A 55288-nucleotide genomic window follows, 5' to 3' on the forward strand; every position below is an offset into this window, starting at 1 on the left:
CTTCATGCCATGTCGCACGCGAGTTTGATTTGCCGCTTACGCGCGGTGAGGTTGCCAATATGCTAGGCCTGACAATTGAAACCGTCAGCCGCAAACTTGGCGAGATCGAAGACACCGGGGCGATCCTGCGCAAAGGAAAGCGCGGAATCGAACTGATCGATCCCGCGCTCCTTCAGGCCCTGTCTGGGCGCCAGGCTGCTCAGGCCTAGCCAGTCGTTGTCTCTCTTCCTTAGGGGCGATCAAAGCCCCTCGATCACACCAAAGCGGCGATCACAACGACAGTGCAGGCCCAAAGCACGATCAGCACTGGCAAAATCAACATTTGGATCGCGGCATCTCGGGGAGCGAGACGTCCGGTGTTGGTCATAATTCCGGTCTGTTGAAACTTGCCCATGGTCATGGGCTTGCTGCCATTATCTTTAAGCCGGGTCCAAACTGCGGGAACCCCGAATCCAGCGATAATGAAGCCTGCAAAGATCGCCATAGGAATGATCAGGCCGGGAGTGGAAAATGCCGCGCCCAGGATGCCAATGAACGCAAGATAGCAGGCGACAGTCGCGCCATACAAAGCGGTTGGCATTTCGAAGTTGCGATCGGATTCAACCTGAGTGCGCGCAGCGGCAGGTGCATCGACAATGCGAGCTTCGCCTCGGGCGATGATGTCATGTGCTAGTTTACTCATGGGGCTTTCTCCTTCGTTGGAAAGAGAATTAGCCGCCGCCTTTTCCTGCCACCTTGATCCAGATCAAACTGCGCAGGATATTTTCAATTCCAGCGTGAAAGATCGGCATAATCATCGGCGCGCGGTTCGATCCAACTCCATTTGCCGCTGCGAAGCTCGCGTTTCCAAAACCACGCGGCGCTCTTCAAATGGTCCATGCAGAAATCAACGGCATCGATCGCGTCGCGCCTGTGATTTGCCGCCGCCGACACGCATACAATCGGTTCGCCGGGATACATTTGCCCGACGCGGTGAACCATCAATAAACCGATCAAATCGAACCGCGTTGATGCCTTATCCGCCAGTTCGTCCATACCCGGCAGTGTCAGCGGTTCGTAATGCGACAGCTCAAGCGCTTCCACATTATCCTCGCCCCGAACTTCGCCAACGAAAGTGCAAACACCGCCCAGCCCTGCGCAGGCTTGGGTGAATGGCCCGATCAAACTGCCAGGAATAAATGGTTCGGTCAGCAGGCGGATGTCGCGGTGCATCGCCAGTCTAGCCGCCGCTGACAGGAGGCAGCAACGCAACTTCATCGCCGTCTTTGGCGTTCAGCGTAGTCTTGTCCGACAAGACCTTTCCGGCGCAGGCGACATTGACGCGCGCTTCGCCCAATTGCCCCGCAATCTCAGGACCGACGGTGGCCAGCAAACCCGGCCAATCGAGCGGTCCATCGACTTCTCGGCTGTCTTCACCCGTCATATCCCGCAGCGGTCCAAGGAAATGTATCGTCACTGTCACTCGCCTATCCTCCCGTCATCGACATGTGGCGCGGTTGAGCGGGTTCTGCCCCGCGCTGATCCATGCGGAAATGGTGCTTTTCCGGTTTGATCTTCATTGCCTTTGCCAGTGCTTCGGCAAGATTGCGCACCGGCTCTTCGGAACGCAGCGCCGCGCGCAGATCGACCCGCTCTGCGCCGCCAAGGCATGGGTAAAGTTGACCCGTCGCGGTCACACGCAGCCGGTTGCAACCAGCACAAAAGTTCCCGGTGAGCGGCGTAATCAACCCAAGCCGACCGCCAGTTTCGGCAATATCAACATAGCGAGCAGGCCCGCCTGTGCGGTGATCGCTTTCCGTGAGCGTCCAACGCTGTTCGAGTTGTCCACGCACATCGGCCAGCGAGAGGAACTGATCGAGCCGTTCCTCTTCAATATCACCCAGCGGCATGACTTCGATCAGGGTGACATCATGCCCTTGGCCGTGCCCCCATGCGATCAGATCGGGAAGCTCATCTTCATTGACGCCTTTCAGCGCAACCGCGTTGAGCTTCACCTTTAATCCCGCCTCCTTCGCAGCGCCAATGCCGTCAAGAACCTGCGGCAAGGCATCGCGCCGTGTCAGCTTGGCGAACAAATTCCGATTGAGCGTATCGAGCGATACATTGATCCGGCGAATTCCGGCCTTGGCCAAAGCGTCAGCGTGCTGGGCCAACTGCGTCCCGTTAGTGGTGAGCGTCAGCTCCTCGAGGCCGTATCCGATGCGCTTGCCGAGCGCATTGATCAGATCGATAATATCGCGGCGCACCAATGGCTCGCCGCCCGTGATACGGATTTTTGTGACGCCGCGCTCGATAAAGCCGTTCGCAAGCTCGTATAACTCCTCCAGCGACAGCACCTCTTTGCGGGGCAGAAACTTCATCGCTTCCGGCATGCAATAGGTGCACCGCAAATCGCAGCGATCCGTAACGGACAGGCGAAGATAGGAAATCTGGCGCTTGAACGTATCGACCAGCGGCACAGCATCAGCGCCAATCTCGATCCGATCAGGAATTCGGTTTGCCAGCTCACTCATGCGCGGGACAATACTGCCCTGTGACGCCGGGCGCATCCTCTAAATACTCGATGATCCCGCGCGCCGCGCTTTCACTGGCCACGCCCACAATATTCACGCGCTTGGGTGCATATTCGCGCGCCAGATCTGCGGCGAGTGATCTGCGCCAATCATCATGGGCGCTATCAGCTGCGGGCAGGACAATGGCGAGCGCTGTTGTTCCTTGATCCGCCAGCTTGATTCTGGCGTGTTCGAGATGCTTTCCGAAAAACTCGGCGCTCGCGGCAATACCGCTATCCGGCAAACTTTCGACGGTCAGCAAAACCTGCATCAGTCCGCAGGCCTTTCGCGGTGCATTGTGATCCCGATCTTCTCGTTCGCCTCGGCAATCGCCAGCTTCACAATCTTTACTGTCACGGCCTGCACTCGCTTATCCTGCACAAACAGGCTTTCACAAATGTGATCAGCCACTGCCTCGATCAGTTTGAAATGAACATCTTTTGGCAGCCCATCGGAGGCTGCAAATTTGAGGTCCATGTAATTCTTGCTCGCCTCCAGCGGCGTATCGGGATCGTACCGATCCGCGATGTCATAGCGCGCCTGAATGGTAATCCGCAGCGGTTGCGGTTTACCGGTCTCCTCGGAATAGATGCCGGTCAGGACATTCACTTCGAGGTCAGCCACTTCAAGGATAAGCGAATCGTTCATTCGGGTGAGACCTTCGTCATTTTGCAGGGCTTTAGCAGAGCTTTCTGCACGCGCTTATTCTCTTCAACGGTAAGTCCCGTCAGGCTTAAAGTGCCGCCAGTGATCGCTTCATTGATAACCGGCGAAGAAACGATCTCCGATCCGATCATGATGTGCATCTGCCGCCCGACATTTTCGGCCGTTTTCTCAGCGAGCCACGCCTTGCCGCTGTCGCCAAGCTCTACGTTGAGAACAAGTTCTCTTGTGCGCTCATCGGCGTCGATCTGGGCATCATAGACTCTGGGTGAGCAGAGAACGAACTCGCTCACTTGAAGGGTGTTATTGACCGGATCAATTCGGAACCGCAAAAGCTCGCTTGCATCCGCTACGGGTTCAACCACCGCCGCCAAGGCTATCAGAGCAAGCACACTCACGAATCCTGCCTCCACCGGGCGAAAATGGCAGTTGGCAGCAGGCGTGCGCCTTCACCCTCTTCGCGCACGGCAAGGTCGCCGTGTTCAATGACGCCCGGCAAATGGCGCAGCTTTTCCTCGAGCAATCCAGCCAAAGCGACCGAGCTCATGCGAACCGCGTAGACCGTGAGGAACAGAAACGCGCTTTTCTCGTCGAGCAGCTTCGCGCAGTCGCCCACCAATTCCGGCAGGCCCTGCTCCAACCGCCAGGTTTCATTCTTTGGCCCGCGCCCGAATTTGGGCGGATCAAGGATAATCCCGTCATAGCGCCGCTCGCGCCGCACTTCGCGTGCAGCAAACTTCGCTGCATCATCCACCATCCAGCGGATCGGACGGTCATCCATGCCGGACAGCGCGGCATTCTCGCGCGCCTGAGCGACCGATTTTTTGGAGGCATCAACATGCGTGACACGGCCATGATCGCTAAGCGCAAGCGTGCCCAGACCCGTATAGCCGAACATATTCATGGTTTCCGCGTCATCGCGGCCCGCAAGCTGTTCGCGCATCCAATCCCAAACGGGCGCCATATCGGGGAAAAATTGCAGGTGCCGGAACGGCGTGGGCTGCGCGGTGAACTTCACCTCGTTCCAGGCGAGCTGCCACCCTTCTTCGGGAAGTTCGGTTTCCAACTGCCAACGCCCGCCGCCATCTTCATCAGAGCCCGGCACGAATTCGCCAGCCGCTGGCCAGTCGTCTAGCCGAGGTTGCCACAGCGCCTGCGGCTCTGGGCGGACAAAGGCATGCGGCCCGAACGCCTCGTATTTGCGCCCCGCCCCGCTATCGAGCAGGCGATATGCGTCCCATCCGGTGCATTCCATCACCATCGGCTGAGGCGCGATTGTGGCCATCAGGCGGAGGCAGCATTCTGCAACACGAAGTCGCGGCTTGCCTCGTACTCACCCGCAAGTTCTGTGAAATGTTCCTCTCGGCCAAACAGATCGCCGACGCGCGACGGAAGCGCCGGACGCACACCGACAGCACGTTCGACCGCGTCAGGGAACTTCGCGGGGTGAGCGGTCGCAAGTGTAACAAGAGGAACGCGCGGATCGATGGAGTCATCGGTGACCGCAGCGCGGGCAGCGCTCAATCCTACGGCCGTGTGCGGATCGATAATCTGGCCGCCTGCGGCATGGGCCCATTGCATAGCCCGCGCGGTTTCATCCTGATCCGCGCGGAAGCTCAGGAACAGGTCCTTCATACCCTCACGCTGCGCGTTGGTAAGCTGCATCGATTTTGTTTGCTCGAATCCGCGCATCTGCTCGGCAATGGCCGCGCCATCACGCCCGCTTGCGTCAAACAGCAGCCGTTCAAAATTGGAGCTAACCTGAATGTCCATCGATGGTGTGATCGTTGGCGTGACACCGCCAGCGGAATAGTCGCCTTCATTGATAGCGCGCCGCAGAATGTCATTGATGTTCGTGGCGACCACCAGCGTTTCGATCGGCAGCCCCATCTTGGATGCGACATAGCCTGCAAACACATCGCCGAAATTTCCGGTCGGGACGGAATAGGCAACCTTCCGATCAGGAGCGCCAAGCTGCAGCGCCGAATAGAAGTAATAAACCACCTGAGCCATCAGGCGCGCCCAGTTGATCGAGTTCACCGCGCCCAGATTGAGCGTGCCGGTGACATCCGGATCACCGAACATCCGTTTCACATGCGCTTGTGCGTCATCAAAGCTGCCATCAATCGCAATGTTGTGGACATTAGGCGCGCGCACCGTCGTCATCTGGCGACGCTGAACGTCGCTGACTTTGCCTTGAGGGTGGAGCATGAATATCTCGACCCGCTCAGACCCGGCAACACCGCGAATGGCAGCAGAGCCCGTGTCGCCACTAGTTGCGCCAACAATGGTCAGCCGCTCATCACGGCGTTTCAGGAAGGTATCAAACAACCGCCCGAGCATCTGCAGTGCGACGTCTTTAAACGCCAGCGTCGGGCCGTGGAACAATTCCAGCAACCAATGCTGGCTATCGAGCTGAACCAAAGGCGTGACCGCAGCGTGGCTGAATTCTGAACCATAAACTTCCCTGCAGATTGCAGAGAGCTCATCCGGAGTCAGACTATCTCCCACAAACGGGGTCATTACCTCCACGGCAACTTCCCAATATTCCAATCCACGCATCGAACGGATTTGCGCTTCGCTAAAGCGTGGCCATTCGCGCGGCAGATACAATCCGCCATCGCTCGCAAGACCGGCCAATGTTGCGCCTTCAAAATCCAGCGTCGGCGCGCTTCCTCTGGTGGAGATATATTCCATATGATGCTGCGGTTAGCGCCCTGTGTTTGTGAGAGCAAGCAAGGGTGCCTGACGGTTGCCCTAGTCTTTCTTTCTGATCCGCGATCGAACAGCGAATCCGTAGATTAGCAAGGCTGTCAACGCGAAGAAGAACCATTGCCCCGCATAAGCAAGGTGGTTATTGGGAAGACTGCTCGGATCAGGCTTGGCGAGCGGTTGAAGCCCGGCTTGCGGCGGGTTGGCGACAAGACGCGGACCCGGAGCAATCACGCCAGCAACCGTGCCTCCTGTCCATTGCGGGGTTTGCAAGCTGCGCGAATAGCCAAGATCAACCAACACGGTCGAATTTTCGCCAACCGCGCAGGTAGCGCGTTGAGCCCATCCTTTTTGCCCTTTGTCCGATGTACCCGCCACAGTTTCGATATTGGTCACATCCACGCACTCGATTGTGCTCTGGCGAAACCATACGTCTTTCCCTTCACCCGATATGGGGAATGGAACCGTATCGATTTCCTGTGTCGCCTCGGAATAGGCAGCTAGCATCGCTTCTTTCTCGTCCATCCGGCCCAATTGCCATATACCGAGACCAATCATCGTAATGATTGCGGCCACCACGATGATCGTCGGAATGATGGGAATACGAGAGGTCATATGTCCGCGTTCTCTTTTTCCAGCTTGGCTTCATATTGAGCGTAGAGAAGCGCGGTCTTGTACAGACGAAGCCCACCTAGAACCGCTGCAATCGTCGTTACACTCCAGAATACCGCCTGAAGCCAAAATGGGGGCTGGATCAGGATATCGATACCCATCGCTGCACAGATGAGCAGCACCGCGATCAGAATGGTCAGTAACCCGGCCCAACGCGATCCGCGTTCCAGTTCAGAATAGTCCAGATCACAGCTTTCGCATTTCACCGCGATCCGTGCAGGCGCCTCAAACAAGGTCGCTGTGCCGCAACGCGGGCACAAACCAGAAAGGGCAGCCTGGAAGAGTGATTTCTCTTGGCCAGGCTGCCCTTTCTTGTGTTTCGAGCTGGTGCCCGGTTCGATCAATGGACCGGTGCGCCCCAACCGCCCCATACGTAGATGGCGATGAAGAGGAACAGCCACACCACGTCAACGAAGTGCCAATACCACGCAGCCGCTTCGAAGCCGAAATGCTGGCGCGGGGTGAAGTGCCCTTTGTAAGCACGGAACAGGCATACCGCGAGGAAGATCGTACCGATCAGAACGTGGAAACCGTGGAAGCCGGTCGCCATGTAAAACGCCGAGCTGTATGTGTTCTGACCGAAGTTGAACGGCGCGATGCTATACTCATATGCCTGAATGCCGCTGAACAAAACGCCGAGAGCGATGGTCGCCCAGAGACCTTGCTTAAGAGCGTCACGATCACCGTGGATTAGCGCGTGGTGCGCCCAAGTCACGGTAGTACCCGAGCAGAGCAGGATCAGGGTGTTAAGCAGCGGAAGACTGAACGCATCGAGTACTTCCATGCCCTCTGGCACGAGCGCACCACCAGTGGCGGTGTTGTCTGTCAGAAACGCATTGGCGGTCGCCTGCGCAGCCGTGCCAGCGTCCGTGACGGAAAGCGGTGCAGGGAACAGTGCGAAATCAAAGAATGACCAGAACCACCCGACAAAGAACATCACTTCCGAAGCGATGAACAGAATCATGCCGTAACGCATGTGGAGCTGGACAACGGGAGTGTGGTCACCGCGTTCGGCTTCGACAACGATGTTCTTGAACCACATGAAGAAGGTCGCGATCAGACCCGCGAGACCGGCCCACATTACAATTGATCCGGTCGCACCGAACATTTCGTGCATGTTGAACACAAGTCCGGTGGTGAATGTCACCGCCGATAGCGAACCGACGAGCGGCCAGATATCGGGTTCAAGGATGTGATAGTCGTGGTTTACGTTGCCAGCCATGGTCTGCTTTCCCGTCCCTTAGGATGCGTGGTCAATCATATTTCGCGTTAGGAATCCGTCTTTACGGGCTCTTTCACGCGGTGAAAAGTGTAACTCAAAGTGATTTGTTCAACATCAGCCATAAACTCATCTTCGAGAATGGCCGGATCGACATAATACAGCACGGGCATGCTCACTTCCTGCCCAGGCTGAAGCGTCTGTTGTGTGAAACAGAAACATTGGATCTTGTGGAAATATTGGCCCGCTTGCGCAGGTTCTACATTAAACGTCGCAGCGCCCGTTACCGGATATTTGCTATCGTTGCGAGCGATGTAGGATGCGAGATCGCGCTGTCCGATACGGACGGTATCGGTCGCCTGCGCAGGGCTGAACGTCCATGGAACGTCGCGCGCAGTTGAAGCGTCGAAACGGATTGAGATTTCTTTGGCAATTCCTGCCTTCGCTGCTGTCGCAGCTTCTGCTTCGGTGGCGACCTGCGTGGTTCCGCCAAAGCCTGTCACCCGGCAAAACAAATCATACAAAGGAACTGCGGCATAGCCGAGACCAAGCATCGCCAGCGCGCCAAGAAGCGCGAGGCCGCCAGTGCGAAGATTGCGATCATCAATGGATGGCTGCACGGTGCTCATTATTGCCCTCCAATCCGGGCGATTGTGATCAAGTAGAACAATACGACGAAGAACAGCAGCGTGCCGCCAACCACAAGGTTGCGAGCTTTCTGCCGGCGCTTCGTTTCTGCTTCTTCTTCAGGGGTCATGCGAACATACCTCCGCCGATCAGGCCATTGTTTTCAAGCAAACGGTCCGCGACCAATGCAGCAAACAAAGCGAACAGGTAAATGATGCTGAATTTGAACAGCTTCCGTTCGGGAAGCATCTGATCTTCAGCCGCGCGTTCCCGTGTGCCAACCGGCATAGCCAGCGCGAAGAACAATAGAGACAATACGACAGAAATCGATCCATACACCCAGCTCACCTCGCCGATCGCCCAAGGAGCGATCGCCACTGGTGCCAACAGCACGGTGTAAACCAATATCTGGATGCGGGTCGATTTTTCGCCTGCGACGACGGGCATCATCGGAATGCCCACTTTTGCGTAGTCAGACTTCATAAACAGCGCGAGCGCCCAAAAATGCGGCGGCGTCCACATAAAGATGATTGCGAAAAGCAGGACCGGCATCAGCGTGATCTCACCAGTCACCGCGACCCAACCGATGAACGGCGGGAACGCGCCAGAGCCGCCACCGATCACGATATTCTGAGGCGTGCGCGGCTTAAGCCACATTGTGTAGATGACCGCGTAATAGACAATCGCCGCAGCAAGCGCGATTGCCGCCAACCAACCGATTGCGACCCCCATCAGGCCGACCGAAGTGACCGACAGGAAAACGCCGAAATCGCGCGCATCCTTTGGAAGCATACGACCAGTTGGCAGCGGCCTATTGGCCGTCCGCTTCATGCCCGCATCAAGGTCCATTTCCCACCATTGATTGAGCGCAGCCGAACCGCCTGCTCCCATTGCGATAGCAAGAATGGCCGTAAAGCCGAGAACCGGATGGATAGTGCCCGGTGCTGCAAGCAGACCGCAAATGCCGGTGAAGATCACCAGCGTCATAACCCGCGGCTTGGTCAGCGTGAAAAAATCACGCCAATCGGCCGGCATCGGGTGCGGTTTGGCAGTCGGGGTTAAAAGCGTATCCATCGAGAGCTTTTCAGGCGTTTGTCCTATTTGAAAGAGAGCGCGCCATTGCCAGCACGCCCTCCCCCGTTTTCGTTTTTGCGATCAGATGGCCGGGCATTGAGCGCCGACCACCGATCAGTCACCATCAGGCCGAGGCTGGACGGTGATCGTGGTAATCGTGGTGGTCTTCGATAACCGGAAGCGTTTCGAACTGGTGGAACGGTGGAGGGCTCGAAAGCGTCCATTCCAGTGTCGTCGCGCCTTCGCCCCATGGGTTCGCAGCGGCTTTTTTGCCAGCAGTGAACGCGTAAGCGAGGTTCACGAAGAACACGACCATCGAAAGCGCCATGATCATATAACCGTACGAGCTGATCTCGTTCCAGTATGCGAAGGCTTCTGGATAATCAGGGATACGACGCGGCATCCCGTTCATACCCAGGAAGTGCTGTGGGAAGAAGATCACGTTCACGCCGATGAAGAAGCCCCAGAAATGCAGGTGCGAAAGGAATTCGCTGTGCATCCGGCCGCTCATTTTTGGGAACCAGTAATAGAAACCGGCGAACAGTGAGAAGACCGCACCCATCGACAACACATAGTGGAAGTGAGCAACCACGTAATATGTGTCGTGAAGGTTGTCGTCGATGCCGCCATTGGCGAGCACAACGCCGGTCACACCGCCCACGGTGAACAGGAAGATGAAGCCCATCGCCCAAACCATTGGCGATTTGAACTCCATGCTGCCGCCCCACATTGTGGCGATCCAGCTGAAGATTTTCACGCCGGTCGGTACAGCGATAACCATCGTCGCAGCGGTGAAGTACATCTTCGTGTTTACGTCGAGCCCGACGGTGTACATGTGGTGCGCCCACACGATGAAGCCGACAACGCCGATAGCAACCATGGCGTAGGCCATGCCGAGATAGCCAAACACAGGCTTACGGCTGAAGGTCGCGACGATCTGAGAGATCATGCCAAAGCCCGGCAGGATCATAATGTACACTTCAGGGTGACCGAAGAACCAGAATAGGTGCTGGTAGAGAACCGGGTCACCACCGCCTGCTGGATCGAAGAAGGTGGTCTGGAAGTTACGGTCTGTCAGCAGCATTGTGATCGCAGCCGCAAGCACCGGAAGCGCGAGCAGCAGCAGGAATGCTGTGACCAGCACCGACCATACGAACAGCGGCATTTTGTGCAGGGTCATACCGGGCGCGCGCATGTTGAAAATGGTGGTGATGAAGTTGGTCGCACCAAGGATCGAGCCAGCGCCCGCAAGGTGCAAAGAGAAGATCGCGAAGTCGACCGCTGGGCCGGAGTTACCAGTCGTCGAAAGCGGCGCATAGACCGTCCAACCGACACCTGCGCCCAATGCGTTTTCACCGGTACCCGGCACAAACAGCGAGAAACAAAGGCTTACGAAACCAGCAACGGTCAACCAGAACGAAACGTTGTTCATGCGTGGGAACGCCATGTCAGGCGCACCAATCATCAACGGAACAAACCAGTTACCGAAACCACCAATCATGGCCGGCATGACCATGAAGAAGACCATGATCAAACCGTGAGCCGTGATAAACACGTTCCACATATGGAGGTTGGCATTTTCCTCCGCTGTGCCGCCGAAGAATTCCACAGCCGCACCAAGATATTGGATGCCCGGCTCAGCCAGTTCCAAACGCATAACGCCCGACATCGCACCACCAACGATACCCGCGATAATCGCAAAGATCAGGTAGAGTGTGCCGATATCCTTGTGGTTGGTCGACATGAACCAACGCTTGAAGAAACTCGGCTTATGATCAGCATGATCATGAGCGTGGTCTTCGGTGTGGGTGTCGAAACCTTCAGCGGTAGTGGCCATGGTTCAGATTCTCTCGGTTCGTATCGTGTTCGTATTCGGTTCGGCGTCAGATTAAGCTGCTGGAGCTGCTTCTGCAGTGTCTTCAGCGACCTCTTCTTCAGCAGCGGCTTCTTCAGCGCCGGGCAGTGAACCGCCCTGCTCAAGAACCCACGCTTCAAATTCTTCCATCGGCAGTGCTTCGACCGCGATCGGCATATAGCCGTGGCGCGCGCCGCACAGTTCGGAGCACTGACCGTAATACAGGCCCGGCTCCTTGATGGTGAGCAGCTTTTCATTCAAACGGCCCGGCACTGCATCCATTTTGAACCACAGCGATGGCACTGCGAATGCATGAATTACGTCAGCCGCAGTGGTTTGGATGCGAAGCGGAACGCCAGCTGGGACGACCATACGGTTATCAACGGCAAGCTTCGCAGGCTCACCATTTGCAATCGCGTCCGCATCGGAAAGCATGTTGGAAATGATCTCAACATCGCCGTGATCAGGATACGAATAACCCCAGTACCACTGATAGCCGGTTGCCTTGATCGTGATCGCATCCTCTGGCGGCGTTTCATACTGGCGCGCGAGGAGCGTGATCGAAGGAACCGCAATCACGACCAGGATGAGCGCGGGGACAATCGTCCAAACGACTTCAATCAAAGTGTTGTGGGTGGTCTTCGAAGGTTCCGGGTTAGCGCGGCGATTGTAGCGCACGATAACCCAAAGCAGCAGCGCAAGGACGAAAATGCTGATCGCGGTGATAACCGGCATCAGGATGTAATCGTGCATGTTGAGCGCATAGATACCGTTGTCGGTATACTGATCCTGAAACGTCATACTCTTTAGCATGTCGTCTGTTGCTGCAGTGGGCATGCCCTTGCCTTCGACAGGCTCAAGCGGGGTGTAGGCACCAGAACCATCTGGAGCTTCGGTTTCACCAGCAGGCACTTCGTCAGGCCCTGCGATGGCCGGAACATCCGCCCCAACAGTTTCCTGCGCAAACACCGTCTGCGGAGCCGTGATAGCAAGCATCGCGGCAAACAACGCGATGAAGCCGAATTTCAAACGGGTGTGGATGTGCCCCATCATAAATGTGCCCAAACTAACTTTCGATTTTATCCCATGCTGCCCGTAACCCATGCTTCGCAGTGAAGCGGAATCGGACAGCGATTTTGCTGACATTACTGTCAACTTGGTTGGCCTATTAGCCGCGCTTGCCCCGTGCCTCAAGCGGTTCTAGGGAGAATTTTATGCAATGCACCATGATCCGTGCGCAAGCCCGCCCGTAAGGCCCCATGAAATGAAGGCAATTGATCAATGAATTATGCCCCCTCCCTGCCGCGCACTGAAGAAGACGTGCTTGCCGAATTTCGCGGTTGCGGCGCCCTGTTGGAAGGTCATTTCAAGTTGTCTTCAGGCAAACATAGCGGCCATTATCTCCAATGCGCCCGTGTGCTTATGAACCCGGCTCGCGCGGCAAGACTTGCACAAGCAGTGGTCGCTGGCATTCCTGCAGAAATCGTGGACAAAGTAGATGTGGTCGTCTCTCCAGCAATGGGCGGCATCATTATCGGGCACGAAGTTGGCCGGGTCTTGGACAAAGACGCGCTATTCCTTGAACGTCCCGAAGGCACGTTCCATTTGCGCCGCGGCTTCGCGCTTGAACCGGGTGCAAAAGTGTTGATGGTCGAAGATGTCGTCACAACTGGACTGTCCAGCCGCGAAGCCATCGCAGCCGTGGCGCGGGAAGGCGGCGAAGTGATTGCAGAATGTTCGCTGATCGACCGTTCTCTGGGTTCGGTCGATCTGGGCGTGCCATTTTATCCGCTCGCCGCTTTTGATTTTCCGACATACGAAGAAGACAGCATCCCCGATACCCTCGCCAGCGTAGCTATTACAAAGCCCGGAAGCCGCAAGGAATAGCCCCAGATGAACGCATCGCTCCACCCCAATCCGCTTCGTCTCGGCGTGAATATCGATCACGTGGCGACGATCAGGAACGCGCGTGGCGGCGATCATCCCGATCCTGTGCGCGCTGCCGAAATCGTAAGCCGCGTTGGCGGAGACGGCATCACGGCGCATTTGCGCGAAGACCGACGCCATATCCGCGATGAAGATCTGGCGCGTATTCAGGCTGCAACCAATCTGCCGCTCAATCTTGAGATGGCAGCGACGCAAGAAATGCTGGATATTGCCCTGCGTCACAAGCCGCATGCCGCATGCATCGTGCCTGAAAAGCGCGAAGAACGCACGACTGAAGGCGGTTTGGACGCCGCTGGCTTACACAACACTCTCGTCCCGATCATCGATGAATTGCGCAGCGCAGATATCCGCGTTTCGCTTTTCATCGAGGCGAATGAGCGCCAGCTTGATGCAGCTCTCCGCCTCGGCGCCCCGGTCGTCGAATTTCATACCGGTGAATATGCGCATGCGATTTTGGACGGGGATAGCGAGCGCACAGAGCGCGAGTTGCGCCGGATCACGGATATGTCTGCGCTCGCCGCCAAGAACGGGATCGAGCCGCATGCGGGCCACGGCCTCACCTATTACAACGTTCAACCAATCGCCGCCATCCCGCATATCGCCGAGCTCAATATTGGGCATTACCTTGTTGGTGAAGCTGTGTTCGTCGGATTGGAAAGCGCCGTATTGCGGATGCGCGAGTTGATGGATGAGGCCCGCTGAGGTGAACACCAGCCAAGCCCCTGAATTGACTTCAGAGCAAAAGCGCTGGGCTTTTCTTGGATCAACGCTGTTCCTGACATCCGTTGGTTTTTTGGGGTTTGCATTCGCCGAAGGGTTCATGCTGGCATTTGCCATTGGTTGGGTCGCCTTGCAGATGTTCGGCTATATCGGCGCTCTCAAAATGGCGAAGGGTGAAATCGCGCATCCCTTGTTCAAATCACAGGTCATGCTTCATCTGATTGTGCTCGGATTGCTGGCTGCGCTATTTATTCGCGCAGCATGAGGCAGATTGAACAATGAACAACACACCCAAACCCGCTTGGCATCTTGCCCTTATAATCATCTGGTACGGTGTCCTGCTGCTCGGATCGGGCGGGTTGGCGCTGCTCGGCCTTGCATTCGGATCTGAAGCCTATCGAAACAAACCGATCCCGTTCATTGAATTGGCGATCATTGTAGGGCCGTTTCTGGTATCGGCTGCCTTGCTCGCCGCCACGCTTTATTGCTGGAATACGGGCCGACAACGCGCCGCCTATCAATTGTGCGGCGTCAGCGTGCTCGTCATAGTCGCTGTGTTTGCATTCCTCACAGGCGGACTGGGCATATGATCATCGGTCTCGGCTCTGATTTGTGCAATATTGAGCGCATTCAAAACTCGCTCAACCGGTTTGGTGAGCGGTTCGAAAACCGGGTCTTCACCGATGTTGAACGCGCCAAGGCACAGCGCCGCCCCTTCACCATCGCAGGAACCTACGCAAAACGGTTTGCCGCCAAGGAAGCGTTCAGCAAAGCGGTAGGCACCGGATTTCGCCGCGGGGTCTTTATGAAAGACATCGGAGTCGTGAACGCTCCTTCGGGCGCGCCAACTCTTGCTTTGACAGGCGGAGCGGCAAAGCGGCTTGAAGAAATGATCCCGTCAGGCCATGAGGCCCATATTCATCTTACCCTAACCGACGATCATCCATGGGCGCAGGCCTTCGTAATCATCGAAGCCACGCGTATCATCGACGGTTAAATGAAAGTGCTGAAACCAACATCGTGACCGAGCCTACCCCTACTCCGGCTGAGACCCGTACGCCCAGTGAAGCCCCCACCAGTGCGGCGCCGGCTGGCGATGCTGTCTCGAACACGAAAACCGAAGAAGAGACCGAAGAAAAGATCGATTGGTTCGCCGAACTGCGCGGTCTCGCGATCATGCTGTTCGCGGTGCTTGTCTTCCACAGTCTGGTCGCCAAGCCGTTCTATATCCCGTCCACTTCAATGATGCCGAGCCTTCACGTCGGTGATCGTTTGATCGTGAGCAAATATCCGTATGGATGGTCTTGGGCATCGGCGAGCTTTCACCTGCTCCCTAGAGGCAAATGGCGGGTTTTCGCCTCGACGCCGGAATATGGCGATATCGTGATCCCGGTGCACCCAACCCGCGATGAGGACTACATTAAGCGTGTTGTCGCATTGCCTGGCGACACAATCGAAGTGCGCGATGGCCGCATCATTTTGAACGGTGAGATGATCAAGCGCGAACTGGTCCCGCCGGTACAGATTCCGTTTGAGCCGGAACTAACCTGCCAAAGCGGCATGGGAACACGCCCATGTCTCGAAAGTTTCGAGAATTACCGCAAGACGGATGCCGACGGTAACGACTATTTCGAGCCAGAGACTTACCGTGAAACGCTGCCCAATGGTGCCACGTACTTGGTCATTGATCATGTTGACCAAAGCAACTTCAGAAGCGGTCCTGACGATCTCGACAATTATGGTCCCAAAGTCATTCCTGAAGGCCACGTTTTCGTTATGGGCGACAACCGCGATGAAAGCGCAGACAGCCGCGCAGCCGCTGGCGCGCAAGGTCTGGACGGTCCGATCCCGATGGAAAACATCGGCGGCCGCGCAGAGTTCATTACCTTCTCGCTTGATGGATCGACGACTTGGAATCCGGGTAGCTGGTTCTCCAGCATGCGCGGCGACCGCGCGTGGACCACGCTGCGTCCGGCAATCGCCGAAGGTTATGAAACCGAAGAGTGAGCAGCACGTTAGCTGAGTAATATGGCAAAGAAATTCCTTTATTTTATCGCGATCTGCATCGTGCTCTTTCTCGTAGGCCGGATCGGCTATGAGATGTTTCAAGATGAGCTTGCAGAACTGGCGTTCGTTCCCTCCAGCGAGTTCACTCCGACCGAGCCGATGGAGGCAAACGCCTATCAAGACCCGGCAATGTGGTATTCACGCCCGGGTATCGGCGTAAATGATCCTGCACGCTGGCAGCCCGCCTATGCTGAGGCGAACCAAGACGCAGCAGCCGAGCAGGTCGCTGTCAGCGCAGAAGCCGCGAGCATCGCGCTGCAGGCCGATCGACGCCCGATGCCGCCTGTTCCTGACTACGCCGTCTTCTTTGTTCATCCGACCAGCTACCTTAGCCGCGACAATTGGAATGCTCCGATTGGCGAAGGAGAGGCGGAGCGGATTGCGCGTCTTTATGTGCGCGGCATGGCCAGCCCGTTCAACTCAGCCAGCGAAATCTGGGCACCGCGTTATCGTCAAGCGACCATGGGATCGTTTCTGACAGATGCGCCAGAGGCAGAGCAGGCCATCGATGCCGCTTATGCCGACGTGGTCGAAGCGTATCGTTATTTCTTGAGCTCGGTTGATGATGAAACGCCGATTGTGCTTGCGGGCCATTCGCAGGGCTCGCTGCATCTTCTTCGGCTGCTCCGCGAAGAAGTGAAGGACACGCCCGTCGCAGACCGGCTTGTCGGTGCTTATGTCATCGGCTGGCCGATTTCTGTCGAGCATGATGTGCCATCGCTTGGCTTCGCCGCCTGCGCAACAGCGGCCCAGACCGGATGCATCTTGTCATGGTCAAGCTTTGCCGAGCCAGCAGATCCATCGCGCGTTATCAAGACTTATGCGAATTCGATCGGGTTCGACGGCGAGAAGCGCGGCACGAGCAAAATTCTTTGCACCAACCCTATTACCGGGACTTTCGGCGGCGCTGCAGATGAAAGTGCCAACCTTGGGACACTTGTTCCAGATGACGCGATGTCCACGGGTGAATTGGTGAGAGGCGCAGTGCCCGCTCGCTGCGATGACCGAGGCTTGCTGCTGATCGGCGACCCGCCCGAGCTCGGATCATATGTCCTGCCCGGTAACAACTATCATGTTTATGACGTGCCGCTGTTCTGGGCAAACACGCAAGCTGACGTGAACAGGCGCGCGAGAGCATGGGCAGCGGCGCGCTGATTACCGAAACTGCATTGGAGTTTGCAGATGCGCTGCCGAATGGCGGCGTACTGCTTGGTCTGGATCCGGGCACCAAGACTATCGGGGTGGCCACATGCGATGCTGGTTGGCGGTTTGCGACCAACGGCAAAACATTGGGTCGCGGCAAATGGGCCCGTGACAAAGGAATTCTCGCAGAATTGATCGCATCACGCGAAATCAAAGGGATCGTCTTGGGCCTTCCGCGCAATATGGACGGCAGCGAGGGTCCTCGTGCACAGGCCAGCCGCGCCCTAGCTCGCAACTGCTCCGAAGCCTTCGCTCTCCCAATCCTGCTTTGGGATGAACGCTGGTCCACGCAAAGCGCCGAAGCGGCCATGATCGGTCAGGATATGAGCCGGGCCAAACGCGCCGAAGCCATCGACAGCCACGCGGCGGCTGTGATCCTGCAAGGTGCCATCGACAGGCTGGCTGGCGGAATACTTTAGTTAGCAAGCTATTGGCGTCGATCCTTGGCGATCGTGGCAACCATCCGGCTTCCGCTCAATTCGCCTTCGCGCCAGAGTGCATCCACCATTTCCGCATTCTCAATTCTGGCTGCGCGGGCTTCAAAACTGGCCAATCGCAGCCGTTCGCTCGGGTGGTTACGACCGACCCAATCGGCAAATCCCAATGCCTCTTCAGCGCCAAGTCCGACCGCAACCCGCAGAAACGCCTCGGTCGCGTTGGGGCTAAGCACCCGCGTCACCTCGCTTCGTTCCAGATCAAAGCCATATTGATCGAACCAACCTTGCGCAGGATCGACATGCATCACATTGAGCGAAACTGAGAGGCTTTCCGGTGGCAATTGCGAATGCACATCACGGTGCGCACGGTACAGCATCAACTTGCCTTCATGCAGAGCGCTGCGCTCGATAAATTTGAGCGGCACAGCCTCTCCGGCGAACCCGGTGACGGCCTCGTAATCATATTCGAAGTAATCGCTGCGATAGCCGGGACCGCAATAGCCACTCGTCAAAAACGAAAAGTTGTGATCATGCGGCTCGCCATAGACAAAGCTTTTGGCGCCGCTGTTGCGAAAACACAGATCATGCTCTGCTGGCCAGATGTTCGCACGCAAGAACATGTTGCCGCGCTTCGGACTGAGCACGATCGCTTGGGGACCGTAACCGCTATCGACATCGCCGGCGGTCCGCCCTGCCAACCTGTCGATTATCATGTCCGCCAGAAATTCGCGATTGTTCGTGAGCTGTCTGAGCCAGTCTGCAGCGACCGATGTGCTTTGCGGATCGCGCGGATCAAACCCGCAGGTCGAAAGTGCCTGGATACATTCAGGCAGTGAACAGCTTTCGGTCGAGGGGTTATCGATAAGTCGCGGCATTAGGCATTCTCCGCCTGCAATTGTCCGAAAGCTGGGCTTTGCGAGAGGAGTTGCTCGCGGAAACGACCAGCAGGTGGAGCCAAATCATCAGCGGGATCGTTCGCCAATCGGCCAAGTACGTCCCAACCTCGGACACTGTCAGCTGCGAGTATCTGCCTGACAGCTTCCCAGCGAACATCGAGGTCTTCAATTTGATCAAGCGCGACGCTCTCCATTGTGGATCGAGCACGCTCAACGTCACCGGCCAAGGCGCCGAGAACGGACAGCGCCATAAGCCTTTGGCTAGCAGCTTTGTCTCCGCTTATCGTGCGGAGCAGCGCGCCGTCCGACAGTCGATATTCTAGCGAAGGCATCGGCTTTTGCGGTACGCGCGAAATCTGGAGCATGACAAAAGCACCATCCACCGAAGTGATTTGACGAGTCTGACCGTGCCCATCGAGCGTAATTGTGCTGCCAGGGGCAAGCGTAATTTCTGCGGTGTGGATAGACGGGTTTCCCGCTGGATCAGAGCGAATGTCATGCATCAATCCAGCCGCCGTCCCGGTCAGGACGATCTCTCTACTCTCTTGATCCGCAAACAACGCACTTTGCGGGGTCCCAACCCTGCAATCCTGTTGCCGTTCATATGCGACCAGATTTATCGTCGCCGTTCCGTGCTGCAAAATCTGAACGCTCGAAAACCCAGCCGAGCACCGGTAACGAAACGGCATCTCGCCAAGCGGCTCGTCACGCATCGCCTCAATCAGGATCGCGACAAAGGGCCCCACGAAATCCAAAGCGGTTGCGTGTTCAGATGCGATTGCCAGGAGATTGGGGCATTCTTCGATTGCCGCGCCCCCACAGTAGAGCTCCAGCTCTTTCAGGACCTGCCGTGTCGCACGCAATTCACGCCATTCGCGCTGTGCCTGCTGCATTCGGCAGACGATACGGCGCTGCAAAGCGGTATCACCCTGCAACGCCGCGATATCGGGGTGAATATTCACAGTTCTGCCCTGAAACCGATCAAAGGAACGTTTCTGGCGGAACGTTGTCGTAAACATACACCATAATGGCCACGATAGTGTCTTCGTAGGCCGCCCCCGCACTGCTAACAGAGCCATATAGCCCTTGCGCTGTTTCGAGGCCGGGAATGGTCGCGAGATCAATTGTTGGAAGGTTCATTGAAGGTATCCATTTGCACCTGCGCTGCAGCGGAATTGCTGAAGCGCAAAAAGCAAGGTGACGTCAGTGCAGCCGCCTGAGAAATTAAATCATTGTAATGCGCCGCGAGCGCTTCCAAGAGGCTCAGCGTGAATACGCCGCTCCCCAGATTTGACCCCAGCGAAGCCGCAAAGTTCTTCTTCAAGCACGGCCACACAGGCTGGCTTGGGCTGAAATACAGCGCACATGCCGACAATTGGGTTGAGCTCGAATTGCCGTGGCGAGAGGACTTGCTGGGCGAAGCGGAACGCGCGGTCCTCGCGTCAGGGCCAATTATCAGCCTGATGGATATGGCAAGCGGCATGTCGATCTGGCAGACCAAAGGCACTTTCACACCGATCGCCACGCTCGATCTACGCGTCGATTATCAACGTCCTGCCCGCGAACGAAGCGCGGTTTGGGGACGCGTGGAATGCTACCGTATCACGCGCTCTGCCGCCTTTGTGCGGGGGATCGCACACGACGGAGACCGCAATGATCCCGTTGCGCACATCGCGGGCGTGTTCATGACAATCGGCAATGATCCACGCGAAGGCAAAGTGCCCGAAGGCGGAGCGCAAGCAAGCGAAGCGGGGACCGGCGATGAGTAAGCTTGAACTGCCACCCTATGCCCGCGCGCTCGGCATTCGCCCGCACGAGATGGAAGACGGCGTTCCTGTCTTGACGGTCGACTTCGGCCCATCGGTAGAAGGTCGCCCGGCACATTATCACGGCGGCGCGACCGCAGGATTGCTGGAAAATGCTGGCTACGCTGCTTTGCGGGCTCGCCTGATCGAAGAAGGGCGCGAGGCCCAGCTTAAGCCCGTCAACATCACGGTTCAGTATCTCTCCGCTGGCAAAACTCAGCCCAGTTTCGCCAAGGGCAGGATCACGCGGCTTGGCAGGCGCAACGCAAATATCACTGTTGAGGCGTGGCAGGATAATCGCGACCGCCCGATAGCGACCGCGATCATGAATATTCTGATGGCGTGATTGCTAACGCTCTTCGACGTTAAAGCCGTTCTCATCAAGCCGCAGCTCAATCGGCACACCGTCCTGCGAGAGAACAATTCCATCCTGTTCAAAGCGAATAGATGTGCCTTCTTCGCCCAAAGGAATTTCCTCGCCCTCTTCAATATCGATGTCGAGCGGTTGAACCGGACCTTCGGGATCAGGCACCGATGACGGTTTCGGCGCGGGCAATTCCAACGCCGACCGCATAAAATCTTTCCAGATGCGTGCTGGCATCCCGCCGCCAGTTACTTTGTTGAGCGGGGAATTGTCGTCATTCCCGACCCACACGCCAACCACCAGATCGCCTGCATATCCGACAAACAGAGCGTCTCGGTAGTTTTGAGTGGTGCCCGTCTTGCCATAGTTCGCAATCGGCAACGTGGCTGCGCGTCCGGTGCCGCGATTGATCGCAGCGCGCAGCATCTGTTCCAAATCTTCGTGCGCGCGGCCAGACACGCTGTCTTCTCGGGTGGTCATCCACTCCCACCAGCCCTCTTCCTCATCCGGGATAGGATGCGCACGGACGGGGAAAGTGTTGGCTGCCACACCAGCATAGGCCGATGTCAGTTCCAACAAAGTCATCGAAGACGTGCCCAGCGCGAGACTGGGATCACCTTCTGGCATTGGCGATGTTACCCCAAGCGAACGAGCGGTGCGGATTACATTCTGGCTGCCGACTTCATTAAACAGCCGTACAGCGGCAACATTGCTCGATGTCGCGAACGCATCTTCCAAAGTAATGGTCTCAGAATAATTCCCGCGAGAATTTTTTGGCCTGTAGCTTCCGGTTTCGATGGCCGTGTTCGCGATTGTGTCTTCCGGATCCCAGCCCGCTTGCAGTGCCGCGAGGTAGACGAACATCTTGAACGTTGAGCCCGGCTGACGTTTTGCCTGGGTCGCTCGGTTGAATGGAGATTCCGCATAACTCTTGCCGCCAACCATCGCGACCACTTCTCCGGTCGGGCGCATCGCCACCAAGGCGACCTGCGCGTCGCCCAAGGCTGCGCGGCTGGTCACCCGGCTAGCCAGCGCCTGAAGCTGCGCGTCGAGCGTGGTGGTGATCACTTGCTTGGAATAGCTCGCCTCCATCCCCTCTCGTGCAATCGGCAACGCCCAATCAGCGAAGTAAGTGCCCGTCGGGAGGTCGTTTCGCGCGCGCACATCGATTTTCGGAGCGGGCATCTTGGCTGCTTCGGCCTCGGTCAGATATCCCGTCGCCACCATCGCCCCGACGACCAAATCCATACGTCTCTTCGCGCGATCATAGTGCTTGGTCGGGTTATAGCGCGAAGGAGCCTGAAGCAGGCCAGCGAGCATCGCTGCTTGTTCCGGCTTCAAGTTTTCCGGCTTGCGATAAAAGTAGTGCAGGCTGGCGGCGCGCAATCCGTACTGATTGTCACCAAAATATGCGTTCGAAAGGTAGCGAGAGAGTATCTCGTCTTTCGTAAGCCAGCTTTCCAACCAAAACGCGATCAGCGCTTCGCGTGCCTTGCGAGTCAAAGTCTGTTCGGGGGTGAGAAACGTAAACTTGGCAAGTTGCTGTGTGATCGTGCTGCCGCCACCAGTGCCCGTCCATGCCGCACGGGCGATTCCCCGCGGATCAACGCCCCAGTGCGAATAAAACCGGCGGTCCTCGATGGCGAGGAATGGCTGGATCACATGTTCCGGCAGTTCGGCAACTTCAACAGGTGCATCGACCACCGCGCCGCTGCGCGCAATCGGCGTGCCGTCGCTCGCAAGCAAAGTGACCTGCGGAGCCGCAATTGGCTCAAGCGATTTGGAAAGCGGCGCGGTAATGGCGAGCCAAGCGACCAGCGCAAAGAACATCAGGATGACAGCCGCGACGATACGTAACGCCCACCAGCGTTTTCTGCGCCCGCGATAGTGCTCGGGTTTCCACCACGGTGTCCGCCGCTGCTCTTCACGGATAACGCTATTGTCTAGGTCAGAAAGCTGCTGGTCCCACGCACCGTAATCTGGCGCGGGCCGCATCTTTGGCGCGGGGTCAAAATCGTCATCCGGGTCATAGGCGCGCTGCGATTCGTAAAGGGCATAATACCCCCTATCGCCGCCACGCGGTTCATCATTCGAACGTTTCCGGAATCGCGCAAACAGGCCCATATCGACTGTGTTATCAGACTAATACGCCTGAACGCAAGATTTACGCGGCGCTGGCTGCGCTTTCCGGCAAGTCTTCGTTGAACACGCGCTGGTAATATTCGCTTACCAATGTTCGTTCCGCTTCATCGCATTTGTTCAGGAATGAGAGCCGGAAAGCAAAGCCGACATTGTTGAAAATCGCCGCGTTTTGCGCCCATGTGATCACGGTGCGCGGGCTCATCACGGTCGAAATATCGCCGGTCATAAAGCCTTGGCGTGTCAGCTCGGCCACCTTGACCATGTCCGCGATCATCGCGTCATCGGCTTCTGGCGTTTTCGATTTCACGATTTGCTGCTCGATTTCCGCAGGCAGATAGTTCAGCGCCACAACGATGTTCCAACGGTCCATCTGCGCCTGGTTGATCGCCTGAGTGCCGTGATAAAGGCCGCTCGTATCTCCAAGGCCTACCGTGTTGGTGGTCGCGAACAGACGGAAATACGGGTTCGGTGTGATAACGCGATTCTGATCGAGCAGCGTCAGGCGGCCATCGAATTCGAGAATACGCTGGATCACAAACATAACGTCGGGGCGTCCCGCATCATATTCGTCGAATGTCAAAGCAACCGGATGCTGGAGCGCCCACGGAAGGATGCCTTCCTTAAACTCCGTGACTTGCAAACCGTCTTTCAAGACAATTGCATCGCGGCCAACCAGATCGATACGGCTGATATGCGCATCAAGGTTTACGCGGATGCTCGGCCAATTCAGGCGCGCTGCGACTTGCTCAATATGGGTGGATTTACCCGTGCCGTGGTAACCCTGAACCATGACACGGCGATTGTGCGTAAAACCAGCGAGAATTGCGAGCGTCGTGTCATCATCGAAAACATACGCATCGTCGATTTCGGGCACATGCTCGCTCGCCTCTGCGAAGGCCGGAACCTGCAGATCGATATCGATACCGAATGTATCGCGCACATCGATCATCGCGTCTGGCGTCGTGGGGAGGCCGCTGGAGCCGGCGAATTCTTCTGAGGAATGTGAGTTCATTGCGAGGCCCGCGTTAAAGAGCGTTTCGCGATGGGGCAAGACGCGCGTGCCTGCTAAATTTGCAAGTCAGTGCGTTTTTGCGACTTATTTTGCGGGTGCGGTGATGTTTGTCAGGTGGCCACGCTTGATCCAGACCTTCGCGCCTTCTGCGCCAGCGGTGAAATTGGCTGTTCCGTTTGCTGGCCAGCGAATCCAATCGTGTCGCTTATACCTTTGCCCGTCATGCGTAATTGTGCCTTCGAGTATAAGCAGCTCAAACCCACCCTTATCCGATAAAGCAACTTCGGCATTTGCGTCCCACACTTCCAAGGACACATGCTCGTAATCGCGCGCAGCAAGCACAGCACTCGAGACACCAGAGCGAGCCGGATCAGGCGCTGTTTCCAGCGTGTTCAGATCAACCGACATTTGCTCCTGATCCGCTGGATCAAACTGCCATAGCTTTACGAAAATGGTGCATCCCGGCGCCGAACCGGGAACGTGGTGTGTGCCCACAGGATTGCGGACATATGTACCCGCTGGATAGTCGCCATGCTCGTCTTGGAACACGCCCTCGAGCACAATGAATTCCTCGCCGCCCGAGTGGGTATGCTCTGGGAAAGAACTCCCTTGCGCGTACCGCACAATCGAAGTGGCACGTGCGACTTCATCACCGATCCGGTCAAGCATGCGGCGGTCCACGCCCGCCATAGGCGAAGGCACCCAGTCAATCTGGTCGGTGTGCGTCAGGACGGGCTGATCGAATTGCGCGTTGATTTCCATAAACCGGATATGGGTGTTTCGCTCGCGAGATTTAAGGCAACTGACGCTCGAATTTCCCGATCACAGTGATTACATTGCCAAAATGGCTGATCCAATCGAGACCCTGCGACTTCGCCTTGTTGAGCAGGTGCGCGGCGTTTTTAACGATGCCTCAAAGGGACAGAAGCCGACCCCACCGTCCGACAACGCTCTGTTTGAGCGGGATACGCCGATCAGAATGGTGCACTCCGATCTGGTCGGAATGATGACCGGCGGCATTCGCAGCTTGATGCTGCAAATGCTGCACCCGCATGCCTTGCAAGGTGTGCTCGATCATTCCAACTTTCGCGAAGACATGCATGGACGGTTGCAGCGCACCGCGAAGTTTATTGCGGTCACGTCTTTCGGGGATCGCGACGACGCCATGAAGGCGATTGAGCGTGTGAACCGCATTCACGCCAAAGTTGGCGGCACTTTGCCAGATGGCACCCCTTACATCGCCAACAATCCGCGCACGCTGGCGTGGGTGCATGTTGCCGAGGCGCAGAGCTTCCTCGCGGGTTATCTGCGTCATGTCCGTCCTGATATGCCATCTGCGGAACAGGACGAATATTACCGCCAGTTTGCGGTAATCGCTCGCCTGCTTGGGGCCGATCCGGTCCCGGAAACGCGCAGCGAAGCGGACGCGATTTTCCGCGAGTTGCGCGGCGATTTGCGTCCTTCACCGCAGGCGAGAGAAGTCGCGCAATTGGTGTTGAGCCAGCGCCCAAAGGGCACGCCGCCCGCGCTGCAAAAAGTGATAGGAGCGGAATCGGTCGCGATGCTGCCCGATTGGGCACGCAGTATGCTCAAGCTGCAAAAGCCGGTCCTCTCCGCCATCCCCGCCCGCGCGGCGACGTGGGGCGTGGGGCGCACACTGCGCTGGGCCTTCAAACAGAATTGATGTGCCGAGCCTCCGCCTCCGTGGTATAAAGCCACCAGAGGGAGAGAAGTGATGCATGTGATGGGAGCAGTCTTGGCCGTGCCTGAAGGCAACAAAGCGGCCTATCTCGAAATGGCGCGCTGGATGGGCGATATGTTTCGCGAATTCGGCGCACTCGAGGTTTCGGAGAATTGGGAAGAGGATGTGAAGGACGGCGAACAAACCGACTTTCGCAAAGCAGTTAAAGCCAAGGACGGCGAAAAGATCGTGTTCTCATGGATAGTGTGGCCCGACAAAGCGACCCATGACGCAGCGCATGAAAAGATGATGACCGACCCTCGCATGCAGGAAATGCCAGCCGAAATGCCGTTCGATGGCGGACGCATGATCTTTGGTAGTTTCGAGAATATCTTTCACAGCCGCTAGGCGATGACAGTGCTTTTCCTGAGCAGTTGATACGCTTCGACCACGCGGTTGAGCCGGTTTTCATATTGGCGATCGCCGCCGTTGCGATCCGGGTGATAGCGGCGGACGAGTTCTGAATAGCGCCGACGCAAGCGGCGTCTGTCGGTGTCGCTGCCCAGCCCCATAGTCTCGAGAGCCGCTGCCTCGTCTTTCGAGAAACGCCCGCTCATCGCCATCTTTGCTTCGCGCTCGGCACGGCTACGAATGCCTCCGGCGCGGGCAGAGATCGCCTCAAGCGGGTCGTCGTAATCGGCCCAGCGCGGCACTCCATCAACCGCGGCTTTGGGCGAGAATGCTGCGCTTTCGGTGCGCCAGCCACTCGCGGGGCTTTGTGCCGACAAGATTTCATCGGCGCTCATGCCTTCGAACCAATCGTAGCCTGCATTAAACTCGCGCACATGATCGAGGCAGAACCAACGCCAGATGCCCGGCCCGTCAAAACCATTGGGTTGATAGCCCGGCGCGCGGAACTCACCCGCCTCGCGGCAAGTGGGATGTTCGCACACTCGATCCGCGTCTTCGTGGCGGCCATGAAACTTTGCAGAAGGCATAGGGGCTTGAGAATGGTGTCTTTGCCCCCAAATTCCAAGCCAATCATTATTGCAAAAAGGACAAGCCCAAATGAGCGGAACCGTAGCACAGGAAATGGAAACGCTTTTGACCGAGGCTTTTGCCCCGACTGCACTCGATATCATCAACGATAGCGCGCAGCATTCCGGCCATTCGGGTGATGATGGATCGGGGGAGTCGCACTTTACCGTTGTTATCGAAGCACCGGCCTTTGCGGAAATGAACCGTCTCGCCCGCCAACGCGCGGTGATTGCCGCGCTCGGCGACATTGTCGGGCAGCGGGTTCACGCCGTCGCGATCAAAGCCAGCGCGCCTACTGCGCCCTGATATGTCGCGCGAAGAATTCGAAAAGCACTTTCCGATGCGAAAGCCGCCGGTCTGGGGCGGTTCGAATTCTGTTGAGCGTTCCATTGCGAAAAACGATTGTGAAGCGGTCAAAGATGCGATTGCGGAAGGCATAGATGTCAATGAACAGGACGAGTACGGTCAAACGCTCCTGATGATAGCCGCTGCCGTCAAGGCGACAGAAATCGTCCGGATTCTGCTTGATGCTGGAGCTGACCCGAATATCGTCAATGATGATGAGGCAGGCCCTTTGACCAGTGCAGTTCGAAACGCAGGCCGATCAAAACCATTTCTACCGTTGCCCGTAAATGTGCAATTGATTGCGATCCTTCTGGATGCTGGTGCCGACCCCGACCAGATCGACCAATATCGCCGGTCTCCCGCTGGACGCGTAAGCCATTCCTTCCGGTTGAGAAGGCTGTTCCGCAACCATGGATATGCGGGGAATTTCTCCAGTGAGTGAATTCGACAGCGGTTTGCGTGTACGCAGAGCAGCACGTGTCATAGTGCTCGACCCGATGGGCCGCGCCTTGATGTTCCGTTTTGACGTACCCGGCAGACCACCCTTTTGGGTGACGGCAGGGGGCGAATGCGAACCGGACGAGAGTTTCGAAGACGCAGCACGGCGAGAGCTTATGGAAGAAACGGGCATAGCGGCTGATCCCGGACCGCAAATTGCGCGAACCACTCCCGAATTCATCACCGTCGAAGGCGAACCGGTACAGGCTGATGAGCGGTATTTTATCGTTCGTGTCGATGGCGCAGAGATCGACACGGCTGGCCACACCGAGCTTGAGCAAAAGCTGATGACACAACACCGATGGTTCGCGCTGGAAGAGCTTTCCAGCTGGCATGAATTGGTGTTTCCGGAAAACCTTGGCGATCTGATCGCGTCTCATATCGCAACCTGATTGCCGCGCACGATCTGTCTCGCTATCCCGACAGGCGAGGAGAGACAGAGATATGGATTACACTGGCAAGGTTGTTTGGATCACGGGCGCGTCATCAGGCATCGGTGCGGCGCTTGCCCGCGATGTCGCATCACGCGGGGCGCATGTTGCGCTGTCTGGCCGCGATGAAGCGCGTCTTGCTGAGGTTGCCGCCGATTGCGGCGAGACATTGATCCTGCCGTTCGATGTGCGCGATGACGCGGCTCTTGCCGATGCGACGGCCAAAGCAATTGCATGGAAAGGCGGTGTTGATGTCGCGTTTGCCAATGCTGGTGTTTCGCAGCGCAGCCGCGCGCTAAAGACCGACATGCAGGTTTACCGCGACATCATCGATATCGATCTCACGTCCCAAATCGCCTTTAGCCAGGGGCTTATCGGGCACATGGCAGAGCGCGGTTCGGGAGCACTCGCCTTTATTTCATCCATCGCGGGCAAAGTCGGTGTGCCGATGCGCACCGCCTACAGCGCTGTGAAGTTCGGCCTTGCCGGATACGGAGACGCGCTGCGCGGCGAATTGTCGCAGACCGGCGTCAGTGTCCATGTGATTTATCCCGGCTCCGTCGCCACCGATGTTGCGCGCAATGCGATGGTTGCGGATGGCTCCAAACGCGGCGTCAGCGACAAAGTGATCGACGAAGGCATTCCTGCGATCGACGCAGCCAAAACCATGCTCGATGGCATGGCAGCTGGCGAGCGTGAAATCATCGTCGCGCAGGGCATGGAGGCCGGCATGGGCGAGATGCGCCGCACACCCGACGCGCTCTTCGATCAGGTCGCCGCCATGGTCGCAAACGGATATATGGAAAAAATGGAAGACAGCGCATGATCGCGATGGAGCAAAAGCGCGTCGCGCTTGCCAACGGGATTGAGCTGGATGTTGTCGATGAAGGGCCGGTCGATGCCCCAGCCCTCATCTTTCTCCACGGCTTTCCCGAAAGCCATCGAACTTGGCGGCATCAAATCCCGCATTTCTCCAAAGATTATCGCTGCATCGCGCCCGATCAGCGCGGCTATCGCGGATCGTCGAAACCGCAAGAGGTTGAGGCCTATACCCCTGATAAATTGATCGGTGACATCTTCTTGCTCGCCGATGCACTCGGCATCGCGAAGTTCACCATTGTCGGTCACGATTGGGGCGGAGCAATTGCGTGGGGCGTGGCACTTGGCGGTCAACATATGCGGGTCGAACGCGCGATCATCGCCAACGCGCCGCATCCGATGATCTTTCAAAAACTGCTCTACACCCACAAAGGCCAGCGCGAAGCGAGCCAGTACATTCGCGCCTTCCGGGATCCCGCCAATGATCCTCTGATCCGCGAAAAAGGGCTTACAGGATTGATGCTGCAAGAGGTCAATTGGGACAAGCCGACAACGATGGAGCCGGAAGAGCGCGCGCAGTTGCTGAAGGATTGGCAAGACCGCGATGCGTGTTTCGGCATGATCAATTACTATCGCGGCAGTTCGATGCATGTCCCGCCGGTCGATGCGCCTTACGCACTGCCGGATGGCTACACGCCGCCCACCCTGCCAGACCTGACGATCCCGACACTGGTCATTTGGGCGATGGACGATCTCGCATTACCTCCAGAAAATCTCGAAGGATTGGACGACATCATCGATCCGCTGACCGTTGTGCAAGTGCCCGATTGCGGTCACTTTGTGCCTTGGGAGGCACCCGATAAGTTCAACGCCGCGATGGACGCGTTTCTAGCCAGCTAACCACTCAACCCATGCGCCATGCGGATGGGCATGACTGAGCAGATGCGTTTCGCCATCCTGCGGCGAACCATTCCAAAGCCGCACTTTCAATTCGTGACGGAATGTCGCCGGATCGGTTTCAAGCGAAACCCACGCCAGCGGGCATTCCGGTGATGCGTTTGCACCGGCTGCCTCAAACGCCTCGGTAATCGCGTCCTGCGTGCTAGCGGACATATATTGCCACATGATCGAGTGGAACATGGCGCGCGTCACGCCCTTCGTCTGCGGTTCAGTAAGCATTTCGGCGACAAATTCACCCGCATCCTGCTTGACCAGATCGGGCGGACGTGCACTTGCGAGCGCAATCGCGGCATCGATCCGCGCCATCCTTCCCGGTGCGTCCGGCCAGACATAACTTTTAAGCCGCAAAGCGCTGTCCGGATCAGCCAAATTGATCGGAGCGACGTCGCATCCCCGAACAGACAATATCTGAAAGTTATTCGGCGCAGCTGGCGGCGATCCATCGCCCTTCCAAAGCGGCTCGATCTGCATCGGCGACCCCAGCGGTCCGACAGCGGTTTCGCCCAAATGAAATCTGTAGCGTTCGAGCATGGTCAGAACACCCGCACTCGCACCAAGCTCGAACAGTTCAAATTTCGGAACAGTCCGTTGTGCCAGCCAGAGCAAACCTCCCATGATGCTCGCCGCGCGTCCTGCTTCGTTGGTCTGAGGCGGACCATCAAGCCATGGCAACAGCTGCGTATCGTAGGTTTGAACCAGCTCGCAGACCAGCGCGTCAATCTGAGCCTGATCGGCGATTTGCCCGCTGTAGACTCGAGCCAATCTGTCATCCTGCCCCGAAACAAGCAGGTAATGCAGACCGCCCGCCATGCGCAAAGGCATCGCGTCTTTCAGCGTGAGCCCTTCCCAATTTGCGATGCGCCGGCCCGTCGCCGTGTCGCTTGCTCGGACCTTTGCCAGCGCCCGAACAATACGCGCGGTACACGGTGCGTTGTTTTGCTCGGCATGGGTCGCCTGCCAATCAAGCGCTTCAGTGAATTCCTCGATAGCCATGATCCCGGTCTTGCTCATGTGCGATTTCCTTGCGTTTGACGGTCTCGATTGTGTTGCCCTTTGCGGGCGCAATCCCTAAGTCCCGCGCCTGATGACCACCGATCAAGCCACTGATACATTCGGGCAGCTGACATTCGCTGTACCCAAGGGACGCATTCTCGACGAAGCGCTGCCAGTGATGGCGCGTGCAGGCGTGGTGCCCCATGATAGCTTTCACGACAAGTCCAACCGCGCGCTTTCTTTCGAAACGACGCGCGCTGACATGCGCCTGATCCGCGTGCGCGCCTTCGACGTTGCGACTTTCGTCGCGCACGGGGCAGCGCAGATTGGTATTGTCGGCTCTGACGTGGTCGAAGAGTTTGACTACGCGGATCTTTACGCACCTGTCGATCTGGACATTCAGCATTGCCGACTTTCGGTTGCGCGGCTCGCCGATGACACCGAAGACCGCTCCGGCGCGAGCCACCTTCGTGTGGCAACCAAATATCCGAACCTAACTCGCAGACACTTTGAAAAACAGGGTATTCAGGCCGAATGCGTCAAGCTCAACGGAGCGATGGAGCTTGCGCCCGTGCTGAGCCTCGCAAGCCAGATCGTTGATCTTGTTTCGACAGGTGCGACGCTGAAACAGAACGGCCTCGTCGAAACCGGCAAAATCATCGACATCTCAGCCCGCCTGATCGTCAACCGTGCGGCGCTCAAAAAAGACCCGCGTGTCGCTGAGCTGGTTGCGGCGTTCCGCTCCGATGCCGAAGCACGGGCGAGTGAGGCAGCAAAGTGAAATCGCTCAGCTCCCTCGATCCCGATTTCGAAAAGCGTTTTGACCGCCTCGTCAATGCCCGGCGTGAGGCTGACAAAGACGTCGCAGGCCAAGTCTCCAGTATTCTAAGCGCCGTCAAAAGCCGCGGTGATGATGCATTGGTTGAGTATAGTCAGCGCTTCGACGGATATGCTCTGGGTGATGAATCTGATTGGGTCATTACGCCAGAACGCTGTGAACAAGCCTACGGCGAACTGGATAGCGATCTACGCGATGCTCTCGACCTCGCCGCAAGCCGCATCCGCGCATATCACGAAGCGCAATTGCCGCAGGACCGCGATTACACCGATGATGCTGGCGTTCGGCTCGGCGCGATCTGGCGGCCGGTCGATGCCGCTGGCCTGTATGTGCCGGGCGGACGTGCAGCCTACCCATCATCGCTGCTGATGAATGCGATCCCAGCGAAAGTCGCTGGCGTAAAGCGCACCGTGGTCGTGACGCCAACACCCAAAGGCAATTCGAACCCGCTCGTTCTCGCCGCTGCGCACCTTGCCGGTGTCGACGAGATTTGGCGCGTTGGCGGGGCACACGCTTTGGGCGCGCTCGCTTATGGTACGGACAAAATCAAACCGGTCGATGTCATCACCGGCCCCGGCAACGCCTATGTCGCCGAGGCAAAGCGTCAGCTTTACGGCGTGGTTGGCATCGATATGGTTGCAGGCCCGTCAGAAATTCTGGTCATCGCCGATGGTAAGAACGATCCGGATTGGATCGCCGCCGATCTGCTTTCGCAAGCCGAGCACGATCCAACCTCGCAATCGATCCTGATTACCGATGATGCAGGTTTTGCCGCTCTCGTCGAAGACAGTGTCGCGATCCAGCTCACCCAATTGGCTACCGGCAAAGTCGCAAAGGCAAGCTGGGATGCGCACGGCGCGATCATCGTCGTCAATGATCTGGAAAGCGAAGCGCCCGCGCTCGCCAACCGTCTAGCCGCCGAACATGTCGAACTGGCGGTGGACGATCCCGAAGTGATGCTGAAAAGCATTCGCCACGCGGGTAGTATCTTCCTGGGCCGGATGACACCCGAAGCTGTCGGCGATTACGTTGCCGGGCCGAACCACGTTTTGCCAACCGGACGCCGCGCACGCTTTTCCAGCGGTCTTTCCGTGCTCGACTTTATGAAGCGCACAAGCTTTCTCGGCCTTGATGAGGCTTCTTTCGCCAAGATCGGTCCAGCCGCGGCCACTCTTGCCCATGCAGAGGGCCTTCCCGCCCACGCCAAATCGGTGGAGCTTCGCCGCAAATGAACACGCCTGCCCGATCACAAGCCCGCTCGACTGCCCGCCTCGCTGCGGTTCAGGCGCTTTATCAGCAGCAGATGGAAGGCACCGCGCTTTCCAAGCTGCTCAACGAATTTCACCAGCACCGTCTGGGCCGCGAAGTCGATGATGAAGATCACGACGGCGAAGTCTTTGCCGATGCCGAGGTTGAGTTCTTTGATGATGTGGTTCGCGGCGTAGACGCTCGCCGTGACGAGATTGACGCGCTTTTGCTGTCCAAACTCGCCGATGGCTGGACAATCGCGCGGCTCGACAAAACCATGGTTCAGGTGCTGCGCAGCGGCGCTTATGAGCTTATGGCCCGCGCGGATGTGCCGACAGCCACCGTAATCAGCGAGTATGTCGATGTCGCAAAAGCGTTCTTCGACGATCGCGAAGCGAAATTCGTCAACGGCGTTCTGGATGCGGTCGCCAAAGAGGCCCGGTCCTAACGTCGCTTGATACGCACCGACATGGTATTGCGGCGGCAATGATGACCGAAAGCGAATTTATAGCGGCCTTGCGCGCGCTGCCTCTGCATAGCGGCGCTCGCGGCCTCAATGATGATTGCGCAGTGATCGAAATTGGCGGGGAAACGCTGATATTCAATCACGACATCATGGCAGAGGGCACGCATTTCCGCCCTGAAGCCGACTTGGCCGATGTCGCTTGGAAGCTGGTCGCGATCAACCTGTCCGATCTGGCTTCGAAAGGCGCGGAACCCGTGGGCGTGCTTCTTGGCCATTCGTTAGGCGGCAATGATCAGCGCTTTATCGACGGCCTGCGCGATGTCCTGACCACCTGTGGAGTCCCCTTGATGGGCGGCGACACAATCGCTGCGACCGGTTCAAGCACCTATAGTCTGACGGCGATAGGCAGAGCGACTTCGACCCCAGTTCCTTCGCGCACAGGCGCGCAACCAGGTGACAGCCTTTTCATCACGGGAGCTTTGGGTGAAGCGATGCTCGGATTTGAGGGAGTTGATCAGCATCTTGACTCCTTCAACCGTCCAAAGCCGCGCCTAAGCGAAGGCCGCGCTCTCGCCCCCTTGGTAAGCGCGATGATGGACGTGTCGGACGGCCTCTTGCTCGATGCGTTTCGGATGGCTCAAGCGAGCAACGTTTCGATCGCGTTGGAAACCAATGCGATCCCGGTTGCTGATCCAGAACGACGCGATGAATGCATGCGCTGGGGCGATGATTACGAATTGCTCTTCACTCTGCCGCATGACGTGAAACCTCCGGTGCCCGCTGCACGGATCGGAACTGTGGAGCAGCGCGGATTTGCGCCGATATTCGTTGACAGCGAACCGGTCATGAATTCCGAAGGCCTTGGATATCAACACGGGTAGCGGATCACGCTGCGCTTAACCCCTCAAAATCATTGGCTTTTGACTGGGAGCGGTGGAACCAGACCTGTTTGAGTCTTGTCAGCCCTACGCAAGACCGTATGGTCCCGTCCCAATGCGCCGTAAAAACAAAAAGCGGGATTCATAAAAGGCGCAGTTCCCATACATTTCCGCGTCACGAGAGGGGATAATTCGTGGACTTAATTCTTATATCAATCGGGCTTGGTTTGCTCGCCGTGGTTTACGGCGTAGTGACCCGCGCTCAGGTGCTTTCTGCAAGCACCGGCAATGAAAAAATGCAGGAAATTGCTGGAGCCATTCAAGAGGGCGCTCAAGCCTATTTGAACCGTCAGTACACAACCATCGGCATTGTCGGTGTGGTTGTTGCGGTGATTGTCGGGGTGTTCCTCGGTGTCATCCCAGCCGTCGGCTTCGTACTCGGCGCGGTGCTTTCGGGCGTTGCGGGCTATATCGGCATGAACATCTCTGTTCAGTCGAACGTGCGCACCGCACAGGCGGCTAGTACCGGCCTGCAAGAGGGCCTTACGCTCGCATTCCGCGCTGGCGCGATCACCGGCATGCTGGTGGCTGGCCTCGCACTGCTCGCAATCGCCGTGTTCTTTTACGTTCTTGTCGGTCCGATGGAACTCGAAGCAAACAGCCGCGAAGTCATCGACGGTCTTGTTGGCCTCGCATTTGGCGCATCGCTGATTTCGATCTTTGCGCGTTTGGGCGGCGGTATCTTTACCAAGGCCGCTGACGTGGGCGCCGACCTTGTCGGTAAAGTCGAAGCAGGCATCCCGGAAGATGACCCCCGTAACCCGGCTGTTATCGCGGATAACGTAGGCGACAATGTCGGTGATTGTGCCGGTATGGCGGCCGATTTGTTCGAAACCTATGTCGTCACCGTTGGCGCGACGATGGTTCTGACCGCGCTTCTGCTGACCCAGCTTGGTGAGCTTCTCCTGCCAATGATGGCGCTTCCGCTGCTTATCGGCGGGGCTTGCATCGTAACTTCGATCATCGGCACATATTTCGTGCGTCTTGGCGGCGGCACGAATGTGATGGGCGCGATGTACAAGGGCTTCCTTGTCACCGCTGTCCTGTCCGTCCCGCTGATCTATGTCGTTATGCAATACGCGCTGGGTTCTGTCGGCACTGACATGAACACCGTTCTGAACGCGGGCACCGGTATGGTTGAGTTTACAGGAATGGATCTGTTCCTGTGCGCGATCATCGGTCTTGCTTTGACGGGCATCATCATCTGGATCACAGAGTATTACACGGGCACGAATTTCCGTCCGGTCCGCTCGATCGCCAAAGCCTCTGAAACGGGCCACGGCACCAACGTGATCCAAGGTCTCGCCATCAGCCTGGAATCGACTGCGCTTCCGACCATCGCGATCATCGCGGCGATCATCGGTGCATACCAGCTCGCTGGCCTGATCGGTCTGGCATACGGCGCAACTGCGATGCTGGCGCTAGCCGGTATGGTTGTCGCGCTCGACGCTTACGGTCCTGTCACCGATAACGCTGGTGGTATCGCTGAAATGGCGGGCCTTGATGACAGCGTGCGTGAAAAAACCGACCTGCTCGATGCGGTTGGCAACACCACGAAAGCTGTGACCAAAGGCTATGCCATCGGTTCTGCCGGTCTCGCAGCACTCGTGCTGTTTGCCGCTTACACCGCTGACCTTCGCGCATACTTCCCGAACGCTGACGTCAATTTCAGCCTTGAGAACCCGTATGTGATCGTCGGTCTGCTGCTCGGCGCACTGCTCCCGTACCTGTTCGGTGCGATGGGCATGACCGCCGTGGGCCGCGCTGCTGGTGACGTTGTGAAGGACGTTCGCGAGCAGTTCAAAGAGAAGCCGGGCATCATGGATTACTCCGAGAAGCCTGACTACGCCCGTACGGTGGATCTGGTAACGAAGGCTGCGATCAAAGAGATGATCATTCCTTCGCTTCTGCCGGTTCTCGCTCCTGTCGTTGTATACTTCGTGATCCTTGGCCTTGCTGGGCAGGAAAATGCCTTTGCTGCGCTGGGCGCTTTGCTGCTTGGTGTGATCGTCGGCGGCCTGTTCGTCGCGCTTTCCATGACCGCTGGTGGCGGTGCATGGGACAATGCGAAGAAATACATCGAAGACGGCAATCACGGCGGTAAGGGCTCCGAAGCCCACAAAGCTGCCGTGACAGGCGACACTGTTGGCGATCCTTACAAGGATACCGCAGGTCCGGCTGTGAACCCGATGATCAAGATCACCAACATTGTCGCGCTGCTTCTGCTCGCGGCTCTTGCTGGGCATTGATCTGATCTCAGTTCAATACTGAACAATCTGACCCCGCCGGGAGCAATTCCGGCGGGGTTATTCTTTGCCTGAAGTCCGTCCAAGTCTTGGACACTCCCCTCGGCGGATAAGCTTTCTTTACCCCTTAGTGGCATAGAAAATGCGGGCGTGCAGTGCCGCGCTCCAAGGCGAGAGTACCGATATGGATTTGGCCAATGCGCCTTACCTTAAGAAGCAAGCAAGAACCGCCGATCTAGCGATTGAGCGACGCGCGCGGCTTCGCGTGGTAAGCGTGGAACAATTGCGAACCCCGCAGTTCCTTTCCGCATGGAAAAATCTTGCTGCGCGGGCAAGCGAGCCTAATCCGTTCTTCGAACCGTGGTTCCTCATCCCCTCGCTCGCTGCCTATGCGGGCGCGAACGCCAAAGCTGGCGCGCGCGTTTCGGTACTGGTTTTCTACGAAGAAGGTGAATTGGCTGGAATCCTGCCAGTCGAGCGATCGCACAACTACTACGGATATCCAGTGCCACATTGCCGAGGTTGGCTGCATGACAACGCGTTTTACGGCGCGCCGCTGGTCGCAACAGGATTTGAAGAAGCGTTTTGGAACGCTGTGCTTGACCATTCAGATCAAACCGCTGGTCTCGCGCTGTTCCTTCATATGCCGTTGCTGCAAGAAGGCGGACCTCTTGATCGTGCTCTACGAGCCGTTCTGGCATCCTCTTCTCGGGCAAACGAGATCGTGCTTCGGCGAGAGCGCGCCATGCTGAAATCTGAACTTTCGTCCGAGGATTACCTATCACAAGCGCTTAGCAAGAAACACCGCAAGGAATTGCGGCGCCAAAGACGCCGCTTGGCGGACGGAGGCAGTCTGACAGTCCATCGCCGTACTGATGATTTCGCCACTGGCGAATGGATCGCTGAATTTCTCGCGCTCGAATCCGCAGGCTGGAAAGGTGACGCGGGATCCGCCCTTGCCGGAAATGCAGCTACCCGCAACTTCTTCACCAGCATCATTCAGGGCGCGGCGCGCGCGGGCAAGCTGGAACGATTGGCGTTGCGCCTCGATGGGAAGCCTGTCGCAATGCTCGCAAGTTTTCTCTCCGCATCGGGCAGCTACAGTTTCAAAACTGCCTTTGATGAACGCTACGCTGCAAATTCTCCGGGATTGCAGTTGCAAATCGAAAACCTCGATGCGCTTGATCGCTCGGAAACCGAATGGATCGATAGCTGCGCCGCAGAAGGCCACCCGATGATCGACCGGCTTTGGACAGAACGGCGCCAACTCGTCAGTCGCAATATCGCAATTGGTGGGTCGGTGCGCAGAGCGGCTTTCCGCCAGATGATGGCGTTTGAAACCCGCAGAAAGGCTTCGTGATGAACTCTCCGGCAACTTTCGATTGCGATGGGAATGAGGCACCGCACGCATCGCTGGGCATGTTCGATCAGGATGCGCGCGCGACCTTCGCAAAGAACTATCCCGAAACGCCGCATTTGCTGCGCCATAAGCTCAATTATCATCCGCTGCTCGAAATCGAAGCGCTCGCCGATCTGGCAGAGCTCCTTTCCGAAAAGAGCGTTGAATATAATCGCGGCGATTTGCCCATCGGCATCGATGGCAAGCCCGACGCGACTGGCTTGTCGATTGGCGAGACGATCCGGCGCGTGCATGAAACGAACAGCTGGGCCGTACTAAAGAACGTAGAGCAAGTCCCGTCCTATCACGGCCTGTTGGTCGATCTGCTGGGTGATATCCAATGCGAGATTGAGGCAGCCACCGGCGAAATGCTCACCCCACAGGCCTATATTTTCATCTCCAGCCCCAATGCCGTCACACCGTATCATTTCGATCCGGAGCACAACATCTTGCTACAGGTCAGCGGTATCAAGGTGATGAACCAGTTCCCGGCCGGCAATGCCCGTTTTGCGCCCGACACCACCCATGAAAGTTATCATACAGGCGGCCCGCGCGAACTGACATGGGATGATGCGTTTGACGACTGCAAAACGCCCTACGCGCTTGGTCCGGGTGATGCAGTCTATGTTCCGGTTATGGCACCGCACTATGTGCAAAACGGGCAGGACAGCTCAATCTCGCTGTCGATCACTTGGCGGTCGGAGTGGAGCTACCGCGAAAGCGACGCGCGCGCATTCAACCATCTGCTACGCCAGCGCGGGATGGCCCCCAAAGCGACCGCCCGTTGGCCAGAACAAAATCGCACAAAGGCATATGCTTACCGCGCGCTGCGTAAACTTGGATTGATCACCCAATCTTGACCTAATCCCGCCCGCGCCGCATGGGCGAAGGCATGAGCAAAACCCCTTCTCCAGAAGAGCTGGTCGACGATCTTGTTCGGCTGTTGACTGTCGACAAACGCGCATCAGACATCTTTGCAGGTAGCCCGCAAAAAGGCGGAATGGGTCGGGTATTCGGCGGCCAAGTTTTGGCTCAAGCGCTTCAAGCCGCGCAGGCGAGCGTCAGCGACGGAAAGTCGGCCCACTCGCTCCATGCCTATTTCCTACGCGGCGGCAAAGAAGGCATTCCGATCGAATACCGGATCGAGCGCGATTTTGATGGGCGCAGTTTTTCCAATCGCCGCGTCGTTGCCTCTCAGGAAAATGACGAAGGCGTCAGCACGCCGATCCTCAACCTCACCGCAAGCTTTCAGACACCGGAGAACGGGCTCGAGCATCTCGATTCGCCAATGCCCGATGTTGCGCCGCCTGAAGATCTTAAATCGGACATGGAAATGCGCCATCAAATGGTGGACGCGATGGGTGATAAGATCACCGATGCCCAGCGCGCACTTATGCTGCGTCCGCGCCCGATAGAGATGCGCACTATTGATCGGCTGCATTGGATGAATTCAGAGCCGCGAGAGCCGAGCGCGCATACATGGTTCAAGACCGCAGCCCCCCTGCCCGATGATGCCGATTTGCACCGCGCAGTAATCACATATGCCAGCGATTACACTCTGCTAGGCACCAGCGCATTGCCGCACGGTCTATCGTGGATGCGCGGCGAACTCGTCGGAGCCAGCCTCGACCATACGATCTGGTTTCACAAGGAAGCGCGGGCCGACGAATGGCTGCTCTACGCGACCGACGCGCCTTGGTCCGGCAGCGGTCGCGGGTTCAATCGTGGCCGTATTTTCAACCAGTCAGGGGAACTGGTCGCGAGCGTCGCCCAGGAAGGCATGATGCGCAAGCGCAAGAAGAAAGCCTAGCCTTCTTCTTAGCCGCCTTTACTACGCGTCGATCCACCTGCGCTTGCAGTCCGTTTCGATTTGCCGCCATCACGGTCAGACAAGTTCCAACCCGTGCTGCGTCCGCCGAAGCCGCCCTTTTTCGCGAGACGCGAAGCGGGTTTTACCTTCGGCACTGACTTTGGACGTTCAAACGCGCGGTTGGATGTGGTGTATTTGCCGGGCTGGCCGGCAAAGCTGACGCGTGAGCCATTGGCAGATTGGTATCCGCCCGCCTTGCTGTTGAACAAAGGTGCGCTGGCGTTCCGGTTACTTGAGAACCATGCGACTACGAAAGGCGAGTAGTGCCGCCGACCGCTTTGGGCTTCTTCGGTACCTACACCGGCTTCCACACATTGGCCTGCGCCATATTGTGCTTCGCAATCCTGAAGCGCCGCGAAGCGCGGAGCTTCTTCATCAGCCTTTGCCAACGCTTCCTGACGCATGTCGTCGCATTCTTGGCGAGTCTTACCGGTCTCTTTTGCGCAAGCAAAGATGTTCTCAAAGACCTGAACCTCTGTTTGGTTCGTGTCTTCGGTGATCGCATTGGCCATCGGCGCTGCGGGCTCACTACCGCATGCGGAGAGCATTGCGCCGCCACCAATCGCGGCCATTGTCGTCAATGCGACTTTTGAAGAACGCTTGGAGCGCTTTGAAACTACTGGCATTTCCATCAAATATCCCCCGTCTACGCGGCTATCAGTGTTGGCTTAGCGCGAAATGGTTATCACAAGGTGCACAAGCGCCTTTTAAGCTGCAGAATGAGGGACCTATGCTGCGCAAAACCATGGATGAACGGCCAGATTGGCAAGCCATTGCCGAGGCAAACGGGTTTGTGTTCCACCATGTTGATGGCGAAATTTATTGGGACGAACGCGCCTGTTGGCAGTTCACGTTGCAAGAAGTCGAAGACGAGATCGAAGATCCCACGACCGAGCTTTACGCAATGTGTCTATCGCTGGTGGATGATGCCTGCGCGTCACAAGAATTGATGGAGAAACTCGCGATCCCGCGCTCAATGTGGGATCTGATTGCCAATTCATGGCGCAGCGGAGAGGCGTCTCTCTATGGCCGCTTCGATTTCGCCTATAACGGCAGCGGCCCGGCCAAAATGCTGGAATTCAACGCTGACACTCCGACCAGCGTCTATGAAACGGCATTCTTCCAATGGCGCTGGCTCGAAGACAAGATCGCGGCAGGCGAACTGCCCGCAGAAACCGACCAATTCAATCGACTGCATGAGGCGTTGGTTGAACGTTTCGGTCAGATGTTCACCGCTGGCAGCCTTGTCCACTTCTCGGCCGTGGCAGACCATATCGAAGACCGCGCAACGGTTGCGTATTTTGAGGATGTCGCGGGCCAAGCAGGGTTGGAGCCTCGCTTTGTCGGGATCGATCAAGTCGGCATTGATGAAAGCGGCCAGTTTGTTGACCCCGAAGGCTATCAGATCGGTGCGATCTTCAAACTGTATCCGTGGGAAGACATGATGCGCGAGGAGTTTGCGCAGCAGGTCGCAATGTCAAACACCAGCTTTGTTGAACCTGCCTGGAAAGCGATCCTTTCAAACAAAGCTATGCTGCCCCTGCTGTGGGAACGGCACACAGGCCACCGTAACCTGCTCCCCGCAGCGGTCGCAGGTTCAGACGCAGCCAAAGAGCTGGCAGCGCAGCCTCACGTCACCAAACCGTTTTTCAGTCGCGAAGGCGCGGATATAGAACTGTTTGACGGCGCTCAGCACCACAAAGGGCCAGAGCAAGGGTATGGCGAAGAGGGCGCAATCATTCAGGCCTACGCTCCGATCGCCCGCCACAGTGACAATCATGCCGTTATCGGCAGCTGGGTCGTTGGCGATGATCCGGCTGGCATGTCCATCCGCGAAGATGCCAGCCCGATCACACGGGATCTCGCCCGATTCCTACCGCATATTATCCTAGGCTAGTGCGCCAAGAATATCGGCATCTGCGGGTCGGTTAATGAGCGACGTGTGACGCCCCCAAAGAGCATTTCCGCAAACCGTGAATGGCCATATGCGCCCATCACCATCATTGAGCATCCTCGCTTCTCGGCAGCAGAGAAAAGCACATCCGAGACTTTCAGCTTTCCGCTAGGCAGCTCTACAATCTCCGCATCGACACCGTGGCGACTGAGATATTTCGCACCCTCATCCAGCCGGAAATCATGCCGCTCCCGTGATTTGTCTTCTGCAACGCAGGCGAGGAACACGTTGCTTGCATATTTGAGCATGGGAACTGCTGCGCGAAGGGCAACGGCGGCCTCGGACGAGCCATTCCAAGCCACAAGCACTGGTGCGCTCAGATTGAAACGTTTCGCTTCGTCCGGCACTACCAAGACGGGAACCGGTGCTTTCAAAGCAAGCTCGCCAGCCATGCGGGAGGGACGCTTCCCGTTTTCGCCAACGTCATGCGGACCGACAAGAATCACATCATGCAACGCGGACTGTTCCAGCAGGCGATCTTCTGCCATGCCGTAGAGAAATTTCCACTCCCATACGGCGTCTTCATTGGCGAGATCGGCTTCGGTCTTGGCGCGAAAGTCCTCCGCTGCCTGTTTGATCTGAGGAAGCGCGGCGGCCATCGCAGAGCCATAGAAGTCGCCCGGTGCGAAGACTTCATAGCTCACTGACTGAAGGAAGGTGATGTGCGCACCAGTGGCGCGGGCTATGTCGAGCGCGACTTGCATGCGCGATTCCATTGCACTGTCATCAGCGGCGTGAACGAGGATCGATTTCATGGGGCTTCTCCTTGTTGTGTGGAGGAGAATGCGCCCGCCGAAAGCCGCGTGCATTGATCCAGATCAAATTCGGCTGAAACATCGCGGGTTTGCTCTGCTCATGTTGCGCGCTAGAGTTGGCTTGGGAGACAACCATGCAGATCACACGTCAGCCGCCGGTCAAAACGACCCTTGAGCCATCGAACCACCCCTACCTCTCCGGACCATGGACGCCGGTGCATGAAGAGTTGGACGTAGACGAGCTCGAAGTGATCGAAGGCGAAATACCCGCCGACATTGATGGCGTTTATCTGCGCAATACGGAAAATCCGGTGCATCAGCCGTTAGGTCGGCACCACCCGTTTGATGGGGATGCGATGATCCATCAGGTTAGCATCAGCGGCGGCAAGGCGAGCTATCGCAACCGATTTGTGCGGACCAATTGCTTCACGCAGGAACAGATCGCGGGCGGCGCGTTGTGGGGCGGATTGATGGATCCGCCTGCCCTTTCGAAACGTCCGGGCTTTGGCGCGCATGGCAGCCTGAAGGACACTGCCAGCACCGACATCATCGTGCATGCCGGCACCGCCATAGCGACGCTCTATCAATGCGGCGAAGCGTGGCAGATGGACCCGATCACGCTGGAAAGTCTCGGAAAGGCATCTTGGGGACCGATTGACGGCATCTCAGCGCATCCAAAGGTGGATGAAGCGACTGGCGAGATGATGTTTTTCAACTATTCCAAACACGCGCCCTACATGCATTACGGGGTCGTCGATCGCGCCGGTAAGCTCGCGCATTACGTCCCGATTCCACTGCCCGGCCCGCGCCTGCCGCATGATATGGCGATCACAAAGAACTGGTCGATCCTCAACGATATGCCGCTGTTTTGGGATGAAGAGCTGCTCAAGCGGGATATCCATGCGGCGCGCATTCACGAAGGCATACCAACGCGCTTCGCATTGATCCCGCGACACGGTCAGCCAGAAGATATTCGCTGGTTCGAGGCGTCTCCAACATATGTGCTGCATTGGACGAACGCTTGGGAAGACGGCGACGAGGTTGTGCTCGAAGGGTATTATCAGGACAAGCCAATGCCCGATCCGATCGAGGAAGCGGGCGAATACAGCCACATGATGGCCTATGTTGACGAGCATTCTTTCCAAAGCCGCCTGCACCGCTGGCGTTTCAATCTGAAAACGGGCGAAACCACCGAAGAGCGGTTGTGCGACAAGATCGTCGAATTCGGCATGATCAACCCGGATTATCTGATGAAGAAAAGCCGCTACATCTGGTCGACCACCACGCGGCCCGGATGGTTCCTGTTCAACGGCTATGTCCGCCACGACACCGAAACTGGCGCGGACCAAGTCTTCCAACTCCCCGACGGTGTCTATGCGAGCGAAAGCCCGATGGTGCCTCGAAAGGATGCGCAATCAGAGGATGACGGATACCTCGTCACCTTCCTAATTGACGAGAATAGCGGCGCGTCCGAACTCGCCATCTTGGATGCCAGCGATGTGACGAAAGGCCCGATCTGCCGCGCTCGATTGCCGCATAAAATTTCAAGCGGAGTGCATTCCACTTGGGTCGAGCATTCCCAGCTTCGTAGCGACAGAGAATTCAAACGCGCCAGCCTCGCCGCCTGATGCAAAGGATTGTCAGACGGATTTGAAACTTTTAGCGCGTCTGCGCGTTCAAACACCAAACCTATCACTCCAATAAGAGAGGCCCCAAAATGGCATTCGCACTGATTGATCTTCCTTACCCCGACACCGCGCTGGAACCAGCCGTTTCGGCAAACACCCTTTCGTTCCACTACGGAAAGCATCATCAGGCCTACATCGACAAGATGAACGCTGCGATCGAGGGCACCGATCACGCGGATAAATCGATGGAAGACATCGTTGCCGCTGCTCGTGGCAGCAACCAAGGGCTGTTCAACAACGCCGCGCAAAGCTGGAACCACGCGTTTTACTGGCACTCAATGGCCGCCGAAGAAACCGCGCCTTCGGATGAATTGAAGGCCAAGATCGACGCCGCATTCGGCTCGGTCGAAGAGCTCAAGACACAGCTTAAAGATCGCGGTGCTGGCCACTTCGCCAGCGGCTGGGTCTGGCTCGCCGAAAAGAATGGCGAGCTCAGCATCGAAGAAACACATGACGGCGACACGCTGGCCGACAGCGGCTTCAACCCGCTGTTGACCGTCGACGTGTGGGAGCACGCCTACTACCTCGATCACCAGAACAAGCGCCCGGCCTATCTGGATGCGGTTGTCGGATCGAAGCTCAACTGGGCATTCGCTAGCGAAAACCTCGCTCGGGGATCTGCTTGGACTTATCCTGCATAAGTACTCAGATAGTTTGTTGAATTTCAAACCCGGGTCGCAGCGATGCGATCCGGGTTTTCATTTTTGGACCGAACTCCAGAATTGATTACCGACTAATCAACTGAAAAATAGAACGGTTCCTAGACCATCTCACACCATATCGACTAAACTGCGTATGGGTCGAAAATGGAAATTGATGTGTTCGAAACTTCTCGAAGATCTGTCTTGCGCGGAGCAGCAGGCGCTGGTGCATTTGTGCTGACAGGGTGCGGAGGCTCTGGATCAAATTCCAACCCTACGCCGCCAACTTCTGGCCCTGGAGGGCCGCCTCCTGCTCAGCCCCCTTTTTCAACGGCGGCAATCCGACCTAGCCGGCCCCAATATACCGAACAGGTATCGGCTCCTCCGGCCGCGCCGTTTGAAGTCGGCATGGACATCAACTGGTTCGTGGATGCAAGCAATGGAGATGATAGTGCGGTGGGTAGTGAAGCAGCGCCGCTGCGCACACTCGATCGGGCGCGCGAATTAGCTGGATCAACGGATGTGATCGGTCTCCATCGGGGGCAAACGCACTTCCGGTCACCCAGCTCTACTCTCGGATCTTTGATCACCCAGAGCGTGGTGGGGTATGGCGACTCCGTTCTTCCGGCGACTTTATCCGGCGGCCAATCACTGCTTCGGTTAGGGTTTATCTCTCAAGGCAACGGCATTTACCGGACGACAATTTCACTTGCACGCGCGCATCAACCCGGCGGCTCGGGCATATCCGGCACTGCCACTACTTATCCATTCCTAAGGCTTGGCGACGAATATTTCGAATGGATTGTTGGGCAACCCACCATCGCAGACAATCTCAATGCTTTGGCGGTCCGTTCGGGGCCAGCGTTCTGCATGAATGTGTCGGGATCAAGCACCCCCGATTTGCGCCACGACATCTCGGCCAGCACAGAGTTTGACCTGTTCGTTCGGCTTCAGGATGGCGGCGATCCGTCAGGTCTACCGCTCATCGCGATGTCACATCCCGCTGTCTATTCTTGGGAGCGGGGTCTCTTGCAGGATCTTTGCCTGAGAGATGCTTGGTCCAAAGACACCGCGGGAACCGACCCGATGAGCACAGCGATACCGACTTTGCGACGCGTCGAAATTTTGGGCGCAGGGACACATGCCTGGGTCGGCCCCTGCAACGTCGACGGATACCGCGCGCGCGGTCTGCCAAGACCCGGAATGTTCGGCTTCGACGAAGGTCGATCCGCAGGCGCTGGGTTGAACCTGTTCAGCATATTGAATCGTCCTGACCAGGTCATCGATGTTCGCGGTCTGGATATCGAAGGGTTTGGTACGGCGCTTTACGGGCATTCCAGCTCTCAAAGTCAGACGATCGCGAAACGGGTCGATGTCACCGAAACCGAGCAAGAGGGTTTTGCACTTTTCCGAGTGCGCAATTGCGGCACCGCAATCCAATTTGATGCCAACAATGGCAACACCGTGGTCCCCGAAGGCATCAGCGTAACATGCGAAGTCGATATCACAGATGTCGAGGTCGCGATGAGAACCGAAGGACCTGCATCTTTGGATAATGGCGGCACCGTTATTTACAGCTCGATCCAGAAGAACAAACATAACCTTTCAACGATGCGCAATGGCAATGCCGATCACACTTATCGCGGCATCACGTTCTTTTCCCCGAACAACACCGTGCGTGACTTCACGCGGGACCTTTCGATTGTTCAGGGCGTGCCGTCTCGAACGCCCACCCTCACGCTGGAGAATTGCACGCTTCCGCTTCACCCGGATTTTGCGTTTAAGATCGGATCTGGCGGGGCCAGCGAAGGCTTCTTCAACCTGCGATTGGTCGGCTCCACCGTGATCGGAGACTCGTTTGATTCCTTGCGCAGGCGATATCCGGCCACCTTCAGCGCGACCAATGATGTCGCGTTCGCATTCGGCGACCTCAGATCGAAACGCGATGTGCGCGAGCGACTGAGCAGCAACGGCGTCGCGAACACAATCGCCGAAAGCACAACGCTGTTGCGGAATGACGGATCGGCCGCCGAACGGCCCGGTTAACCCCGCACCAGTCAGCCCGCGACCGTATAGTAAGTCGGCGATCCCGGCCCGACGGGGATGCCGAGCACGAACGTCCACAGATAGAAGAAGATCGACCAGAAAAAGAGGAAGAACATCGTGTAGGGCAGCATCATCGCGATCAGCGTGCCCACGCCCAAATCTTTCTTATACCGCGTAGCCCAAGCCAGAATCAGCCCGAAATAGCTCATCATCGGCGTGATGATATTGGTCGTGCTGTCCCCGATCCGGTACGCCGCCTGAATAGTCTCTGGCGCATATCCGATCAGCATCAGCATCGGCACGAAAATCGGCGCGGTCACCGCCCATTGCGCGCTCGCGGAACCCAATGACAGATTGATCACCGCGCATAGCAGGATGAACAGGAAGAAGATCATCGGACCAGTCATGCCGGTTTCGACGAGGAACGTTGCCCCCGTCACCGCCGTGATCGCGCCCAGATTGGTCCAGCCGAAAAACGCCACAAATTGCGCGGCGAAGAACACCAGCACGATGTAAAGGCCGAGCGACGACAAAGCCGCCGCCATGGCGTCAATCACATCGCGGTCGGTCTTCATCGTGCCCGTCGCGCGGCCATAGGCGTATCCAATCGCGACGAAGAAGATGAAAATCCATACCACAAACCCATCAAAGAACGGCGAGTCCATCCGGTCGCCATCCTCCGCATTGCGCAATATACCCCATTCCGGGATCAACGTAATCGCCATCAGGGCCAGCACCCCGATCAGAGCGATCCCAGCCCAGCGCAGCCCCTTGCGCTCGGTATCGGTCAGCGGCTGCATCATCCCGTCATCCAGGATCGTCGGATCCGCCTTGCTCGAATCGTATTCGCCCAGCTTTGGCTCGACGATATAGATGCTCACCAGCGAACCGATGATCGCCACGAGGAAGGTTGAGGCGAACATGAAATACCAGTTTGCCGTCGCCAGCACGGTGTAATCCGGGTCGATCAGCTGCGCGGCTTCTTGCGTGATACCGGCCAGCAGCGGGTCGATTGTCCCGATCAGCAGGTTCGCGCTGTATCCGCCTGAAACGCCCGCAAAGGCCGCCGCCATGCCGGCTAGTGGATGCCGCCCGAGCGCATAATAGATCGCCCCGCCCAGCGGGATAAGCACAACATAGCCCACCTCGCTCGCGGTGTTCGAAATGATGCCCGCAAACACAATCGCGACCGTCACCAGCTTGGGCGGCGCGCCCATGACGAGGCTGCGCACAGCCGCGCTCAGCAAGCCCGATTTCTCCGCCACGCCCACGCCCAGCATCGCGACCAGCACCACACCCAGCGGCGCAAAGCCGGTGAAGTTATCGACCAGCCCGGTGAATATCCGCCGCACCCCGTCGCCATCCATCAGGCTGACGGCGCGGATCATGCCGTCCTCGGCCACGCCCTTTGCGCCCAATGGCCGCGGATCGTCCACCGCCACACCGAGATATCCGAACAGGCCGGACAGCAGCACGATGCCCACCGCCAGCAGGGCAAACAAAGTCACCGGATGCGGCAGCAAATTGCCCAGCCATTCCACCCCGTCGAGGAAGCGTGTGAAAGCGTTCTTCTTCGCTGGCTGCGCGGTCGCTGCGTTGTTCTCTGGGGTGGATTGCCCGGTGGCCATGTGATGCTGCTCCGATAGTCGTTCCCCTTGCGGGTAGCGCGCAGGCTAGTCGGGTCAAGCTGAATAGGACGATGGCGGAGACAATACCGGGCTGTGCACCTCACTCCAGAATCATACGACACCTCTGATTAAGTTCGGCCTTCATCGTGGCCGCATCCAATCCAGCGCGAGCCCGAAACACAAAACCCTGGCGCAAATCGAACAGCAACCGTGCGCGCGCCAAAACTGGGAAGTCGCTAGCAAGATTTCCCAGCTCGACTTCTTGCGCGAACCGAGCGGCCAGTCTTTCGTCGGTGTCTTTGATCGCATCTGCAAGCAGCTGATCAACTCCTTCAACCTCGCCGGCGGTGGTCGCCACGCATGAACTGAGGAAGCACCCCTTCGCACCGCTTTCGTGCGCTGTGGCATAATCAATTGCGGCAATCATAAATGCACGAACGGCTTTGCCGATGTCAGGCTCAGCCTCAAACGCGACCAGTGGGGCGCAGGCGTCGTTGCTAGCATAAGCATCGATTGCCTTGAGGTAGAGCTGACGTTTGTCCCCGAATGCAGCGTAGAGGCTGGGGCCGCTTATCCCCATAGCATCGGTCAAATCCTTCATAGAAGCGCCGTCATAACCCTTGGTCCAAAAGGTGCTGACCGCCGCCATCATCGCCTCGTCCGCGTCGAATTTCCGAGGTCTTCCGATCTTTTTTGTATCGTTCATTACATTTCTCTTGACTAGTTCATTTCTTATTTTATATGGATCGTTACATAAATCAAGGAGCTTGCTATGAAATCCGTTAAACCCCAGCCTGAATCACCCTTCCCTGACATCATTGTACCGCTGCTTAGCGGTGGTGAGATTGCATTGGGCAAAGCAGCCAAGCCAGAAAACTGGCAGATGGTCGTCGTCTATCGCGGCAAGCATTGCCCCCTGTGCACGCGTTACCTCAACGAATTGGAGGCGGTCGTTCCGCAACTGGCCGAGTTGGGCGTCGAAGTGGTGGCGGTGTCTGCCGACCCGCAGGAGCGGGCGATGACGCATCTGGCCGAAATCCCGCACAGCTTCCCGGTCGGATTTGATCTTTCAATCGAGCAAATGCAGCAGCTTGGGCTGTATATTTCCCATCCTCGCTCCCCAGAGGAATCCGATAGGCCGTTCGCTGAACCGGGTCTGTTCGTCGTAAATGAGGAAGGCCATCTCCAGATCGTCGACCTCTCAAACATTCCCTTCGCGCGGCCTGACCTAAACGCAATGGTTCAAGGCATCGGCTTCGTCCGTAATCCTGCAAACAATTACCCGATCCGCGGCACATTTGCCTGATCAAGCGGACCAACTCTCTTCCTAATCAACAGAAAGTTTTGTCATGTCCCTACCGACTAAAGCGGCCTACTGGCTCTCCACTGGCATCCTGATCTTCCTGCTCAGCTGGGCAGCCGGATCCTATCATATTATCCACGAAACGCAGGCCGGCTTCTTCGAGGCGTTCGGCTACCCAACATATCTCGTCTACCCGCTCGCATATTTGAAAATTATAGCGGTGCTGGTGATCGTGAGCCACCGCTACAATGACCTGCGCGATATGGTCTACGCCGCCTACTTCCTCAACATGATCTTGGCGCTGGTTGGCCACATCGTATATGGCGATTTTTACGGACATGCTGTGGTCGGATTGATCGCCATTCCGATCTCCTATCTTTTGGGCAATTCCGTGCGCGGCCGCCCGCAACGCAATTTCTTTGGTCGGTGGACAGGCCAGCCCGGTGAAGGAGAAAGCAAGTGAGCCATTCTGACAATTCTGCGACGCAAGTTCGCCAAGCAATTGAATCGCTGATTCAGGCCGGCACGACATTCGATGTCGACCAGCTCGACCGTATCTATCACCCCTCCTTGCAGGTCGTTATGACGAATGCGGAGGGGGAGACCAACATCGCTGACAAGCAAGCGTTCAAATCGTTGTTTCAATCGAAACGCGAAGCGGGTGAGGCCCCGCTCAACACATGGGCTGCTTTTGACCATATCGAGGCAGATGGTGACACCGCCCATGTGTTGATACGCCGACGGGTGAAGCTGCTCGACGATGAGCAGGATATCACCCTGAGTATCGACCTGATCCACGAGAACGCGCGCTGGCAAGTAACCCGCGAGGTCATTTTCACTCACCCACCTGCGTGATAAAAATCGTAGACCTGCTGCGCCACTTTCTCACTCACGCCCGGCGCGCGTTGCAAGTCTTCTAGCGCCGCTGCGCGCACTTTGCTGGCTGTGCCGAAATGCAGCAGCAGTGCGCGCTTGCGGGCCGGGCCGATGCCGGGGATTTCGTCCAGCGGGCTGGCGGTGATCGCTTTGCTGCGTTTTGCGCGGTGCGCGCCGATGACATAGCGGTGCACTTCATCGCGCAGATTTTGCAGGTGGAACAATAACGGCGAATTGGTCGGCAGCATCTTCTCCCGCCCATCGGGGAAGTGGAACACTTCGCGCCCCTCGCGCCCGTGATGCGGCCCCTTGGCGATGCCGATCACCGGCACGTCATCAATGCCCAGTTCGCCCAGCACAGATTGCACGCTCGACATCTGGCCCTTGCCGCCATCGATCAGGACAAGATCGGGCCACACGCCGTCGCGCTCACGGTCGGGATCGTCCTTCATCGCGCGGGTAAAGCGGCGTTCCATCACTTCGCGCATCATGCCGAAATCGTCATTGGTCTGCGCGGTTTTGATGTTGAATTTGCGGTATTGCGATTTCTCGAAGCCCTCCGGCCCCGCAACCACCATCGCACCCACGGCCTTCGCGCCCTGGATATGCGAGTTGTCATAGACCTCGACCCGCTCCGGCGGCGCGTCGAGTTCAAGGAATTCTGCCATTTCGCGGCCAATCTTGGCGCGGGTACCCTTTTCCGCCAGCCGCCGTTCCAGCGCCTCAACAGCGTTGCGGCTCGCCTGCTCCATCAGCCTGCGCCGGTCGCCGCGCTGAGGCACGGAAAGCTGCACTTTCTTCTCGGCCACTTCCGACAAGGCCGCTTCGATCAGCTCGCTTTCGGGCAAGTCGCGGTCGACCAGCACGGTCGATGGCGGCGGCACTTCCTCGTAGAATTGCAGCATGACGTTGGAGAGGACCTGCGCCTCCTCCACGTCTTTCGTGTGGCTAGGGAAGAAGGCGCGGTGGCCCCAGTTTTGCCCACCGCGAATGAAGAACGCCTGCACCGCGATATGCCCGCCCTTGGCCGCGAGCGCGAAGACATCCGCGTCCCCCACACCGCTGGCATTGATCGCCTGCGACCCTTGAATAAAGGTTGCCGCGCGCAGGCGGTCTCTCAGGATTGCAGCGGTTTCAAAGTCCAGCTCCTCTGCAGCCTTCGCCATCTGTTTTTCAAGGTCGGCTTGAACCTGCCCAGATTTGCCCGCGAGGAAGTCCTTCGCCTGTTTGACCAGCCCCTCGTAATCATCCTCGCTGATGCGGCCCACGCACGGCGCGGAGCACCGCTTGATCTGGTACAGCAGGCATGGCCGATCGCGGTTGTTGAAGAAGCTGTCGGTGCAATTCCTCAGCAGGAACAGCTTTTGCAGGGCATTGAGCGTGGTGTTGACGCTGCCCGCGCTGGCAAATGGGCCGTAATAATTCCCCTTCGCCTTGCGTGCGCCGCGATGTTTGTGGATGCGCGGGAAGGCGTGATCGGACCGCAGCAGGATAAACGGGAAGCTCTTGTCATCGCGCAGCAGCACGTTGAACGGCGGGCGAAACCGCTTGATCAGCTGCGCTTCGAGCAGCAGCGCCTCAGCCTCGGAATTGGTGGTGATAATCTCCATGCTGCGGCATTGGCTCACCATCCGCTGCAGCCGGCCTGTCAGTCCGTTGATTTGCGTGTAGTTCGCGACCCTCGCCTTGAGCGAGCGGGCCTTCCCCACATACAGAACATCGCCGCGCGTATCGAGCATGCGGTACACGCCGGGCACGGGTTTCAGCGTCTTCACCGTATCCCGGATCGCCTCGACACCCGCTTCAAGGTTCGGCTGAGCAGACGCGACGGTATAGGCCGCGCGCTCCTCATTGAAACGCTCGGCCCCGTGCGGATTGGAAGGTTTGCCTGCCGGGGTTTTAGCCATGGGCCACAGATAGGGCGCATGGCGCCGCGATGGAAGCGCCGCAGCACATCATCCCACAGGCGCTCGATAGAGCCCTATCGCGACGCAATTGAATAGAAACGACCAAAAAATACAATACGGATGATTGAAATAGGTATTTACTGCAAAAATCAGCGAATCTGATCACGATAAAAATAATAATGGGTTGCCTAACGACACTAACTGGAGGCAATCGCATGAGTAATAGTGAACATCATGGCATGAAGCCATTAGAAGGTCTTTCACCTTACTGCCGTATGAGCAACTATGGTCAAGAACAACGGGATGATCGTTTTGGACGGTTATTCGGTGACTTGGCACCAAACTACACAAATCCTGCCATTCTAATCGAAGCCGGTAAAGCTGGCGGAAATATGGAAGACCCGAACGACAAGGGCCGTACCGACAACGTGCCCGTCGGTATGATCTTCTTCGGACAGTTCGTCGATCACGACATTACACTGGATGCATCGACCACATTTGACAGCGTCATCGACAATCCGGGCGAAGTGGCGAATGTCCGCACGCCCACGCTCGATCTGGACTGCATCTACGGCCTCGGCCCGGAGGCTCAGCCCTATCTGTTCAGTCAGGACGGCGCGTTTGCGGGCGTCAAATTGCTGACTGGTGCGGACAATCCCGGCCAAGCGGGCATCCCGGCGAGCGACCTGCTGCGCAGCCCGAATGGCCGCGCGATCATCGGCGACCCGCGCAACGATGAAAACCGGATCATCAGCCAGATCCAACTGGCCATCATCCGCTTCCACAACCGCGTTGCACAAACATTGCACGACGAAGAAGGGTTGGAAGGGCATGACCTTTACGAAGAGGCCCGCCGGACAACCACCTGGCACTATCAGTGGGCAGTCGTGAATGACTTCCTGACCGATATTTGCGGCAAGCCGGTCGTCGAACGCATCCTTGGCTGCGGACGCGAATTTTATTGCAGCGATGTGCCGTTCATCCCGATCGAATTTTCCGTCGCGGCCTATCGCTTCGGACATTCAATGATCCCGATGAAGGTTCAGGTGCAAAAAGGCGGCAACCGGTTCGAGCTGTTCGGCACAAAACTGGGACGCGGGTTTGATGCGCTCAGCGATGCCGATGCGGTAGTTGATTGGCATGAGCTGCTGTTCACACCGGAAAACCGCATCGTCGAACGCGCGCAGAAAATGGACACACTGCTCGCAGGCGATCTGCTCGATCTGCCATTCGTCAATGGCAGCGCTGCGGAGAAATCGCTTGCCACACGCAATATGCTGCGCGGCAACACCTTCCTGCTGCCAGCGGGTGAGAAAGTGGCCGAAGCGATGGGCTGCGAGCAGAAGGACATCGACAAAGTCATCAAGAAAGCCAACGATATCAACAGCGATTTCGGCGATGAGGGTATCCCGCTCTGGCTCTACATCCTGGCGGAAGCCGAAGTGATTGGCCGTGCAGAACCGAATGGCAGCACCAATGAAGGCGAAGGCCTTGGCCCCGTCGGCGCGACTATCGTTGCCGAGGTCATCATCGGCCTGCTTGAGCTGGACGATCACGCCTATCTCGGCGCAAACCGCAATTGGTCTCCGCGTGAGGAGTGGAACACACTTGGCAAGCTTGTAACAGTGGCCCAGCCCTAAACCGGTCACTGTTTCACAGAGCGGAGCAGAACACCGTCGGCCCCGGCGGATTCTGTTCCGCTTTTTTGTGGTTCAATCAAATTCGTAGAGCACTTCGCAGTATTCGCGCTCTTTTTCGCCATAGATGCGCGGGCGCAAATGCTCGCCAAAGACACCGCCAATTCTTTCGGCCTGCTCATCGGGAATGAACAATCGGAACCCACCGTATTCCCAAAGCCGCTGGTTGCGCATCAGGTGGATGCAGGATTGCAACGTGTACCGGAAAATTTGTTCAGCACTGAACGGCCCATCAATTGGGTCATAAAAAACATCGCGTGGGTGTTGGCCGCGCTCCTGAATGGCGTTTCCCTTGATAAACAGCCAAAGGTTGTCGTCAGGATAGCGCTCACTGCACGACAGTCTCAACAGATGGGTTGCGCCACCTATTCCATAGAGCGCTTTGATATTCTTGTATGGGCCGGTTTCCTGAAGCGGGATCTCATTCAGGGCATTCTCTTCGGTGAGCGTGGCCTTGTAATAAGCATCCACTTTCCAACTAACATGGAAGCCATCTCCCCCATACGGCGAGCTGGTCATCCGAACAGTCAATCCGCAGTTCGGGTTTGTCAGATTGCCATAAATGCACGTCCCATCGCGCGGATCGAGGTCCGGCGCATTCGAATCTATCCCGGTCGGCAACTGCTTTTCCATTCAGTTTGTTCGCTTTGTTGAAATTGATCTGTAAAGGCGTCTGGGTGCAAAACCAATATGATGTCATAATCCTCGGCGCAGGAGCCGCTGGCCTGATGTGCGCAGCGCGTGCGGGGCAAAAGGGCCTGCGCGTCGCGGTGCTCGAAAAGGCAGAAAAGCCCGGCAAGAAGATCCTGATCTCGGGCGGAGGGCGTTGCAATTTCACCAATGTGAATACCGGCCCCGGAAACTTCCTTTCCGATAACCCTCACTTCGCGAAATCCGCATTGGCCCGCTACACCGCGCAGGATTTTATCGACCTCGTAAAGCGGCACGAAATCACCTTTCATGAGAAGACATTGGGTCAACTGTTCTGCGACGGTTCCGCGAAACAGATCGTGCAAATGCTTCTGGATGAATGCCCGGACGAAAACGTCGATGTTA

66 protein-coding genes (2 of these 66 only partly in view) are annotated in these 55288 nt (G+C 57.3%); 35 read left to right on the forward strand and 31 right to left on the reverse strand.

Going from position 1 to position 55288, the window contains the following annotated elements; genetic code table 11:
* A protein-coding gene (locus tag MWU39_RS09005) for a Crp/Fnr family transcriptional regulator (protein ID WP_247159656.1) crosses the window boundary here: on the forward strand, positions 1-209 show its 3' end. Its footprint begins 496 nt before the window's first position; only the last 209 of its 705 coding nucleotides appear in the window; its start codon lies off the left edge, out of view; the stop codon is at positions 207-209.
* Positions 210-253: 44 nt separating this feature from the next.
* Here MWU39_RS09005 and MWU39_RS09010 read toward each other — a convergent pair whose 3' ends face one another.
* The 17 genes from MWU39_RS09010 to coxB form a co-directional block, all read right to left on the reverse strand.
* The gene (locus MWU39_RS09010; protein WP_247159657.1) at positions 254-682 is read right to left on the reverse strand and encodes a hypothetical protein; all 429 of its coding nucleotides are present in this window, start codon (positions 680-682) and stop codon (positions 254-256) included.
* A gap of 83 nt (positions 683-765) precedes the next feature.
* Complete coding sequence (locus MWU39_RS09015) at positions 766-1257, reverse strand: molybdenum cofactor biosynthesis protein MoaE (protein WP_247159658.1); 492 nt, start codon at positions 1255-1257, stop codon at positions 766-768.
* Complete coding sequence (locus tag MWU39_RS09020; protein WP_247159659.1) at positions 1220-1462, reverse strand: MoaD/ThiS family protein; 243 nt, start codon at positions 1460-1462, stop codon at positions 1220-1222. The genes MWU39_RS09015 and MWU39_RS09020 overlap by 38 nt, the downstream gene beginning before the upstream one ends.
* Before the next feature lie 4 nt (positions 1463-1466).
* Positions 1467-2513: a GTP 3',8-cyclase MoaA gene (gene moaA, locus MWU39_RS09025; protein ID WP_247159660.1), complete on the reverse strand. Its 1047-nt coding sequence runs from the start codon at positions 2511-2513 to the stop codon at positions 1467-1469.
* Positions 2506-2823 (reverse strand): Rossmann fold domain-containing protein, encoded by a 318-nt coding sequence (locus tag MWU39_RS09030; protein WP_247159661.1) that lies wholly within the window; start codon positions 2821-2823, stop codon positions 2506-2508. Before MWU39_RS09030 ends, moaA begins: the two co-directional genes overlap by 8 nt.
* Entirely contained in the window at positions 2823-3200 is a 378-nt protein-coding gene (locus MWU39_RS09035; RefSeq protein WP_247159662.1) for a dihydroneopterin aldolase, read from the reverse strand. Before MWU39_RS09035 ends, MWU39_RS09030 begins: the two co-directional genes overlap by 1 nt.
* The gene (locus tag MWU39_RS09040) at positions 3197-3613 is read right to left on the reverse strand and encodes a hypothetical protein (protein WP_247159663.1); all 417 of its coding nucleotides are present in this window, start codon (positions 3611-3613) and stop codon (positions 3197-3199) included. Before MWU39_RS09040 ends, MWU39_RS09035 begins: the two co-directional genes overlap by 4 nt.
* Positions 3610-4500, reverse strand: a complete 891-nt coding sequence (locus MWU39_RS09045; RefSeq protein WP_247159664.1) for a class I SAM-dependent methyltransferase — start codon at positions 4498-4500, stop codon at positions 3610-3612. The genes MWU39_RS09040 and MWU39_RS09045 overlap by 4 nt, the downstream gene beginning before the upstream one ends.
* Positions 4500-5912 carry a threonine synthase gene (gene thrC, locus MWU39_RS09050; protein WP_247159665.1) on the reverse strand — a complete coding sequence of 471 codons (1413 nt, stop codon included), beginning with the start codon at positions 5910-5912 and terminating at the stop codon, positions 4500-4502. The genes MWU39_RS09045 and thrC overlap by 1 nt, the downstream gene beginning before the upstream one ends.
* Positions 5913-5972: 60 nt before the next feature.
* The gene (locus MWU39_RS09055; protein ID WP_247159666.1) at positions 5973-6542 is read right to left on the reverse strand and encodes an SURF1 family protein; all 570 of its coding nucleotides are present in this window, start codon (positions 6540-6542) and stop codon (positions 5973-5975) included.
* Positions 6539-6832 carry a DUF983 domain-containing protein gene (locus tag MWU39_RS09060; protein WP_247159667.1) on the reverse strand — a complete coding sequence of 98 codons (294 nt, stop codon included), beginning with the start codon at positions 6830-6832 and terminating at the stop codon, positions 6539-6541. The genes MWU39_RS09055 and MWU39_RS09060 overlap by 4 nt, the downstream gene beginning before the upstream one ends.
* Positions 6833-6939: 107 nt before the next feature.
* On the reverse strand, positions 6940-7821 hold the full coding sequence (locus tag MWU39_RS09065) for a cytochrome c oxidase subunit 3 (protein ID WP_247159668.1): 882 nt from the start codon (positions 7819-7821) through the stop codon (positions 6940-6942).
* Between the two features lie 47 nt (positions 7822-7868).
* Complete coding sequence (locus tag MWU39_RS09070; protein WP_247159669.1) at positions 7869-8447, reverse strand: cytochrome c oxidase assembly protein; 579 nt, start codon at positions 8445-8447, stop codon at positions 7869-7871.
* Complete coding sequence (locus MWU39_RS14550; protein WP_281501097.1) at positions 8447-8575, reverse strand: hypothetical protein; 129 nt, start codon at positions 8573-8575, stop codon at positions 8447-8449. Before MWU39_RS14550 ends, MWU39_RS09070 begins: the two co-directional genes overlap by 1 nt.
* Positions 8572-9519, reverse strand: a complete 948-nt coding sequence (locus tag MWU39_RS09075; RefSeq protein ID WP_247159670.1) for a heme o synthase — start codon at positions 9517-9519, stop codon at positions 8572-8574. The genes MWU39_RS14550 and MWU39_RS09075 overlap by 4 nt, the downstream gene beginning before the upstream one ends.
* Before the next feature lie 124 nt (positions 9520-9643).
* Positions 9644-11356: a cytochrome c oxidase subunit I gene (gene ctaD / locus MWU39_RS09080; RefSeq protein ID WP_247159671.1), complete on the reverse strand. Its 1713-nt coding sequence runs from the start codon at positions 11354-11356 to the stop codon at positions 9644-9646.
* Positions 11357-11407: 51 nt separating this feature from the next.
* The gene (gene coxB / locus MWU39_RS09085) at positions 11408-12427 is read right to left on the reverse strand and encodes a cytochrome c oxidase subunit II (RefSeq protein ID WP_247159672.1); all 1020 of its coding nucleotides are present in this window, start codon (positions 12425-12427) and stop codon (positions 11408-11410) included.
* Positions 12428-12655: 228 nt separating this feature from the next.
* Here coxB and pyrE point away from each other — a divergent pair, with 228 nt between their 5' ends.
* The 8 genes from pyrE (at position 12656) to ruvX (ending at position 17730) form a co-directional block, all read left to right on the forward strand.
* Entirely contained in the window at positions 12656-13261 is a 606-nt protein-coding gene (gene pyrE / locus MWU39_RS09090) for an orotate phosphoribosyltransferase (RefSeq protein WP_247159673.1), read from the forward strand.
* 6 nt (positions 13262-13267) lie between these two features.
* Positions 13268-14023 carry a pyridoxine 5'-phosphate synthase gene (locus MWU39_RS09095; RefSeq protein ID WP_247159674.1) on the forward strand — a complete coding sequence of 252 codons (756 nt, stop codon included), beginning with the start codon at positions 13268-13270 and terminating at the stop codon, positions 14021-14023.
* Between the two features lies 1 nt (position 14024).
* Positions 14025-14306, forward strand: coding sequence for a pyridoxal phosphate biosynthetic protein (locus MWU39_RS09100; RefSeq protein WP_247159675.1), 282 nt, complete (start codon positions 14025-14027; stop codon positions 14304-14306).
* Positions 14307-14319: 13 nt separating this feature from the next.
* Complete coding sequence (locus MWU39_RS09105; protein ID WP_247159676.1) at positions 14320-14631, forward strand: hypothetical protein; 312 nt, start codon at positions 14320-14322, stop codon at positions 14629-14631.
* On the forward strand, positions 14628-15038 hold the full coding sequence (gene acpS / locus MWU39_RS09110; protein WP_247159677.1) for a holo-ACP synthase: 411 nt from the start codon (positions 14628-14630) through the stop codon (positions 15036-15038). The genes MWU39_RS09105 and acpS overlap by 4 nt, the downstream gene beginning before the upstream one ends.
* A 143-nt stretch (positions 15039-15181) precedes the next feature.
* Positions 15182-16048: a signal peptidase I gene (lepB, locus tag MWU39_RS09115; RefSeq protein WP_247160352.1), complete on the forward strand. Its 867-nt coding sequence runs from the start codon at positions 15182-15184 to the stop codon at positions 16046-16048.
* Between the two features lie 21 nt (positions 16049-16069).
* Positions 16070-17263, forward strand: a complete 1194-nt coding sequence (locus MWU39_RS09120) for a DUF3089 domain-containing protein (protein ID WP_247159678.1) — start codon at positions 16070-16072, stop codon at positions 17261-17263.
* Positions 17245-17730, forward strand: a complete 486-nt coding sequence (gene ruvX, locus MWU39_RS09125) for a Holliday junction resolvase RuvX (protein WP_247159679.1) — start codon at positions 17245-17247, stop codon at positions 17728-17730. The genes MWU39_RS09120 and ruvX overlap by 19 nt, the downstream gene beginning before the upstream one ends.
* Positions 17731-17738: 8 nt before the next feature.
* On the opposite strand, the gene MWU39_RS09130 is transcribed toward ruvX, so the two are convergent.
* Genes MWU39_RS09130 through MWU39_RS09140 form a run of 3 tightly spaced genes read right to left on the reverse strand, consistent with a single transcriptional unit; the run spans position 17739 to position 19784 of the window.
* The gene (locus MWU39_RS09130) at positions 17739-18623 is read right to left on the reverse strand and encodes a transposase (RefSeq protein WP_247159680.1); all 885 of its coding nucleotides are present in this window, start codon (positions 18621-18623) and stop codon (positions 17739-17741) included.
* Positions 18623-19606 carry a hypothetical protein gene (locus MWU39_RS09135; RefSeq protein ID WP_247159681.1) on the reverse strand — a complete coding sequence of 328 codons (984 nt, stop codon included), beginning with the start codon at positions 19604-19606 and terminating at the stop codon, positions 18623-18625. The genes MWU39_RS09130 and MWU39_RS09135 overlap by 1 nt, the downstream gene beginning before the upstream one ends.
* 19 nt (positions 19607-19625) lie before the next feature.
* Positions 19626-19784, reverse strand: a complete 159-nt coding sequence (locus MWU39_RS09140) for a hypothetical protein (RefSeq protein ID WP_247159682.1) — start codon at positions 19782-19784, stop codon at positions 19626-19628.
* A gap of 128 nt (positions 19785-19912) precedes the next feature.
* Between MWU39_RS09140 and MWU39_RS09145 the strand changes: the two genes are divergently transcribed.
* Together MWU39_RS09145 and MWU39_RS09150 are read left to right on the forward strand one after the other, a co-directional pair.
* On the forward strand, positions 19913-20413 hold the full coding sequence (locus tag MWU39_RS09145; RefSeq protein WP_247159683.1) for a PaaI family thioesterase: 501 nt from the start codon (positions 19913-19915) through the stop codon (positions 20411-20413).
* On the forward strand, positions 20406-20795 hold the full coding sequence (locus MWU39_RS09150; RefSeq protein ID WP_247159684.1) for a PaaI family thioesterase: 390 nt from the start codon (positions 20406-20408) through the stop codon (positions 20793-20795). The genes MWU39_RS09145 and MWU39_RS09150 overlap by 8 nt, the downstream gene beginning before the upstream one ends.
* Before the next feature lie 3 nt (positions 20796-20798).
* On the opposite strand, the gene MWU39_RS09155 is transcribed toward MWU39_RS09150, so the two are convergent.
* The 3 genes from MWU39_RS09155 to MWU39_RS09165 form a co-directional block, all read right to left on the reverse strand.
* Positions 20799-22937 (reverse strand): transglycosylase domain-containing protein, encoded by a 2139-nt coding sequence (locus MWU39_RS09155; RefSeq protein WP_247159685.1) that lies wholly within the window; start codon positions 22935-22937, stop codon positions 20799-20801.
* Positions 22938-22977: 40 nt separating this feature from the next.
* A complete protein-coding gene (gene cobS / locus MWU39_RS09160; protein WP_247159686.1) occupies positions 22978-23967 on the reverse strand; it encodes a cobaltochelatase subunit CobS in 990 nt (329 codons plus the stop codon).
* Positions 23968-24051: 84 nt separating this feature from the next.
* Positions 24052-24729, reverse strand: coding sequence for a cupin domain-containing protein (locus MWU39_RS09165; RefSeq protein WP_247159687.1), 678 nt, complete (start codon positions 24727-24729; stop codon positions 24052-24054).
* An 82-nt stretch (positions 24730-24811) separates the two neighbouring features.
* Between MWU39_RS09165 and MWU39_RS09170 the strand changes: the two genes are divergently transcribed.
* Complete coding sequence (locus MWU39_RS09170; protein ID WP_247159688.1) at positions 24812-25651, forward strand: oxygenase MpaB family protein; 840 nt, start codon at positions 24812-24814, stop codon at positions 25649-25651.
* Positions 25652-25702: 51 nt separating this feature from the next.
* Entirely contained in the window at positions 25703-26056 is a 354-nt protein-coding gene (locus MWU39_RS09175; protein WP_247159689.1) for a DUF1428 domain-containing protein, read from the forward strand.
* Here the strand turns inward: MWU39_RS09175 and MWU39_RS09180 are convergent.
* On the reverse strand, positions 26053-26646 hold the full coding sequence (locus MWU39_RS09180; RefSeq protein ID WP_247159690.1) for a DnaJ domain-containing protein: 594 nt from the start codon (positions 26644-26646) through the stop codon (positions 26053-26055). The two genes, MWU39_RS09175 and MWU39_RS09180, sit on opposite strands and share 4 nt — an antisense overlap.
* Before the next feature lie 70 nt (positions 26647-26716).
* On the opposite strand from MWU39_RS09180, the gene MWU39_RS09185 reads away from it, so the two are divergent.
* Genes MWU39_RS09185 through MWU39_RS09205 form a run of 5 tightly spaced genes read left to right on the forward strand, consistent with a single transcriptional unit; the run spans position 26717 to position 29679 of the window.
* The gene (locus MWU39_RS09185; protein ID WP_247159691.1) at positions 26717-26992 is read left to right on the forward strand and encodes a BolA family protein; all 276 of its coding nucleotides are present in this window, start codon (positions 26717-26719) and stop codon (positions 26990-26992) included.
* 1 nt (position 26993) lies between these two features.
* On the forward strand, positions 26994-27473 hold the full coding sequence (locus MWU39_RS09190) for an ankyrin repeat domain-containing protein (protein WP_247159692.1): 480 nt from the start codon (positions 26994-26996) through the stop codon (positions 27471-27473).
* Positions 27466-27921, forward strand: coding sequence for an NUDIX domain-containing protein (locus tag MWU39_RS09195; RefSeq protein WP_247159693.1), 456 nt, complete (start codon positions 27466-27468; stop codon positions 27919-27921). The genes MWU39_RS09190 and MWU39_RS09195 overlap by 8 nt, the downstream gene beginning before the upstream one ends.
* 52 nt (positions 27922-27973) lie before the next feature.
* Positions 27974-28786 carry an SDR family NAD(P)-dependent oxidoreductase gene (locus MWU39_RS09200; RefSeq protein WP_247159694.1) on the forward strand — a complete coding sequence of 271 codons (813 nt, stop codon included), beginning with the start codon at positions 27974-27976 and terminating at the stop codon, positions 28784-28786.
* A complete protein-coding gene (locus tag MWU39_RS09205) occupies positions 28783-29679 on the forward strand; it encodes an alpha/beta hydrolase (RefSeq protein WP_247159695.1) in 897 nt (298 codons plus the stop codon). The genes MWU39_RS09200 and MWU39_RS09205 overlap by 4 nt, the downstream gene beginning before the upstream one ends.
* On the opposite strand, the gene MWU39_RS09210 is transcribed toward MWU39_RS09205, so the two are convergent.
* Entirely contained in the window at positions 29668-30750 is a 1083-nt protein-coding gene (locus tag MWU39_RS09210) for a DUF2332 domain-containing protein (protein WP_247159696.1), read from the reverse strand. The two genes, MWU39_RS09205 and MWU39_RS09210, sit on opposite strands and share 12 nt — an antisense overlap.
* A 73-nt stretch (positions 30751-30823) precedes the next feature.
* Between MWU39_RS09210 and hisG the strand changes: the two genes are divergently transcribed.
* The 8 genes from hisG to MWU39_RS09250 all read left to right on the forward strand — a co-directional run bounded on the left by hisG (position 30824) and on the right by MWU39_RS09250 (position 39677).
* Positions 30824-31513 (forward strand): ATP phosphoribosyltransferase, encoded by a 690-nt coding sequence (hisG, locus tag MWU39_RS09215; protein ID WP_247159697.1) that lies wholly within the window; start codon positions 30824-30826, stop codon positions 31511-31513.
* On the forward strand, positions 31510-32802 hold the full coding sequence (gene hisD / locus MWU39_RS09220; RefSeq protein WP_247159698.1) for a histidinol dehydrogenase: 1293 nt from the start codon (positions 31510-31512) through the stop codon (positions 32800-32802). Before hisG ends, hisD begins: the two co-directional genes overlap by 4 nt.
* Entirely contained in the window at positions 32799-33266 is a 468-nt protein-coding gene (nusB, locus tag MWU39_RS09225) for a transcription antitermination factor NusB (protein ID WP_247159699.1), read from the forward strand. Before hisD ends, nusB begins: the two co-directional genes overlap by 4 nt.
* A gap of 41 nt (positions 33267-33307) precedes the next feature.
* On the forward strand, positions 33308-34165 hold the full coding sequence (gene thiL, locus MWU39_RS09230; protein WP_247159700.1) for a thiamine-phosphate kinase: 858 nt from the start codon (positions 33308-33310) through the stop codon (positions 34163-34165).
* A gap of 191 nt (positions 34166-34356) precedes the next feature.
* Positions 34357-36471: a sodium-translocating pyrophosphatase gene (locus MWU39_RS09235; RefSeq protein ID WP_247159701.1), complete on the forward strand. Its 2115-nt coding sequence runs from the start codon at positions 34357-34359 to the stop codon at positions 36469-36471.
* A gap of 181 nt (positions 36472-36652) precedes the next feature.
* Positions 36653-37828 carry a GNAT family N-acetyltransferase gene (locus tag MWU39_RS09240; RefSeq protein WP_247159702.1) on the forward strand — a complete coding sequence of 392 codons (1176 nt, stop codon included), beginning with the start codon at positions 36653-36655 and terminating at the stop codon, positions 37826-37828.
* The gene (locus tag MWU39_RS09245; protein WP_247159703.1) at positions 37828-38727 is read left to right on the forward strand and encodes a cupin-like domain-containing protein; all 900 of its coding nucleotides are present in this window, start codon (positions 37828-37830) and stop codon (positions 38725-38727) included. The genes MWU39_RS09240 and MWU39_RS09245 overlap by 1 nt, the downstream gene beginning before the upstream one ends.
* 32 nt (positions 38728-38759) lie before the next feature.
* Positions 38760-39677 carry an acyl-CoA thioesterase II gene (locus MWU39_RS09250; RefSeq protein ID WP_247159704.1) on the forward strand — a complete coding sequence of 306 codons (918 nt, stop codon included), beginning with the start codon at positions 38760-38762 and terminating at the stop codon, positions 39675-39677.
* Between the two features lie 8 nt (positions 39678-39685).
* Here the strand turns inward: MWU39_RS09250 and MWU39_RS09255 are convergent, their stop codons facing one another.
* Positions 39686-40369 carry a DUF1190 domain-containing protein gene (locus MWU39_RS09255; RefSeq protein WP_247159705.1) on the reverse strand — a complete coding sequence of 228 codons (684 nt, stop codon included), beginning with the start codon at positions 40367-40369 and terminating at the stop codon, positions 39686-39688.
* A gap of 98 nt (positions 40370-40467) precedes the next feature.
* Between MWU39_RS09255 and MWU39_RS09260 the strand changes: the two genes are divergently transcribed.
* Positions 40468-41634: a glutathionylspermidine synthase family protein gene (locus MWU39_RS09260; RefSeq protein WP_247159706.1), complete on the forward strand. Its 1167-nt coding sequence runs from the start codon at positions 40468-40470 to the stop codon at positions 41632-41634.
* Here the strand turns inward: MWU39_RS09260 and MWU39_RS09265 are convergent.
* Positions 41631-42446, reverse strand: coding sequence for a universal stress protein (locus MWU39_RS09265; protein WP_247159707.1), 816 nt, complete (start codon positions 42444-42446; stop codon positions 41631-41633). The genes MWU39_RS09260 and MWU39_RS09265 overlap by 4 nt on opposite strands.
* Positions 42447-42580: 134 nt before the next feature.
* Between MWU39_RS09265 and MWU39_RS09270 the strand changes: the two genes are divergently transcribed.
* The 3 genes from MWU39_RS09270 (at position 42581) to MWU39_RS09280 (ending at position 46821) form a co-directional block, all read left to right on the forward strand.
* Positions 42581-44074 carry a carotenoid oxygenase family protein gene (locus tag MWU39_RS09270; RefSeq protein WP_247159708.1) on the forward strand — a complete coding sequence of 498 codons (1494 nt, stop codon included), beginning with the start codon at positions 42581-42583 and terminating at the stop codon, positions 44072-44074.
* 89 nt (positions 44075-44163) lie between these two features.
* Positions 44164-44775, forward strand: a complete 612-nt coding sequence (locus MWU39_RS09275) for a superoxide dismutase (RefSeq protein ID WP_247159709.1) — start codon at positions 44164-44166, stop codon at positions 44773-44775.
* Between the two features lie 408 nt (positions 44776-45183).
* Positions 45184-46821 (forward strand): hypothetical protein, encoded by a 1638-nt coding sequence (locus tag MWU39_RS09280; RefSeq protein WP_247159710.1) that lies wholly within the window; start codon positions 45184-45186, stop codon positions 46819-46821.
* An 11-nt stretch (positions 46822-46832) separates the two neighbouring features.
* Here MWU39_RS09280 and MWU39_RS09285 read toward each other — a convergent pair whose 3' ends face one another.
* Positions 46833-48449 (reverse strand): AbgT family transporter, encoded by a 1617-nt coding sequence (locus MWU39_RS09285; protein ID WP_247159711.1) that lies wholly within the window; start codon positions 48447-48449, stop codon positions 46833-46835.
* Between the two features lie 100 nt (positions 48450-48549).
* The gene (locus MWU39_RS09290) at positions 48550-49155 is read right to left on the reverse strand and encodes a TetR/AcrR family transcriptional regulator (RefSeq protein WP_247159712.1); all 606 of its coding nucleotides are present in this window, start codon (positions 49153-49155) and stop codon (positions 48550-48552) included.
* A 66-nt stretch (positions 49156-49221) separates the two neighbouring features.
* Here MWU39_RS09290 and MWU39_RS09295 point away from each other — a divergent pair, with 66 nt between their 5' ends.
* Genes MWU39_RS09295 through MWU39_RS09305 form a run of 3 tightly spaced genes read left to right on the forward strand, consistent with a single transcriptional unit; the run spans position 49222 to position 50607 of the window.
* A complete protein-coding gene (locus tag MWU39_RS09295) occupies positions 49222-49755 on the forward strand; it encodes a redoxin domain-containing protein (protein ID WP_247159713.1) in 534 nt (177 codons plus the stop codon).
* A gap of 43 nt (positions 49756-49798) precedes the next feature.
* Complete coding sequence (locus MWU39_RS09300; RefSeq protein WP_247159714.1) at positions 49799-50215, forward strand: hypothetical protein; 417 nt, start codon at positions 49799-49801, stop codon at positions 50213-50215.
* On the forward strand, positions 50212-50607 hold the full coding sequence (locus MWU39_RS09305; protein ID WP_247159715.1) for a hypothetical protein: 396 nt from the start codon (positions 50212-50214) through the stop codon (positions 50605-50607). The genes MWU39_RS09300 and MWU39_RS09305 overlap by 4 nt, the downstream gene beginning before the upstream one ends.
* Here the strand turns inward: MWU39_RS09305 and uvrC are convergent.
* Complete coding sequence (uvrC, locus tag MWU39_RS09310; protein WP_247159716.1) at positions 50592-52535, reverse strand: excinuclease ABC subunit UvrC; 1944 nt, start codon at positions 52533-52535, stop codon at positions 50592-50594. The two genes, MWU39_RS09305 and uvrC, sit on opposite strands and share 16 nt — an antisense overlap.
* A 215-nt stretch (positions 52536-52750) precedes the next feature.
* On the opposite strand from uvrC, the gene MWU39_RS09315 reads away from it, so the two are divergent.
* On the forward strand, positions 52751-54175 hold the full coding sequence (locus tag MWU39_RS09315) for a heme peroxidase family protein (RefSeq protein ID WP_247159717.1): 1425 nt from the start codon (positions 52751-52753) through the stop codon (positions 54173-54175).
* A 72-nt stretch (positions 54176-54247) separates the two neighbouring features.
* On the opposite strand, the gene MWU39_RS09320 is transcribed toward MWU39_RS09315, so the two are convergent.
* Complete coding sequence (locus tag MWU39_RS09320) at positions 54248-54865, reverse strand: hypothetical protein (protein ID WP_247159718.1); 618 nt, start codon at positions 54863-54865, stop codon at positions 54248-54250.
* Positions 54866-54909: 44 nt separating this feature from the next.
* On the opposite strand from MWU39_RS09320, the gene MWU39_RS09325 reads away from it, so the two are divergent.
* A protein-coding gene (locus MWU39_RS09325; RefSeq protein WP_348646383.1) for an NAD(P)/FAD-dependent oxidoreductase crosses the window boundary here: on the forward strand, positions 54910-55288 show its 5' portion. The gene runs 827 nt beyond the window's last position; 379 of the gene's 1206 nt are visible here — the first part of the coding sequence; its start codon is at positions 54910-54912; the stop codon falls past the right edge of the window.

The organism is Erythrobacter sp. F6033, assembly GCF_023016005.1.
Lineage (GTDB): Bacteria > Pseudomonadota > Alphaproteobacteria > Sphingomonadales > Sphingomonadaceae > Erythrobacter.

Coding starts and splice junctions, on each gene's coding strand:
- uvrC (WP_247159716.1), bottom strand. CDS start 52,535: ATGGCTAAAACCCCGGCAGGCAAACCTTCCAATCCGCACGGGGCCGAG.
- MWU39_RS09055 (WP_247159666.1), bottom strand. CDS start 6,542: ATGACCTCTCGTATTCCCATCATTCCGACGATCATCGTGGTGGCCGCA.
- thiL (WP_247159700.1), top strand. CDS start 33,308: ATGACCGAAAGCGAATTTATAGCGGCCTTGCGCGCGCTGCCTCTGCAT.
- MWU39_RS09180 (WP_247159690.1), bottom strand. CDS start 26,646: ATGCCTTCTGCAAAGTTTCATGGCCGCCACGAAGACGCGGATCGAGTG.
- MWU39_RS09175 (WP_247159689.1), top strand. CDS start 25,703: ATGCATGTGATGGGAGCAGTCTTGGCCGTGCCTGAAGGCAACAAAGCG.
- MWU39_RS09035 (WP_247159662.1), bottom strand. CDS start 3,200: ATGAACGATTCGCTTATCCTTGAAGTGGCTGACCTCGAAGTGAATGTC.
- MWU39_RS09105 (WP_247159676.1), top strand. CDS start 14,320: ATGAACAACACACCCAAACCCGCTTGGCATCTTGCCCTTATAATCATC.
- nusB (WP_247159699.1), top strand. CDS start 32,799: ATGAACACGCCTGCCCGATCACAAGCCCGCTCGACTGCCCGCCTCGCT.
- MWU39_RS09075 (WP_247159670.1), bottom strand. CDS start 9,519: ATGGATACGCTTTTAACCCCGACTGCCAAACCGCACCCGATGCCGGCC.
- MWU39_RS09070 (WP_247159669.1), bottom strand. CDS start 8,447: ATGAGCACCGTGCAGCCATCCATTGATGATCGCAATCTTCGCACTGGC.
- acpS (WP_247159677.1), top strand. CDS start 14,628: ATGATCATCGGTCTCGGCTCTGATTTGTGCAATATTGAGCGCATTCAA.
- MWU39_RS09130 (WP_247159680.1), bottom strand. CDS start 18,623: ATGCCGCGACTTATCGATAACCCCTCGACCGAAAGCTGTTCACTGCCT.
- MWU39_RS09190 (WP_247159692.1), top strand. CDS start 26,994: ATGTCGCGCGAAGAATTCGAAAAGCACTTTCCGATGCGAAAGCCGCCG.
- MWU39_RS09320 (WP_247159718.1), bottom strand. CDS start 54,865: ATGGAAAAGCAGTTGCCGACCGGGATAGATTCGAATGCGCCGGACCTC.
- ctaD (WP_247159671.1), bottom strand. CDS start 11,356: ATGGCCACTACCGCTGAAGGTTTCGACACCCACACCGAAGACCACGCT.
- cobS (WP_247159686.1), bottom strand. CDS start 23,967: ATGAACTCACATTCCTCAGAAGAATTCGCCGGCTCCAGCGGCCTCCCC.
- MWU39_RS09170 (WP_247159688.1), top strand. CDS start 24,812: ATGGCTGATCCAATCGAGACCCTGCGACTTCGCCTTGTTGAGCAGGTG.
- coxB (WP_247159672.1), bottom strand. CDS start 12,427: ATGATGGGGCACATCCACACCCGTTTGAAATTCGGCTTCATCGCGTTG.
- MWU39_RS09030 (WP_247159661.1), bottom strand. CDS start 2,823: ATGCAGGTTTTGCTGACCGTCGAAAGTTTGCCGGATAGCGGTATTGCC.
- MWU39_RS09250 (WP_247159704.1), top strand. CDS start 38,760: ATGAGCAAAACCCCTTCTCCAGAAGAGCTGGTCGACGATCTTGTTCGG.
- ruvX (WP_247159679.1), top strand. CDS start 17,245: ATGGGCAGCGGCGCGCTGATTACCGAAACTGCATTGGAGTTTGCAGAT.
- MWU39_RS09205 (WP_247159695.1), top strand. CDS start 28,783: ATGATCGCGATGGAGCAAAAGCGCGTCGCGCTTGCCAACGGGATTGAG.
- MWU39_RS09290 (WP_247159712.1), bottom strand. CDS start 49,155: ATGAACGATACAAAAAAGATCGGAAGACCTCGGAAATTCGACGCGGAC.
- MWU39_RS09245 (WP_247159703.1), top strand. CDS start 37,828: ATGAACTCTCCGGCAACTTTCGATTGCGATGGGAATGAGGCACCGCAC.
- MWU39_RS09210 (WP_247159696.1), bottom strand. CDS start 30,750: ATGAGCAAGACCGGGATCATGGCTATCGAGGAATTCACTGAAGCGCTT.
- MWU39_RS09120 (WP_247159678.1), top strand. CDS start 16,070: ATGGCAAAGAAATTCCTTTATTTTATCGCGATCTGCATCGTGCTCTTT.
- MWU39_RS14550 (WP_281501097.1), bottom strand. CDS start 8,575: ATGACCCCTGAAGAAGAAGCAGAAACGAAGCGCCGGCAGAAAGCTCGC.
- MWU39_RS09065 (WP_247159668.1), bottom strand. CDS start 7,821: ATGGCTGGCAACGTAAACCACGACTATCACATCCTTGAACCCGATATC.
- MWU39_RS09315 (WP_247159717.1), top strand. CDS start 52,751: ATGAGTAATAGTGAACATCATGGCATGAAGCCATTAGAAGGTCTTTCA.
- thrC (WP_247159665.1), bottom strand. CDS start 5,912: ATGGAATATATCTCCACCAGAGGAAGCGCGCCGACGCTGGATTTTGAA.
- MWU39_RS09265 (WP_247159707.1), bottom strand. CDS start 42,446: ATGAAATCGATCCTCGTTCACGCCGCTGATGACAGTGCAATGGAATCG.
- MWU39_RS09200 (WP_247159694.1), top strand. CDS start 27,974: ATGGATTACACTGGCAAGGTTGTTTGGATCACGGGCGCGTCATCAGGC.
- MWU39_RS09140 (WP_247159682.1), bottom strand. CDS start 19,784: ATGAACCTTCCAACAATTGATCTCGCGACCATTCCCGGCCTCGAAACA.
- MWU39_RS09095 (WP_247159674.1), top strand. CDS start 13,268: ATGAACGCATCGCTCCACCCCAATCCGCTTCGTCTCGGCGTGAATATC.
- MWU39_RS09285 (WP_247159711.1), bottom strand. CDS start 48,449: ATGGCCACCGGGCAATCCACCCCAGAGAACAACGCAGCGACCGCGCAG.
- MWU39_RS09275 (WP_247159709.1), top strand. CDS start 44,164: ATGGCATTCGCACTGATTGATCTTCCTTACCCCGACACCGCGCTGGAA.
- MWU39_RS09155 (WP_247159685.1), bottom strand. CDS start 22,937: ATGGGCCTGTTTGCGCGATTCCGGAAACGTTCGAATGATGAACCGCGT.
- MWU39_RS09165 (WP_247159687.1), bottom strand. CDS start 24,729: ATGGAAATCAACGCGCAATTCGATCAGCCCGTCCTGACGCACACCGAC.
- pyrE (WP_247159673.1), top strand. CDS start 12,656: ATGAATTATGCCCCCTCCCTGCCGCGCACTGAAGAAGACGTGCTTGCC.
- MWU39_RS09270 (WP_247159708.1), top strand. CDS start 42,581: ATGCAGATCACACGTCAGCCGCCGGTCAAAACGACCCTTGAGCCATCG.
- MWU39_RS09045 (WP_247159664.1), bottom strand. CDS start 4,500: ATGGCCACAATCGCGCCTCAGCCGATGGTGATGGAATGCACCGGATGG.
- MWU39_RS09300 (WP_247159714.1), top strand. CDS start 49,799: ATGTCCCTACCGACTAAAGCGGCCTACTGGCTCTCCACTGGCATCCTG.
- MWU39_RS09295 (WP_247159713.1), top strand. CDS start 49,222: ATGAAATCCGTTAAACCCCAGCCTGAATCACCCTTCCCTGACATCATT.
- MWU39_RS09015 (WP_247159658.1), bottom strand. CDS start 1,257: ATGAAGTTGCGTTGCTGCCTCCTGTCAGCGGCGGCTAGACTGGCGATG.
- MWU39_RS09010 (WP_247159657.1), bottom strand. CDS start 682: ATGAGTAAACTAGCACATGACATCATCGCCCGAGGCGAAGCTCGCATT.
- MWU39_RS09150 (WP_247159684.1), top strand. CDS start 20,406: ATGAGTAAGCTTGAACTGCCACCCTATGCCCGCGCGCTCGGCATTCGC.
- MWU39_RS09185 (WP_247159691.1), top strand. CDS start 26,717: ATGAGCGGAACCGTAGCACAGGAAATGGAAACGCTTTTGACCGAGGCT.
- MWU39_RS09260 (WP_247159706.1), top strand. CDS start 40,468: ATGCTGCGCAAAACCATGGATGAACGGCCAGATTGGCAAGCCATTGCC.
- MWU39_RS09255 (WP_247159705.1), bottom strand. CDS start 40,369: ATGGAAATGCCAGTAGTTTCAAAGCGCTCCAAGCGTTCTTCAAAAGTC.
- MWU39_RS09240 (WP_247159702.1), top strand. CDS start 36,653: ATGGATTTGGCCAATGCGCCTTACCTTAAGAAGCAAGCAAGAACCGCC.
- hisG (WP_247159697.1), top strand. CDS start 30,824: ATGACCACCGATCAAGCCACTGATACATTCGGGCAGCTGACATTCGCT.
- moaA (WP_247159660.1), bottom strand. CDS start 2,513: ATGAGTGAGCTGGCAAACCGAATTCCTGATCGGATCGAGATTGGCGCT.
- MWU39_RS09280 (WP_247159710.1), top strand. CDS start 45,184: ATGGACATCAACTGGTTCGTGGATGCAAGCAATGGAGATGATAGTGCG.